28 protein-coding genes and 3 rRNA genes (2 of these 31 cut by a window edge) are annotated in these 57,671 nt (G+C 60.8%); 21 read left to right on the forward strand and 10 right to left on the reverse strand.

Annotated elements, in window-relative coordinates; genetic code table 11:
• From LMH93_RS00940 to rrf (LMH93_RS00950), 3 genes are all read left to right on the forward strand, one after another.
• Window positions 1-491: ribosomal RNA gene (locus tag LMH93_RS00940) — 23S ribosomal RNA — on the forward strand; it begins 2,402 nt to the left of the window's first position.
• A gap of 131 nt (window positions 492-622) precedes the next feature.
• Window positions 623-738: ribosomal RNA gene (rrf, locus tag LMH93_RS00945) — 5S ribosomal RNA — on the forward strand.
• A gap of 109 nt (window positions 739-847) precedes the next feature.
• A 5S ribosomal RNA gene (rrf, locus tag LMH93_RS00950) occupies window positions 848-963 on the forward strand.
• Between the two features lie 66 nt (window positions 964-1,029).
• Here the strand turns inward: rrf (LMH93_RS00950) and LMH93_RS00955 are convergent.
• The 4 genes from LMH93_RS00955 to LMH93_RS00970 form a co-directional block, all read right to left on the reverse strand.
• Window positions 1,030-3,444: a TonB-dependent siderophore receptor gene (locus tag LMH93_RS00955; protein ID WP_182375462.1), complete on the reverse strand. Its 2,415-nt coding sequence runs from the start codon at window positions 3,442-3,444 to the stop codon at window positions 1,030-1,032.
• Window positions 3,445-3,609: 165 nt separating this feature from the next.
• A complete protein-coding gene (locus LMH93_RS00960) occupies window positions 3,610-4,566 on the reverse strand; it encodes a FecR family protein (RefSeq protein ID WP_230064766.1) in 957 nt (318 codons plus the stop codon).
• A gap of 4 nt (window positions 4,567-4,570) precedes the next feature.
• Window positions 4,571-5,074, reverse strand: coding sequence for a sigma-70 family RNA polymerase sigma factor (locus tag LMH93_RS00965; protein WP_003256011.1), 504 nt, complete (start codon window positions 5,072-5,074; stop codon window positions 4,571-4,573).
• Between the two features lie 106 nt (window positions 5,075-5,180).
• A complete protein-coding gene (locus tag LMH93_RS00970) occupies window positions 5,181-5,870 on the reverse strand; it encodes a GntR family transcriptional regulator (RefSeq protein ID WP_003256010.1) in 690 nt (229 codons plus the stop codon).
• A gap of 203 nt (window positions 5,871-6,073) precedes the next feature.
• Here LMH93_RS00970 and lapG point away from each other — a divergent pair, with 203 nt between their 5' ends.
• On the forward strand, window positions 6,074-6,835 hold the full coding sequence (lapG, locus tag LMH93_RS00975) for a cysteine protease LapG (RefSeq protein WP_011953175.1): 762 nt from the start codon (window positions 6,074-6,076) through the stop codon (window positions 6,833-6,835).
• Between the two features lie 10 nt (window positions 6,836-6,845).
• Window positions 6,846-8,792 carry a cyclic di-GMP receptor LapD gene (gene lapD, locus LMH93_RS00980; RefSeq protein WP_003256007.1) on the forward strand — a complete coding sequence of 649 codons (1,947 nt, stop codon included), beginning with the start codon at window positions 6,846-6,848 and terminating at the stop codon, window positions 8,790-8,792.
• A 155-nt stretch (window positions 8,793-8,947) separates the two neighbouring features.
• Here the strand turns inward: lapD and LMH93_RS00985 are convergent, their stop codons facing one another.
• Window positions 8,948-10,306 (reverse strand): HlyD family type I secretion periplasmic adaptor subunit, encoded by a 1,359-nt coding sequence (locus LMH93_RS00985; protein ID WP_014859068.1) that lies wholly within the window; start codon window positions 10,304-10,306, stop codon window positions 8,948-8,950.
• Window positions 10,307-10,313: 7 nt separating this feature from the next.
• Window positions 10,314-12,470, reverse strand: coding sequence for a type I secretion system permease/ATPase (locus tag LMH93_RS00990; RefSeq protein WP_003256004.1), 2,157 nt, complete (start codon window positions 12,468-12,470; stop codon window positions 10,314-10,316).
• Window positions 12,471-13,467: 997 nt separating this feature from the next.
• On the opposite strand from LMH93_RS00990, the gene LMH93_RS00995 reads away from it, so the two are divergent.
• From LMH93_RS00995 to LMH93_RS01020, 6 genes are all read left to right on the forward strand, one after another.
• Complete coding sequence (locus tag LMH93_RS00995; protein ID WP_230064767.1) at window positions 13,468-40,461, forward strand: immunoglobulin-like domain-containing protein; 26,994 nt, start codon at window positions 13,468-13,470, stop codon at window positions 40,459-40,461.
• A gap of 145 nt (window positions 40,462-40,606) precedes the next feature.
• Window positions 40,607-40,948: a hypothetical protein gene (locus LMH93_RS01000; RefSeq protein WP_003255921.1), complete on the forward strand. Its 342-nt coding sequence runs from the start codon at window positions 40,607-40,609 to the stop codon at window positions 40,946-40,948.
• A 198-nt stretch (window positions 40,949-41,146) separates the two neighbouring features.
• Window positions 41,147-42,046, forward strand: coding sequence for a TauD/TfdA dioxygenase family protein (locus tag LMH93_RS01005; RefSeq protein ID WP_230064768.1), 900 nt, complete (start codon window positions 41,147-41,149; stop codon window positions 42,044-42,046).
• Window positions 42,047-42,063: 17 nt separating this feature from the next.
• A complete protein-coding gene (locus LMH93_RS01010) occupies window positions 42,064-43,083 on the forward strand; it encodes an ABC transporter substrate-binding protein (protein WP_003255916.1) in 1,020 nt (339 codons plus the stop codon).
• 6 nt (window positions 43,084-43,089) lie between these two features.
• Window positions 43,090-43,953 carry an ABC transporter ATP-binding protein gene (locus tag LMH93_RS01015; RefSeq protein WP_003255915.1) on the forward strand — a complete coding sequence of 288 codons (864 nt, stop codon included), beginning with the start codon at window positions 43,090-43,092 and terminating at the stop codon, window positions 43,951-43,953.
• Window positions 43,954-43,967: 14 nt separating this feature from the next.
• Entirely contained in the window at window positions 43,968-44,831 is an 864-nt protein-coding gene (locus tag LMH93_RS01020) for an ABC transporter permease (RefSeq protein ID WP_011953178.1), read from the forward strand.
• Window positions 44,832-44,948: 117 nt separating this feature from the next.
• Here the strand turns inward: LMH93_RS01020 and LMH93_RS01025 are convergent, their stop codons facing one another.
• Complete coding sequence (locus LMH93_RS01025; RefSeq protein WP_003255912.1) at window positions 44,949-45,509, reverse strand: WYL domain-containing protein; 561 nt, start codon at window positions 45,507-45,509, stop codon at window positions 44,949-44,951.
• 207 nt (window positions 45,510-45,716) lie between these two features.
• On the opposite strand from LMH93_RS01025, the gene LMH93_RS01030 reads away from it, so the two are divergent.
• The 7 genes from LMH93_RS01030 to LMH93_RS01060 all read left to right on the forward strand — a co-directional run bounded on the left by LMH93_RS01030 (window position 45,717) and on the right by LMH93_RS01060 (window position 53,804).
• Window positions 45,717-46,511 carry a tetratricopeptide repeat protein gene (locus LMH93_RS01030; RefSeq protein WP_003255910.1) on the forward strand — a complete coding sequence of 265 codons (795 nt, stop codon included), beginning with the start codon at window positions 45,717-45,719 and terminating at the stop codon, window positions 46,509-46,511.
• 206 nt (window positions 46,512-46,717) lie between these two features.
• On the forward strand, window positions 46,718-47,170 hold the full coding sequence (locus LMH93_RS01035) for a MarR family winged helix-turn-helix transcriptional regulator (protein ID WP_003255908.1): 453 nt from the start codon (window positions 46,718-46,720) through the stop codon (window positions 47,168-47,170).
• Window positions 47,167-49,254 (forward strand): FUSC family protein, encoded by a 2,088-nt coding sequence (locus LMH93_RS01040; RefSeq protein WP_230064769.1) that lies wholly within the window; start codon window positions 47,167-47,169, stop codon window positions 49,252-49,254. The genes LMH93_RS01035 and LMH93_RS01040 overlap by 4 nt, the downstream gene beginning before the upstream one ends.
• Window positions 49,251-49,463, forward strand: a complete 213-nt coding sequence (locus tag LMH93_RS01045) for a DUF1656 domain-containing protein (protein WP_003255905.1) — start codon at window positions 49,251-49,253, stop codon at window positions 49,461-49,463. Before LMH93_RS01040 ends, LMH93_RS01045 begins: the two co-directional genes overlap by 4 nt.
• Entirely contained in the window at window positions 49,460-50,335 is an 876-nt protein-coding gene (locus tag LMH93_RS01050; RefSeq protein WP_003255903.1) for an efflux RND transporter periplasmic adaptor subunit, read from the forward strand. Before LMH93_RS01045 ends, LMH93_RS01050 begins: the two co-directional genes overlap by 4 nt.
• Window positions 50,332-51,750, forward strand: a complete 1,419-nt coding sequence (locus LMH93_RS01055) for an efflux transporter outer membrane subunit (protein WP_014861060.1) — start codon at window positions 50,332-50,334, stop codon at window positions 51,748-51,750. Before LMH93_RS01050 ends, LMH93_RS01055 begins: the two co-directional genes overlap by 4 nt.
• Window positions 51,751-51,860: 110 nt before the next feature.
• Entirely contained in the window at window positions 51,861-53,804 is a 1,944-nt protein-coding gene (locus LMH93_RS01060) for an FTR1 family protein (protein WP_014861059.1), read from the forward strand.
• Between the two features lie 62 nt (window positions 53,805-53,866).
• Here LMH93_RS01060 and LMH93_RS01065 read toward each other — a convergent pair whose 3' ends face one another.
• A complete protein-coding gene (locus LMH93_RS01065; RefSeq protein ID WP_003255900.1) occupies window positions 53,867-54,112 on the reverse strand; it encodes a TIGR02647 family protein in 246 nt (81 codons plus the stop codon).
• 69 nt (window positions 54,113-54,181) lie between these two features.
• Window positions 54,182-54,484 carry a hypothetical protein gene (locus LMH93_RS01070; protein WP_003255899.1) on the reverse strand — a complete coding sequence of 101 codons (303 nt, stop codon included), beginning with the start codon at window positions 54,482-54,484 and terminating at the stop codon, window positions 54,182-54,184.
• 148 nt (window positions 54,485-54,632) lie between these two features.
• On the opposite strand from LMH93_RS01070, the gene LMH93_RS01075 reads away from it, so the two are divergent.
• Window positions 54,633-55,295: a glutathione S-transferase gene (locus LMH93_RS01075; protein ID WP_047603247.1), complete on the forward strand. Its 663-nt coding sequence runs from the start codon at window positions 54,633-54,635 to the stop codon at window positions 55,293-55,295.
• Between the two features lie 106 nt (window positions 55,296-55,401).
• On the opposite strand, the gene argH is transcribed toward LMH93_RS01075, so the two are convergent.
• Window positions 55,402-56,796, reverse strand: coding sequence for an argininosuccinate lyase (gene argH, locus LMH93_RS01080; protein WP_014861057.1), 1,395 nt, complete (start codon window positions 56,794-56,796; stop codon window positions 55,402-55,404).
• Here argH and LMH93_RS01085 point away from each other — a divergent pair.
• On the forward strand, window positions 56,795-56,971 hold the full coding sequence (locus tag LMH93_RS01085) for a hypothetical protein (protein WP_156336278.1): 177 nt from the start codon (window positions 56,795-56,797) through the stop codon (window positions 56,969-56,971). The two genes, argH and LMH93_RS01085, sit on opposite strands and share 2 nt — an antisense overlap.
• A 122-nt stretch (window positions 56,972-57,093) precedes the next feature.
• Window positions 57,094-57,671 carry the 5' portion of a LytR/AlgR family response regulator transcription factor gene (locus LMH93_RS01090; RefSeq protein ID WP_003255896.1) on the forward strand. The gene runs 166 nt beyond the window's last position, so only the first 578 of its 744 coding nucleotides appear in the window; the start codon lies at window positions 57,094-57,096; the stop codon falls past the right edge of the window.

The following is a 57,671-nucleotide window of genomic DNA, read 5'->3' on the forward strand; positions in this document are numbered from 1 at the left end:
GGCCATCGCTCAACGGATAAAAGGTACTCCGGGGATAACAGGCTGATACCGCCCAAGAGTTCATATCGACGGCGGTGTTTGGCACCTCGATGTCGGCTCATCACATCCTGGGGCTGAAGCCGGTCCCAAGGGTATGGCTGTTCGCCATTTAAAGTGGTACGCGAGCTGGGTTTAGAACGTCGTGAGACAGTTCGGTCCCTATCTGCCGTGGACGTTTGAGATTTGAGAGGGGCTGCTCCTAGTACGAGAGGACCGGAGTGGACGAACCTCTGGTGTTCCGGTTGTCACGCCAGTGGCATTGCCGGGTAGCTATGTTCGGAAGAGATAACCGCTGAAAGCATCTAAGCGGGAAACTTGCCTCAAGATGAGATCTCACTGGGATCTTGAATCCCCTAAAGGGCCGTCGAAGACTACGACGTTGATAGGTTGGGTGTGTAAGCGCTGTGAGGCGTTGAGCTAACCAATACTAATTGCCCGTGAGGCTTGACCATATAACACCCAAGCAATTTGCTGACGCAGATTGCGGTGGTGAAGACGAAAGACCCGAAAATTCGTAAGACCACAAATATCGCATATCCGGATTCGCTGGGCTGTCCATCTGGACATTCTGGCAACAGAATTTCTTGACGACCATAGAGCATTGGAACCACCTGATCCCATCCCGAACTCAGTAGTGAAACGATGCATCGCCGATGGTAGTGTGGGGTTTCCCCATGTGAGAGTAGGTCATCGTCAAGATTCATTTCGCAAAACCCCTATCTGCACATGCAGGTAGGGGTTTTGTCTTTAAGTAGGAACTACAGAGATTCGCAGGCGCGTCCGAGAGACGAGCCAGCACACAGAATTTCTTGACGACCATAGAGCATTGGAACCACCTGATCCCATCCCGAACTCAGCAGTGAAACGATGCATCGCCGATGGTAGTGTGGGGTTTCCCCATGTGAGAGTAGGTCATCGTCAAGATTCAAACCCAAAGCCCCTGTCTGCTATGCAGACAGGGGCTTTGTCTTTTACGGGTTTCAATATCGGTTAGAACTGATAGCTGACCGTGGCGCTCACATTGCGCTCTTCACCCATGTAGCAGTAGTTCAGGCTGGCACATGAGGTGATGTAGCTTTCATTGGTAAGGTTGTTGGCGTTCAAGCGCACATCCACACCCGTCAGGCCGACCTTGCCCAGGTCATAGCCGATCGAGGCGTCGAACAGGGTGTAGGAAGGCACCTTCATGCTGTTTTCCGCATCGACCCAGCTGTACCCCACATACCGCACCCCACCGCCCAGCCGCAGGCCATCCAGTGCCCCCTGGCGGAAGATATAGTCGGCCCACAGCGAGAGCATCTGTTTCGGCGCCTGAGTCGGCGAATTACCCTTGTTGTCCACGTTGCCTGAGACAAGGCTCGGCATTGACTTCGAATACTCGATATCGGTGAAGGTATAGCCACTCAGCAGTTTGAGGCTGTCGGTCAGCTGTACATGGGCCTCAAGCTCCAGCCCTTGCGAACGGACTTCACCGACGGGGCGATAGAAGTCTTCGTCAGGCTGTTTAGACGCCAAATTCTCCTGCTCGATGCGGAACACCGATGCGGTGAACAGGTTGTCGCTCCCTGGTGGCTGATATTTGATGCCGGCTTCCCACTGAGTGCCCTCCGTCGGTGCCAGCGGCCGGCCTTGCTGGTCGGACACGGTGTTCGGGTTGAACGACTCCGAGTAGCTGATGTAGGGCGCAATGCCGTTCTCGAACAGGTAGAGCACCCCTGCCCGGGAGGTGAACCTGGAGCGTTGATCACTGACCTTGCTGTCGCTGTCACGGTTCTCTTCGGACACCTTCACCCAGTCCTGGCGCAGCCCCAATGAAAAGCGCCACTGGTCCAGCTCCACCAGATCCTGCAGGTACACACCCGTTTGTTGCAAGCGCCGCTGGTAGCGGTTCTCGCCCAGTACCTGAAGATTGCCATTGCCGTACTGTGGATTGCCGGCATCCAGTGGGCCGACGGTGCCATAGCGCCATGCCACGTCGGCTTTGCGCCGCTGGTAGTCAGCCCCCAGTAGCAAGGTGTGTTTGGCCGCCCCGGTAAAGAATTCTGCCTGCAGCATGTTATCAATGATGTACGAATGCAGACGCTCGTCGCCGCCGGTATAGGCGCGATTTAACATGTTGCTGTCAACATCTGCCCAGCCGGCGGAGTACACCTGGTCCATCGACACGTCAGAATCCTGATAACGGAAGTTCTGCCGCGCTGTGAACACATCATTGAAGCGATGCTCAAACTGGTAGCTGAAGGATTGCTGCGTGCGCTCGTAGTTGTCGATGCTCGGCTCGCCTTCGAAGAAATGGTCTGACAGGCGCAAACCGTTGCGCTTGTGCAGCATGCCATCAGCAGGGTTACCGCCGTGGTACCCACCGTCAGGGTCGTGCTGCAAATAGGCCTGCAGCGTGAGTGAGGTGTCTTCGGTGAAGTCGACACTGATAGCAGGGGCGATGGCGTAACGTTCTTCCTTGTTGTGGTCGAACTGAGTGTCGGAAGCATCCGCCAAACCCGTCAGGCGATACGCAATGCGTTTGTCGTCATCCACAGGACCACTGAAGTCGAAGCCCACGCCACGCTGGCCCTGAGTACCTACCGTGGCCTGAACCTGATGGTAAGGGGCAAAGAGTGGCTTCTTGGTGGTCAGGGCTACCAGGCCACCCGGCGAGCTTCGCCCGTACAGTACCGAAGACGGTCCCTTGAGAATGTCGATGCGCTCAAGAAAGTATGGGTCTACCTGCATCGTGCTGTAGGTGCCGTTGTCGCCCATTGACTTGAGCCCATCGAGGTAGATGTTGTCCACCGAACCGTCGTTGAAGCCGCGCATGGCTACATAGTCATAGCGATGAGTGGCACCGTACGGGTTGGTCAGTACTCCAGGCGTGTAGCGCATGGCCTGGGCAACGGTCTGAGAGCCCTGATCGTCCATTTGTTGGCGAGTGACTACCGAGACCGATTGGGATGTCTCCACCAAGGGCATGCTGGTCTTGGTCGCCACCTGGCTGTGCGTGGCGTTGTAACCCTCCATGCTGCCCAGTGCGTTGCCGAGGGAGAAACTACGGATGTCGGTGTCTGGCAATGCCAGGGCGGCGTTCTGACGCTGTGCCTGCAGCACATAGTTACGTCCCCCCTGGCTGACGGCTTCCAGTCCGCTGCCATTTAGCAACTGGCGCAGCGCTTGATCGGTAGTGTACTGGCCCTGCAGTCCGTTGGAATGCAGGCCATCGGTCAGCTGAGGCGTGCTCGATAGGGTGATGCCGGCCTGACGAGCGATCTTGTTGAGCACATCGGTCAGTTGGCCAGCCGGTATTGCATAGTCATGGCTCACTTCGGCTGTGTCGGCCGCTACGGAAAGTTGCGGAGCAGTTGCCAGGCCCAGGGCGGTACCAAACAGAACAGCCCGGATGGCGTGGCGCAAGTGAGCTGATTGCAGGACTGGACGAATATCATTCGGGCTGAAAGTGTGGGTTAACACCGGGTTGGTAGGCATGAAGGGTCCGTTAAAGTGTCGAGGGCAGAAAGTGTTGCTTACTGTCCTAGCCGGACCTGGATTCAAAACCCGCCAGAAATCGATAACGCCTTATCAGGTCATGCTCTCTACATGCACCCACCAGCGTGTACGTCGACGAAGTCTTACGGGCAACGTCTGCGGTAGCAGCCGAAGCAGTTGTTCCGGGTCTTCGAGGCGGAACACCCCAGACAGGCGCAGGTCGGCAATCTCATTGCTGCAGCCCAGGTAACCATGGCGATAGCGGCTGACCTGCGCGAGGAAGTTGGAGAGGCGCATGTCCTGAGTGACGATCAACCCTTCAGTCCAGGCCATCGCATCCATCTCCATGTGCGCGAGCCGGTGCGCACCTTGAGCATCCAGGCGCCAGTTCTGGCCACCTTCGATCCACTGAAGTTGGCCAATACCAGGCCGGTGTATCGCCACTTTGCCGTGGCTGACGCTGACACGTGTGCAGTCGCTATCCTGATAGGCCACAAAGCGTCCTTCGAAGCCTTCCAGCAGCGCGTCGCGGGTTTGTACCAGCAGGGGATGCCGGGGGTTGCAGTTGATCATCAATTCCCCATGCTTCAAGCGGACCAGACGCTGTTGATCATGGAAGGCCAGGTCCACGGCACTGCAGGTATTGAGTTGCATCAGTGAGCCATCGGGCAGGGTGAAGACGCGTCGCTCGCCCGTGCCGGTGGCATAGTCTGACGTCCAGGCACTCACAGTATCGAGGTCTTTGGCCAGCCAGCTCGCAGATCCTGCCATGACAACGCAGCCCAGCAGCTTCAGCGCCTGTCGGCGGCGCAGGCGCTGCTGGCTGGTTTCCAGTGTCTGCAATGCCAGCCCGGCACCGGGAATAGCGCGCAGGTCAAGGTCCTGATGAAGGTGAACCACACGCTGCCAGGCCTGTTCGTTTTCGTGGTGGCTGCTGCGCCAATGCGCGCACTGTTGTTGCAGAGCTGGATCGTGCCCGCTTTCACGCAGCCGCAGCATCCACTGAATGGCCTGCCTGACCGTTTTTGTATCAGGGCGTGCGACGGTCATGGATTCAGCAGTCGTCTTCATAGCGCAGCACGTAGCAGTGATAGAGCGCATCGGCGATGTAGCGCTCAACGGTGCGCACGGAGATCCCCATCTGTTCGGCGATGGCCTGATGCTTCAGCCCCTCGCATTGAGCCAGCAGGAATGCGCGACGGACCTTGGGTTTGAGGCCGTCGAGCATGCGTGCAATACGCTCAAGCAATTCCAGCAGCAGCTCGCGGGTCTCGACTGAGGGGGCCAGTGCTTCCGGCACATGGGCCAAAGCCTCCAGGTAGGCCCTGTGCAGTTCCTCGCGGCGCCAATGATCGATCACCAACCCACGCGCTACCGTGCGCAGGAAGGCCCTGGGAGCATTCAGCTGCAATTGCTCACGACGCTGTAGCAAGCGGACGAAGGTATCCTGGGCGAGGTCAGCCGCATCGGCTGCGTTGCCGAGCTTGCTACGCAGCCAGGTATGCAACCAGCCGTGGTGGTCACTGTAGAGCGTTTGCACGGAATCGTTGCTGGGCATGGAGGAGGGCGCCGGCATCAATGGACGTTAATGATAATTAGTCTCATTGTTGGCGGAGCAAGATTAATTTGCAACCCATCAATTACCGCGTAAAGCCGGTAATGGGCTAACGCCCCAATTGCGTATCCAGGTAATTGCGGATCACCCGCGCCCCGCCATTGAGGTGCCGTTCCAGCACCGCTACCGCTTCGTCCACCAGCTTGTCGCTGGCTGCATCTACCAGTGCGTTGTGATCGTCCTGAGTGAGCTTGCCCAGGCCCATGGACGAAAGATGGAAACGCAGGAAGCGTTCTTCCTCGTTCAGTTCGTTCTCGATAAGGCGCAGTAGTTTCTTGTTCGGCGCCTTGCTGTACAGCGCCATGTGGAGCAGGCGGTTGAGGCGGCCAATTTCGGTGTGGCTGGTCTCGTTCTCCAGTTGCTGGATATACCCGCGGGCGCTGGCGATGTCGCTGGCATCAAGCAGCGGGATAGACTGGCGCAGCGCCTCGCTCTCGAGCAATACGCGAAGGGCATAGGTGTCCACTGCATCCTCGCCGATCAGCGGTGCAACGACGGCGCCCTTATGCATCTCCACCTTCAGCAGGGACTGCGCTTCGAGCTGGCGCAGGGCTTCGCGCACGGGCATGCGGCTAACGCCGTACAAGGTGGCGAGCTCTTGTTGGCGAACCGCAGTACCAGGGGGCAAGCGCCCATCGAGAATGGCGCTGCGCAGGCGTTCTTCGATCACGGCACGGGCCTGATGCGGCAACAACTGCTCGCTGGCCAGCACATTGCTCAATTTGATTTTCTTGGCCACGCGACGCCTGCCTCAACGATGACTATATTGGATCCAATGACACTAGTAACAGCTTGTGAGGGTGTCAAACCTGCACCCACACTGGTACGGGCGCCCCAAAAGCGCGGCTATGGTGGAGGAAGTCGCACGTCAAAGGAAGCTGCCTATAGAAAGATGTAAGCAGAAAGTATAGGCGGGCTGACAGCCGGGTGCGTGATTGCAGGGTGCCATTGTCTTTTGCGGTGGCAAGCCCCACCATCGCTGCTTTCGACTGGTCTGAACAGGGCTTCGCAGTGGCGATATCCTGGTTGCTCAAAACCGTAGTGCGATATGTCGGCTTTGCCGCGCTGCTGGGCAGCCTTCTGCTGGGCGGCTTGCACGCGGATTGGGATTTCTCCCAGATCAGCCGCAAGTCGCAGGCTCTGTACGGCCCACTAGGTGCCGGGCAGGGGCGCATCGATGCCTGGCAGAGCCTGATGGCCACGCAGAAGCAGGGTACCGAGCTTGAACGGTTGCAAGTGGTCAACCGCTTCTTCAACCAGCAATTGCGTTATGTCGAGGATATCGATCTGTGGCATGAGGTCGACTACTGGGCCACACCTGTGCAGGCACTGATCAAAGGTGCAGGGGACTGCGAGGATTACGCCATCGCCAAATATTTCAGTCTACGGCGCATGGGAATCCCCAGCGAAAAACTGCGCATCACCTACGTCAAGGCGCTGCGGCAGAACCGGGCACACATGGTCCTGACCTATTATTCAAGCCCACAGGCCCAGCCTTTGGTGCTGGACAGTCTGATGGATGCCATCAAGCCGGCAAGCCAGCGTACCGACCTGCTGCCGGTGTACGCCTTCAATGGCGAGGGGTTGTGGCTGACGGGCGCCGCAGGGAACAAGAAGGTTGGTGATACCAAGCGGCTGTCACGCTGGCAGGATTTGTTGAAGAAAATGCAGGCCGAAGGGTTCCCGGCCGAGCCGGTTTACTGAAGGAGCACAGATGTCACTGTTCAAACAATTGCTGTTGGCCATTTGCCTGTTCCTGGTGGTCGCCTTCAGTGGCAGTTTCATGGTCAGCCTGGAAAGCTCGCGCAGCCAATACGTCAACCAGCTGCGCTCGCACGCCCAGGATGCGGCCACCGCGCTGGCGCTTTCGCTGACGCCGAATATCGACGACCCAGCGATGGTCGAGCTGATGGTCAGCTCGATTTTCGACAGTGGTTACTATGCAAGCATCAAGGTCGTCGACCTGGGTTCCAATGCCGTGCTGGTGGAGCGTCATGCCGAGCCAGACCCTGGCGGTGTGCCGCTTTGGTTCGTGCGCCTGATCGGCCTTGAGGCCGCCGGCGGCGATGCAATCGTCAGTCGTGGCTGGCAGCAGGCCGCGCGCGTTGAAGTGATCAGCCACCCGATGTTCGCCATTGCCAAGCTTTGGCAAAGTGCCTTGGGCAGCCTGGGTTGGTTGCTGTTGTGCGGTGCGGCCAGTGCCGTGCTCGGTGCTTTGCTGTTGCGTCGCCAGTTGAGGCCGCTGGACTACATGGTCGAGCAATCCCACGCTATTGCTCGCCGCGAATTTCTCAGCCTGCCAGAGTTGCCACGCACGCCGGAGCTACGCCGCGTAGTGCAAGCGATGAACCAGATGGTCGAGAAACTCAAAGCCCTGTTCACCGAGCAGGCCGAGCGCAGTGAGCGGCTGCGTGCGGAGTCCTACCAGGACAGCCTGACCGGGCTGTCGAACCGCCGCTATTTTGAAATGCAGCTGAACAATCGGGTAAGCAACCTGGAAGACGCGCGCGCCGGCTACCTGCTGTTGCTGCGGGTTCAGGGCCTGGCTGGCCTGAACGCCCGCCTTGGCGGCCAGCGTACCGACCAGTTGCTGCAAGCGGTAGGTGAACAGCTGCGTCGTACTTGTGCCAGCTACCCGGAAACCAACGACCTCATTTCCCGCAGCCGCGGCGGTGAATTTGCAGTGCTGGCACCGGGCATGGTGCATGAGGAGGCCGTACACCTTGCCCAGGCCCTGGAGGCAACGTTGCAGAGCCTGCACGAAACGGGGGCCAGTGATATAGACCCGGTGGCTTGTATAGGCCTGGCACCATTCAGCCCTGGTGATTCACCACAGGCATTGCTGAAGCTCGCCGACGAGGCTCTGGCCCGCGCTGAGAACCAGCCAACGCCGGGCTGGGTATGCCTTGAGCAAGGTGTTGCTGCGGTTGCCGCAGATAGCCAGCATGCCTGGCACGAACGGCTCGACCAGGCGTTTATCAATGGGCATTTCGAGTTGTTCTTCCAGCCAGTGATGGAGTGCGCGTCCTCGCAACGGGTACTGCACCACAAAGTTATTTCGCGTTTGCGCGATGGCCAGGGCGAGGCCTTGCCGGCGGGCCGCTTCCTGCCTTGGCTGGAACGCTTCGGCTGGATGCCGCGGCTGGATGTGCTGGTGCTGGAGAAAGTGTTGGCGCACCTGCGAGGGCATGACCAGGTGCTGGCGTTGAACCTGTCCGCCGCCACCCTGGCCGACCCCAAGGCCCTTCAACGCATTTTCGAGCTGCTGGGCCAGAATGCGGCGCTCGGCCCGCGGCTGGTTTTTGAAATTGGCGAGGAGCAGTTGCCTGAGCAGGCAGCATTGGAGCAACTCACCCGGCGCCTGCATGGGCTAGGTTTCGGGTTGGCTTTGCAACGCTTCGGTGGGCGCTTCAGCATGATTGGCAACCTGGCGCACTTGGGCCTGGCGTACCTGAAGATTGACGGCAGTTACATCCGCAACATCGATCATGAGCAGCACAAGCGGCTGTTCATCGAAGCGATCCAGCGTGCGGCGCATAGCATCGACCTGCCGCTGATTGCTGAGCGAGTCGAGACGGAAGGGGAGCGGTTGGTGTTGCTGGAGATGGGAGTAGGCGGGATTCAGGGGCAACTGGTGGGTGAGCCTGCGCCTTGGCGCTGAATGGCCTCTCGCGCGCCGCTGTAGGAACAGCCTAGAGCCGCAAAAGGGCCGCATAGCGGCCCCAGGTTCACGTAGCGATGTGCAGGGCTGCTTGTACAGCCCTGTCGCGACACGAGGCCGCTCCTACAGCAATGGCGAAACCAGCAGGTCGGCTATCACCGCTCGCGCAGCGCTTCCGAGCGCGCCTTCATGATCGGCTTGAGCAGGTAGCTCATGATGGTTTTCTTGCCTGTCATGATGTCCACCGTCGCCACCATCCCCGGAATGATCAGCAGTGGCTTCTCATCAGTCCCCAGGTGGCTGCGATCAGTGCGCAGCTTGATCAGGTAATACGTAGTCTTCTTGTCTTCATCGGTAATGGTGTCGGCGCCAATCTGCTCTAGCTTGGCCTTGAGCCCACCGTAGATGGTGTAGTCATACGCGGTGAACTTGACCGTCGCTTCCTGGCCAGGGTGCAGGAAGGCGATGTCTTTGGGCAGGATCTTTGCCTCGATGACCAGCGTGTCGTCCAGTGGCACGACTTCGATGATATCGCTGCCTGGCTGGATTACCCCGCCAATGGTGTTCACTAGCAGTTGCTTGACGATACCGCGTACTGGCGAAGTGACAAGTGTGCGGTGCACCCGGTCGTCCAGCGCCTTGCTGGTGGCGGTAGCCTTGTTCAGTTCGGTGCGTGCCTCGTTCAGCTGGGTCAGCGCTTCACTTCGGAACTTGCCACGCGTCTCTTCGATCTTGCTTTGCACCTCGCGGATGGCCGCCTCTGCGCGCGGGATCGCCAGCGCAGTGGAGTCCAGCTGACCGCGGTTTTCCACTTCAGCACGGCGCAGGCGCAGCACTTCAACCTGGGAAATCGCGCCGGTTGCCACCAGCGGTTCGGACATACTGATTTCCTTGCGCAGCAGCTCAAGGCTGTTGGCGTACTGGGTGCGCTTGGAGCTGTATTCGCGCAGTTCCTGCTGGCGTTGGACCAACTGCTGTTGCAGGCCGCCAATTTCGTCCTGCAGTTGCTGGCGCCGGCTCTGGTACAGCGACTCCTCACTGGCCGCCTGGTTTGGCGCGGCTTTACGCAGCTTTTCGTCGATTATCAGCGGGCTGTCCTGTACCTCGGCACTCAAACGTTCGACCCGCAGGGCCATGGCCAGGCGGTCAGCCTCGGTTTCACCAACGTTGGAGGCGAAGCGGGTTTCATCCAGGCGCAGCAATGGCTGGCCCACTTCGACGATCTGCCCCTCCTTGGCGAAGATTTCGGCGACGATGCCGCCCTCCAGGTTCTGGATCTTCTGTACCTTGGAAGAGGGAATGGCCTTGCCTTCACCCCGCGTAACTTCGTCGATGGGCGCAACGCTGGCCCATACAATCAAGAATACGAAGAACAGGATCACGCCCCAGATGGTCAGCCGCACCACCCGCGGTGCATCTTCGATCAGGGCTTTGTTTACCTCGGGCAGCGGCTGGCCGCCAAGCGAGTCGCTGCCTTTGAAATAGCGCCGCAGGCCGTCCTTGAACTGCCCCATATCCAGCTTATGCAACACTGATCTGCCCCTTCTTCAGTGCATCCATGACCGCGGCTTTCGGGCCGTCGGCGACAATCTGCCCGCGATCGATCACGATCAGCCGGTCTACCAGTGACAGCAACGAGGCACGGTGCGTGACCAGCAGTACCGTCTTGCCCTCCACCACCGCCTGCAGGCGCTGCTTGAGGCGTTCTTCACCGGTGTTGTCCATGGCGCTGGTCGGCTCGTCCAGCAGCAGGATCTGCGGGTTGAGAAGCAGCGCACGGCCCAAGGCGACGTTCTGCCGCTGGCCGCCGGACAGGTTCTGCCCGCGTTCACCCACTTGCAGCTCGTAGCCGTCGGGGTGCAGCCGGGCGAATTCATGTACGCCCGCCAATTCAGCGGCCTGCAGGATCAATTCGTCCTCAATGTAGCGGGCGCCGCTGACCAGGTTGTCACGCAAGGTGCCGGCCAGCAGCTGGATGTCCTGTGGGACGTAGCCGATGTTGTGGCGCAGTTCGCTGACATCGATCTGGCGAATGTCGACGCCATCGACCAGCAGCGAGCCACCATCGGCCTCGTACAGGCCGACAATGAGCTTGGCCAGCGAGCTCTTGCCCGAGCCGCTGCGACCGATGATGCCGACCTTCTCGCCAGGGCGGATGGTCAGGTTGATATTCTTCAGGGCCAGGTTCTGCTGGTTCGGATAAGTGAAGTCGACACCGCGGAACTCGACGCTGCCCTGTAGCACCTTGCGGCTCAGCGGGCGCTCTTCGAAGTTGCGCTCTTGGGGTAGATCCATCATGTGGTCGGTGGAGACCATGGTCACCTTGGCTTGCTGGTAGCGGGCGAGCAGGCCGTTGAGTTGGCCCAACGGGCCGAGGGCGCGGCCGCTGAGCATGTAGCAAGCCACCAGGCCGCCCATGCTCAGGTTGCCGTCGATGATCAGGTACACGCCGACGCAGATCATTGCCACGCCTGCCAGTTGCTGGATCAGCAGGGTGATGTTCATCGCCAGGCTCGACAGCACTTTCACGCGCAGTTCCAGCCGGCTCAGGGTGCCGAGGGTTTGCTCCCACATATACTGGCGTTCGCTTTCGGCGTTGTTGACCTTTACCGCATCCAGACCCGCCAGGGTTTCGATCAGGCTGGACTGGCGCTCTGATGCCAAAGCCATGGTCCGCTCCATGGTCGCCATCAGTGGCCGCTGCAGGGCGTAGCCGATGCCCAGAGCCAGCGGGAAAGCGATGATCGGTATCCACACCAGGTGCCCGCCAATGATGGCGATGACGATCAAAATCAGGATGGTAAAGGGCAGGTCGATCAGGCTGGTCAGGGTCAGCGAGGCGAGGAAGTCGCGCAGGCCCTGGAACTCGTGAATGTTCTGGGCAAAGCTGCCGACCCGCGCCGGCCGGTACTTCATCGACATGCCGACGATACGTTCAAACAGCGTTGCCGAGATGATCAGGTCGGTCTTCTTGCCTGCCAGGTCCAGGCACAGGCCGCGAAGGCCTTTGAGGATCAGGTCGAAGATGTACGCGCCGGCGATACCGATGGCCAGTACCCAGAGCGTCGAGGTGGCCTGGTTTGGCACCACCCGGTCATACACGTTCATCACGAACAGCGGCGCGGCCAAGGCGATCAGGTTGATCACCAGGCTGGCGGCGATAGCGTCGATATACAACCACTTGCTGCGCAGCAGGGTGTCGCGGAACCACGACTTCGCGCGTGGGATGAGGTTGCCGTGGTTGACATCGAACTTGTGCTGCGGCTGCGCGAAGAACACGCGGCCGCTGTAGTCGCTTAGCAGTGCTTCGCGGCTGACGTGCACCTCGCCACCGTCGCTCTCGCTGAGTAGCAGGCGCGCGGTGTCATCGTTCTCCCAGCCGAGCAGGACGGCGCTGCGGCCCTCCTTGAGCAGCAGCATGGCCGGCATGGCGATACTTGGGATCTGCTCCAGCTTTCGCTGAAGCAGGCGCCCCTGCAGGCCTGCCCGGGCTGCAGCGCGGGGCAGCAGTTCAGGGCTCAGGCGCTGGGCGGGTAGCGGTAGGCCTGTTGTCAGCATGACCCGGCTGGCGGGCTTCTGGTGCAGGACACACAGGCTCAGCAGACTATCCAGCAGGGGATCGTCATGCTGACTGCGTGGATCGTGGCTGAGTTGGACTCGACTGACTTCGGATTCCACGCGGCGCTCTCTTCATCCTTGTGGTGGGTGGGGTGGGTGTGCCGTCGTTAAGGTCGGGTCGGCTCACCCTGGCTCTCTATTGGTACGGCAAAGCTGTGCTGATTAGGGTTATCACGCCCCGGTGCTTGAGCAGCTGGCCAATGTTCGCCTTGAATCGGTGTTGAGTAAACAATTCTACGTGCTTCATTTTCACCAGACTTAGCGGGGCAATGATTGTTTCATTTTTGATCCAGCCATCATCCGGCTTGTTGCAGCATAGCCTGCCACTCAGCCAAGGGAAGCAAGGGCTGTGGGTTCCAGCTTAGTCATTGTCAGTAAACAGGCGCTGGTTTGTTGGCGCATATCCGTGGCTTGTTAGTCAAAATTCATCTATAGAAAGCAGATCCTTTGCTTTCTTGCATTCAATATTCGCAAGCGATTTCCCATGATAGGGAGGCCAGTATTTGCGCACTCGTACGCCATGTCTTTGATTTGCGACAAATCGCTGCTTGTGGCTTGCGCAGCGTTGAAAGCCTGGTGTGCCTCGAGCGAGCAAGCGCTCCCGGGTCATGCTGGTTATCGACCTCTGCCTGGCCGCATTCCGGCAAGGTTTGTGCTTATTCGGCAATCAGTGTCCGGGCATTTGACAGTGATCTGGATATTGACGCCAGTAATGCTGACATTGCCGAAGGAGGACAGTCTCGCCGCATGATTTACGGGTGTTGAGGTGTATGAAAAAGTGCTGGAGCTGACGGCTTAACACCCTTTAGATGATGTAAGACATTTGTCCTAAGGAAACGCTTGGCTAAGGTACAAATATCAATGTGACATTACATTGCCGATTGTTTAGGATGGCATGTATAAGGTCAATAGTTTGGCAGTTAGGCAATTCCAAAAAGTTATAGACGGAATATTGACGTCAAAAATCGTCAAGAGATCATCGACATAGTTCCGCCTGAAGTGGCTAGCAAGCGCCGCTCTGGCAGGGAAGTACCCATCGGGTCACACGGAGAGTCCAATGAGCAGCGTTGTAGCCATCGTCAAAAGCATTGTCGGCCAGGTTATTGCGGTATCCCCAGAGGGCATCCGGCGTGTACTTATCGAAGGTGACCGCCTGTTGACCGGTGAGGAAGTGCTCACCGGTCCTGGTGGCGCAGTTACTCTGGAGCTGGCTGATGGCCGTACGCTCGATCTGGGCCGTGACAGCCAATGGAGCGCCGATGCGCCTGACAGCAGCACCGACCTGAGCCAGGCGGCAGCCCAGGCCGCGCCTTCGGTGGAAGAGCTGCAGCAGGCTATTGCTGCTGGTGTTGACCCGACTACTGAGCTTGAAGCTACCGCCGCTGGCCCGTCATCAGCGGGTGGTGGTGCGCTGGGCGGTGGCCACAGCTTCGTGATGCTCGAAGAAACGGCTGGCCGTGTTGACCCGACGGTTGGTTTCCCGACTGACGGGCTGGGCTTTGCGGGCGTACTCGATAACGAAGAAGTGGGCCTGCTGGACACTAACGGCAACAACCTGGTGACCACACCTACGGATACCAACGTTGCTACTGAGCTGACGCTTGGCGCAACCCCTTCTATCAGTGAAGCGGGTGGCGTAATCGTTTATACCGCCACCGTTGGTCAGGCGCCGACCACCAACCTGGTAATTACGCTGTCCAACGGTGCCGTGATCGTTATTCCGGCTGGACAGACCAGTGGTAGTGTCAACGTCGTAGTTCCGGCAAACGACACGCCCTACATCGACGGGGGCCAGATTTCGGCGACCGTGACCGGCAGTTCCGGGGGTGGCGGGCTGACGGTGACATTGCCGCAAACGCCAGCGGTTACCCAAGTGACCGATACAATCGACACCACCACTGCAACCCTGACGGCGAGCCCGTCGGTCACCGAAGGCGGCGTGATCACCTACACCGTGACCCTGAGCAACCCTGCTCAGACGCCGGTAACCGTGACCCTGTCCAACGGTCAGACCATTACCGTTGAAGCCGGTAAAACCCAGGGCAGCATTGATTTCCAGACCCCGGCGAATGACGTCTACAACAACGGTTCGACCGTCAGCGTCACCATTGAGAACGCCACGGGCGGCAACTTCGAGCAGCTGACCCCGAACCCGACGCCGGCTCAGACCACGATCAACGACTCGGTCGACACCACCACCGCGACCCTGACGGCGAGCCCGTCGGTCACCGAAGGCGGCGTGATCACCTACACCGTGATCCTGAGCAACCCTGCCCAGACGCCGGTAACCGTGACCCTGTCCAACGGCCAGGTCATCACCGTTGAAGCCGGCAAAACCCAGGGCAGCGTTGATTTCCAGACCCCGGCCAATGACGTCTATAACAACGGCTCGACCGTCAGCGTCACCATCGAGAACGCCACGGGCGGCAACTTCGAACAGCTGACCCCGAACCCGACGCCAGCTCAGACCACGATCAACGACTCGGTCGACACCACCACTGCAACCCTGACCGCCTCGCCAAGCGTGACCGAAGGCGGCGTGATCACTTACACCGTGACCCTGAGCAACCCTGCTCAGACGCCGGTAACCGTGACCCTGTCCAACGGTCAGACCATTACCGTTGAAGCCGGCAAAACCCAGGGCAGTATTGATTTCCAGACCCCGGCGAATGACGTCTACAACAACGGTTCGACCGTCAGCGTCACCATTGAGAACGCCACGGGCGGCAACTTCGAGCAACTGACCCCGAACCCGACGCCGGCTCAGACCACGATCAACGACTCGGTCGATACCACCACTGCAACCCTGACCGCCTCGCCAAGCGTGACCGAGGGCGGCGTGATCACCTACACCGTGACCCTGAGCAATCCTGCCCAGACGCCGGTGACCGTGACCCTGTCCAACGGCCAAACCATTACCGTTGAAGCCGGCAAAACCCAGGGCAGCGTCGACTTCCAGACCCCGGCCAATGACGTCTACAACAACGGTTCGACCGTCAGCGTCACCATCGAGAACGCCACGGGCGGCAACTTCGAGCAACTGACCCCGAACCCGACGCCGGCTCAGACCACGATCAACGACTCGGTCGACACCACCACCGCGACCCTGACGGCGAGCCCGTCGGTCACCGAAGGCGGCGTGATCACCTACACCGTGACCCTGAGCAACCCTGCTCAGACGCCGGTAACCGTGACCCTGTCCAACGGTCAGACCATTACCGTTGAAGCCGGTAAAACCCAGGGCAGCATTGATTTCCAGACCCCGGCGAATGACGTCTACAACAACGGTTCGACCGTCAGCGTCACCATTGAGAACGCCACGGGCGGCAACTTCGAGCAGCTGACCCCGAACCCGACGCCGGCTCAGACCACGATCAACGACTCGGTCGACACCACCACCGCGACCCTGACGGCGAGCCCGTCGGTCACCGAAGGCGGCGTGATCACCTACACCGTGATCCTGAGCAACCCTGCCCAGACGCCGGTAACCGTGACCCTGTCCAACGGCCAGGTCATCACCGTTGAAGCCGGCAAAACCCAGGGCAGCGTTGATTTCCAGACCCCGGCCAATGACGTCTATAACAACGGCTCGACCGTCAGCGTCACCATCGAGAACGCCACGGGCGGCAACTTCGAACAGCTGACCCCGAACCCGACGCCAGCTCAGACCACGATCAACGACTCGGTCGACACCACCACTGCAACCCTGACCGCCTCGCCAAGCGTGACCGAAGGCGGCGTGATCACTTACACCGTGACCCTGAGCAACCCTGCTCAGACGCCGGTAACCGTGACCCTGTCCAACGGTCAGACCATTACCGTTGAAGCCGGCAAAACCCAGGGCAGTATTGATTTCCAGACCCCGGCGAATGACGTCTACAACAACGGTTCGACCGTCAGCGTCACCATTGAGAACGCCACGGGCGGCAACTTCGAGCAACTGACCCCGAACCCGACGCCGGCTCAGACCACGATCAACGACTCGGTCGATACCACCACTGCAACCCTGACCGCCTCGCCAAGCGTGACCGAGGGCGGCGTGATCACCTACACCGTGACCCTGAGCAATCCTGCCCAGACGCCGGTGACCGTGACCCTGTCCAACGGCCAAACCATTACCGTTGAAGCCGGCAAAACCCAGGGCAGCGTCGACTTCCAGACCCCGGCCAATGACGTCTACAACAACGGTTCGACCGTCAGCGTCACCATCGAGAACGCCACGGGCGGCAACTTCGAGCAACTGACCCCGAACCCGACGCCGGCTCAGACCACGATCAACGACTCGGTCGACACCACCACCGCGACCCTGACGGCGAGCCCGTCGGTCACCGAAGGCGGCGTGATCACCTACACCGTGACCCTGAGCAACCCTGCTCAGACGCCGGTAACCGTGACCCTGTCCAACGGTCAGACCATTACCGTTGAAGCCGGCAAAACCCAGGGCAGCGTCGACTTCCAGACCCCGGCCAATGACGTCTACAACAACGGTTCGACCGTCAGCGTCACCATCGAGAACGCCACGGGCGGCAACTTCGAGCAACTGACCCCGAACCCGACGCCGGCTCAGACCACGATCAACGACTCGGTCGACACCACCACCGCGACCCTGACGGCGAGCCCGTCGGTCACCGAAGGCGGCGTGATCACCTACACCGTGACCCTGAGCAACCCTGCCCAGACGCCGGTAACCGTGACCCTGTCTAACGGCCAAACCATTACCGTTGAAGCCGGCAAAACCCAGGGCAGCGTCGATTTCCAGACCCCGGCCAATGACGTCTATAACAACGGCTCGACCGTCAGCGTCACCATCGAGAACGCCACGGGCGGCAACTTCGAACAGCTGACCCCGAACCCGACGCCAGCTCAGACCACGATCAACGACTCGGTCGACACCACCACTGCAACCCTGACCGCCTCGCCAAGCGTGACCGAAGGCGGCGTGATCACTTACACCGTGACCCTGAGCAACCCTGCTCAGACGCCGGTAACCGTGACCCTGTCCAACGGTCAGACCATTACCGTTGAAGCCGGCAAAACCCAGGGCAGTATTGATTTCCAGACCCCGGCGAATGACGTCTACAACAACGGTTCGACCGTCAGCGTCACCATCGAGAACGCCACGGGCGGCAACTTCGAGCAACTGACCCCGAACCCGACGCCGGCTCAGACCACGATCAACGACTCGGTCGATACCACCACTGCAACCCTGACCGCCTCGCCAAGCGTGACCGAAGGCGGCGTGATCACCTACACCGTGACCCTGAGCAATCCTGCCCAGACGCCGGTGACCGTGACCCTGTCCAACGGCCAAACCATTACCGTTGAAGCCGGCAAAACCCAGGGCAGCGTCGATTTCCAGACCCCGGCCAATGACGTCTACAACAACGGTTCGACCGTCAGCGTCACCATCGAGAACGCCACGGGCGGCAACTTCGAGCAACTGACCCCGAACCCGACCCCCGCCTCGACGGTCATCAATGACAGCATCGATACCGTCACCGTAAGCATTGTCAGCAATGGAAATGTGACCGAAGACCAGCAACCTTCCTTTACTGTGAAAGTTAGCCAGGCGCTGGACCGTCCGTTGACCGTAACCCTGTCGAACGGCGACACCGTGACGATCGAAGCCGGTAAGACCGAAGTCGAGTACAAGACCTCGGTTCAGGGCGATGACGTCTATCTTGATGCAGGCTCCATCACGCTCAGTGTTACCGACGCTACAGTTCCGGGTGCCACCTTCGAGAAGCTGGCCTTGGGTGGCCCGGCTACCGTTGAGATCTCGGACACTATCAGTGAAGTGGTGGCCAAGCTGACCGCCACCCCGTCGGTCACCGAAGGCGGCGAGATCACCTACACCATCACGCTGACCAACAAAGACGGTCTGCCGATCAACAACCACTCGGAGCTGTACTTCAAGCTGACCGACGGCACCACTGTCGTTGTGGCAGCGAACAGCACCACCGGTTCGGCCACTGCAACCGCCCCGGACAATGTCTATGTCGGCACTAACGCGCCGGTGGTCAATGCCATCGACGCGGTCAGCGGTGCAGATGCGTGGAAGTTCGAAAACCTGAACCTGGACAAGACCCCGGTCAGCACCCAGGTCACCGACGAGCCAGGTACCCCAGGCAGCGAAGGCGACATTGTCAAGGTCACCATCACGGCCGACCAGACCTCGGTGGCTGAGAACGTCAAACCGACCTTCACCGTGCACGTCAACCAGCCGCTGGCCCACGACTTGGTCGTGACCCTGAGCAACAATGCCCAGGTCACCATCAAGGCCGGTGAAACCAGCGCGCCGTACACCCACGACGCGCAAGGCGATGACGTCTACCAGGATGCTGGCGAAATCAGCCTGGGCATCAACTCGGCGGTGGACGCCACTGGTGCGACCTTCGAGAACCTCGAGCTGGGCGGTGCGGCTTCGGTCCAAGTGACCGACACCCTCGACGAAGTGGTGGCCAAGCTGACCGCCACCCCGTCGGTCACCGAAGGCGGCGAGATCACCTACACTATCACGCTGACCAACAAAGACGGTCTGCCGATCAACAACCACTCGGAGCTGTACTTCAAGCTGACCGACGGCACCACTGTCGTCGTGGCAGCCAACAGCACCACTGGTTCGGCTACTGCAACCGCCCCGGACAACGTCTATGTCGGCACTAACGCGCCGGTGGTCAATGCCATCGACGCGGTCAGCGGCGCAGATGCGTGGAAGTTCGAAAACCTGAACCTGGACAAGACCCCGGTCAGCACCCAGGTCACCGACGAGCCAGGCACTCCAGGCAACGAAGGCGACCTGGTCAAGGTCACCATCACGGCCGACCAGACTTCGGTGGCCGAGAACGTCAAGCCGACCTTCACTGTTCACGTCAACCAGCCGCTGGCTCACGACCTGGTCGTGACCCTGAGCAACAATGCTCAGGTCACCATCAAGGCCGGTGAAACCAGCGCGCCGTACACCCACGACGCGCAAGGCGATGACGTCTACAACGACGCTGGCCAGATCAGCCTGGGCATCACGTCTGCTGTGGATGTAGACGGTCGCACCTTCGAGAACCTGCAACTGGGCGGCAACGCTTCGGTTCAAGTGACTGACACCACCGACGAAGTAGTGGCCAAGTTGACCGCGACCCCGTCGGTGACCGAAGGCGGTGAGATCACTTACACCATCACGCTGACCAACAAAGACGGCCTGCCGATCAACAACCACAGTGCATTGACCTTCACGCTGAGCGACGGCAAAACCGTCATCACCGTGCCGGCCAACGGCACCGTGGGCACTGCCACCGTCACTGCCCCGGACAACGTCTACGTTGGCACCAACGACCCTGTGATCAAATCGATCGCAACCGTTGAAGGCGCAGATGTCGGCAAGTTCGAACAACTGACACTCGACAAGACGCCGGTCAGCACTACCGTCACCGACGAGCCTGGCACCCCAGGCAACGAAGGCGACATCGTCAAGGTCACCATCACGGCCGACCAGACCTCGGTGGCCGAGAACGTCAAGCCGACCTTCACCGTGCACATCAACACCGCCCTGGCTCACGACCTGGTCGTGACCCTGAGCAACAATGCCCAGGTCACCATCAAGGCTGGCGAAACCAGCGCGCCGTACACTCACGACGCGCAAGGCGATGACGTCTACCAGGACGCTGGCCAGATCAGCCTGGGCATCAACTCGGCGGTAGACGCCACTGGTGCGACCTTCGAGAACCTCGAACTGGGCGGTGCGGCTTCGGTCCAAGTGACCGACACCCTCGACGAAGTGGTGGCCAAGCTGACCGCCACCCCGTCGGTCACCGAAGGCGGCGAGATCACCTACACCATCACGCTGACCAACAAAGACGGTCTGCCGATCAACAACCACTCGGAGCTGTACTTCAAGCTGACCGACGGCACCACTGTCGTTGTGGCAGCGAACAGCACTACGGGCTCGGCTACTGCAACCGCCCCGGACAACGTCTATGTCGGCACTAACGCGCCGGTGGTCAATGCCATCGACGCGGTCAGCGGTGCAGATGCGTGGAAGTTCGAAAACCTGAACCTGGACAAGACCCCGGTCAGCACCCAGGTCACCGACGAGCCAGGTACCCCAGGCAGCGAAGGCGACATCGTCAAGGTCACCATCACGGCCGACCAGACCTCGGTGGCCGAGAACGTCAAGCCGACCTTCACCGTACATATCAACACCGCCTTGGCCCACGATTTGGTCGTGACCCTGAGCAACAATGCCCAGGTCACCATCAAGGCTGGCGAAACCAGCGCGCCGTACACCCACGACGCGCAAGGCGATGACGTCTACCAGGACGCTGGCCAGATCAGCCTGGGCATCAACTCGGCGGTGGACGCCACTGGTGCTGCGTTCGAGAACCTGGAACTGGGCGGCAACGCTTCGGTTCAAGTGACTGACACCCTCGACGAAGTCGTGGCCAAGTTGACCGCCACCCCGTCGGTCACCGAAGGCGGCGAGATCACCTACACCATCACGCTGACCAACAAAGACGGTCTGCCGATCAACAACCACTCGGAGCTGTACTTCAAGCTGACCGACGGCACCACTGTCGTCGTGGCAGCCAACAGCACCACTGGTTCGGCTACTGCAACCGCCCCGGACAACGTCTATGTCGGCACTAACGCGCCGGTGGTCAATGCCATCGACGCGGTCAGCGGTGCAGATGCGTGGAAGTTCGAAAACCTGAACCTGGACAAGACCCCGGTCAGCACCCAGGTCACCGACGAGCCAGGTACCCCAGGCAGCGAAGGCGACATCGTCAAGGTCACCATCACGGCCGACCAGACTTCGGTAGCCGAGAACGTCAAACCGACCTTCACCGTACATATCAACACCGCCTTGGCCCACGACCTGGTCGTGACCCTGAGCAACAATGCCCAGGTCACCATCAAGGCTGGCGAAACCAGCGCACCGTACACCCACGACGCGCAGGGCGATGACGTCTATCAGGATGCGGGCCAGATCAGCCTGGGTATCAACTCGGCGGTGGACGCCACCGGCGCTGCGTTCGAGAACCTTGAGTTGGGCGGTGCTGCTTCGGTTCAAGTCACCGACACCCTCGACGAAGTGGTGGCCAAGCTGACCGCGACCCCGTCGGTCACTGAAGGCGGCGAGATCACCTACACCATCACGCTGACCAACAAAGACGGTCTGCCGATCAACAACCACTCGGAGCTGTACTTCAAGCTGACCGACGGCACCACCGTCGTCGTGGCAGCGAACAGCACCACCGGTTCGGCCACTGCAGCCGCCCCGGACAACGTCTATGTCGGCACCAACGCGCCGGTGGTCAATGCCATCGACGCGGTCAGCGGCGCAGATGCGTGGAAGTTTGAAAACCTGAACCTGGACAAGACCCCGGTCAGCACCGAGGTCACCGACGAGCCAGGTACCCCAGGCAGCGAAGGCGACCTGGTCAAAGTCACCATCACGGCTGACCAGACCTCGGTGGCCGAGAACGTCAAGCCGACCTTCACCGTACACATCAACACCGCCCTGGCTCACGACCTGGTCGTGACCCTGAGCAACAATGCTCAGGTCACCATCAAGGCCGGCGAAACCAGCGCGCCGTACACTCACGACGCGCAAGGCGATGACGTCTACCAGGATGCTGGCGAAATCAGCCTGGGCATCAACTCGGCGGTAGACGCCACTGGTGCGACCTTCGAGAACCTCGAGCTGGGCGGTGCGGCTTCGGTCCAAGTGACCGACACCCTCGACGAAGTGGTGGCCAAGCTGACCGCGACCCCGTCGGTCACCGAAGGCGGCGAGATCACCTACACCATCACGCTGACCAACAAAGATGGTCTGCCGATCAACAACCACTCGGAGCTGTACTTCAAGCTGACCGACGGCACCACTGTCGTCGTGGCAGCGAACAGCACCACCGGTTCGGCCACTGCAACCGCCCCGGACAATGTCTATGTCGGCACTAACGCGCCGGTGGTCAATGCCATCGACGCGGTCAGCGGTGCAGATGCGTGGAAGTTCGAAAACCTGAACCTGGACAAGACCCCGGTCAGCACCCAGGTCACCGACGAGCCAGGTACCCCAGGCAGCGAAGGCGACATCGTCAAGGTCACCATCACGGCCGACCAGACTTCGGTAGCCGAGAACGTCAAACCGACCTTCACCGTACATATCAACACCGCCTTGGCCCACGACCTGGTCGTGACCCTGAGCAACAATGCCCAGGTCACCATCAAGGCCGGCGAAACCAGCGCGCCGTACACTCACGACGCGCAAGGCGATGACGTCTACCAGGACGCTGGCCAGATCAGCCTGGGCATCAACTCGGCGGTAGACGCCACTGGTGCGACCTTCGAGAACCTCGAACTGGGCGGTGCGGCTTCGGTCCAAGTGACCGACACCCTCGACGAAGTGGTGGCCAAGCTGACCGCGACCCCGTCGGTCACCGAAGGCGGCGAGATCACCTACACCATCACGCTGACCAACAAAGATGGTCTGCCGATCAACAACCACTCGGAGCTGTACTTCAAGCTGACCGACGGCACCACTGTCGTCGTGGCAGCGAACAGCACCACCGGTTCGGCCACTGCAACCGCCCCGGACAATGTCTATGTCGGCACTAACGCGCCGGTGGTCAATGCCATCGACGCGGTCAGCGGTGCAGATGCGTGGAAGTTCGAAAACCTGAACCTGGACAAGACCCCGGTCAGCACCCAGGTCACCGACGAGCCAGGTACCCCAGGCAACGAAGGCGACATCGTCAAGGTCACCATCACGGCCGACCAGACTTCGGTGGCCGAGAACGTCAAACCGACCTTCACCGTACATATCAACACCGCCCTGGCTCACGACCTGGTCGTGACCCTGAGCAACAATGCCCAGGTCACCATCAAGGCCGGCGAAACCAGCGCGCCGTACACTCACGACGCGCAAGGCGATGACGTCTACCAAGATGCTGGCGAAATCAGCCTGGGTATCACCTCGGCAGTGGACGCCACTGGCGCTACGTTCGAGAACCTGCAACTGGGCGGTGCGGCTACCGTTCAGGTTACCGACACCACCGACGAAGTGGTGGCCAAGCTGACCGCGACCCCTTCTGTCACCGAAGGTGGTGAGATCACCTACACCATCACCCTGACCAACAAAGATGGTCTGCCGATCAACAACCACAGTGCATTGACCTTCACGCTGAGCGACGGCAAAACCGTCATCACCGTGCCGGCCAACGGTACCGTGGGTACTGCTACCGTGACTGCCCCGGACAACGTCTACGTTGGCACCAACGACCCGGTGATCAAATCGATCGCAACCGTTGAAGGCGCGGATGTCGGCAAGTTTGAACAACTGACACTCGACAAGACCCCGGTCAGCACGTCGGTTACCGACGAGCCGGGCACCCCAGGCAACGAAGGCGATCTGGTCAAGGTCACCATCACGGCCGACCAGACCTCGGTAGCCGAGAACGTCAAACCGACCTTCACTGTGCACATCAACACCGCCCTGGCCCACGACCTGGTCGTGACCCTGAGCAACAACGCCCAGGTCACCATCAAGGCCGGCGAAACCAGCGCGCCGTACACCCACGCTGCACAAGGTGATGACGTTTACAACGACGCTGGCCAGATCAGCCTGGGCATCACGTCTGCTGTGGATGTAGACGGTCGCACCTTCGAAAATCTGGAGCTGGGCGGTGCCGCGAAGGTGGATGTCACCGACACCACCGACGAAGTCGTGGCCAAGCTGACCGCGACGCCTTCGGTGACCGAAGGCGGTGAGATCACTTACACCATCACGCTGACCAACAAAGACGGCTTGCCGATCAACAACCACAGTGCATTGACCTTCACGCTGAGCGACGGCAAAACCGTCATCACCGTGCCGGCCAACGGTACTGTGGGTACTGCTACCGTGACTGCCCCGGACAACGTCTACGTCGGCACCAACGACCCTGTGATCAAATCGATCGCAACCGTTGAAGGCGCAGATGTCGGCAAGTTCGAGCAACTGACGCTGGACAAAACCCCGGTCAGCACGTCGGTTACCGACGAGCCAGGTACGCCGGGCAACGAAGGCGACCTGGTCAAAGTCACCATCACGGCTGACCAGACCTCGGTGGCCGAGAACGTCAAACCGACCTTCACCGTGCACATCAACACCGCCCTGGCTCACGACCTGGTCGTGACCCTGAGCAACAATGCTCAGGTCACCATCAAGGCCGGCGAAACCAGCGCGCCGTACACCCACGCTGCGCAAGGCGATGACGTCTACAACGATGCTGGCCAGATCAGCCTGGGTATCAATTCGGCGGTAGACGTCACTGGCGCTAAGTTCGAGAACCTGCAACTGGGCGGTGCGGCTACCGTTCAGGTTACCGACACCACCGACGAAGTGGTGGCCAAGCTGACCGCGACCCCTTCGGTCACCGAAGGTGGTGAGATCACCTACACCATCACCCTGACCAACAAAGATGGTCTGCCGATCAACAACCACAGTGCATTGACCTTCACGCTGAGCGACGGCAAAACCGTCATCACTGTGCCGGCCAACGGCACCGTGGGTACTGCTACCGTGACTGCCCCGGACAACGTCTACGTCGGTACCAACGACCCGGTGATCAAATCGATCGCAACCGTTGAAGGCGCAGATGTCGGCAAGTTCGAACAACTGACACTCGACAAGACCCCGGTCAGCACGTTGGTTACCGACGAGCCGGGTACGCCGGGCAACGAAGGCGACCTGGTCAAGGTCACCATCACGGCCGACCAGACTTCGGTGGCCGAGAACGTCAAGCCGACCTTCACCGTGCACATCAACACCGCCCTGGCTCACGACCTGGTCGTGACCCTGAGCAACAACGCTCAGGTCACCATCAAGGCCGGCGAAACCAGCGCGCCGTACACCCACGCTGCGCAAGGCGATGACGTCTACAACGATGCTGGCCAGATCAGCCTGGGTATCAATTCGGCGGTAGACGTCACTGGCGCTAAGTTCGAGAACCTGCAACTGGGCGGTGCGGCTACCGTTCAGGTTACCGACACCACCGACGAAGTGGTGGCCAAGCTGACCGCGACCCCTTCGGTCACCGAAGGTGGTGAGATCACCTACACCATCACCCTGACCAACAAAGATGGTCTGCCGATCAACAACCACAGTGCATTGACCTTCACGCTGAGCGACGGCAAAACCGTCATCACTGTGCCGGCCAACGGCACCGTGGGTACTGCTACCGTGACTGCCCCGGACAACGTCTACGTCGGTACCAACGACCCGGTGATCAAATCGATCGCAACCGTTGAAGGCGCAGATGTCGGCAAGTTCGAACAACTGACACTCGACAAGACCCCGGTCAGCACTACCGTCACCGACGAGCCTGGCACTCCAGGCAACCCGGGCGGCAGCAACGAAGGCGACCTGGTCAAGGTCACTATCACGGCCGACCAGACTTCGGTGGCCGAGAACGTCAAGCCGACCTTCACTGTGCACGTCAACCAGCCGCTGGCTCACGACCTGGTCGTGACCCTGAGCAACAATGCCCAGGTCACCATCAAGGCCGGTGAAACCAGCGCGCCGTACACCCACGACGCGCAAGGCGATGACGTCTACAACGACGCTGGCCAGATCAGCCTGGGCATCACGTCTGCTGTGGATGTAGACGGTCGCACCTTCGAGAACCTGCAACTGGGCGGCAACGCTTCGGTTCAAGTGACCGACACCACCGACGAAGTAGTGGCCAAGCTGACTGCCACCCCTTCGGTCACCGAAGGTGGTGAGATCACCTACACCATTACCCTGACCAACAAAGACGGTCTGCCGATCAATAACCACAGTGCATTGACCTTCACGCTGAGCGACGGCAAAACCGTCATCACCGTGCCGGCTAATGGCACCGTGGGTACTGCTACCGTGACTGCCCCGGACAACGTCTACGTTGGCACCAACGACCCTGTGATCAAATCGATCGCTACCGTTGAAGGCGCGGATTTCGGCAAGTTCGAGCAACTGACACTCGACAAGACCCCGGTCAGCACTACCGTCACCGACGAGCCTGGCACTCCAGGCAACCCGGGCGGCAGCAACGAAGGCGACCTGGTCAAGGTCACTATTACTGCTGACCAGACCTCGGTGGCCGAGAACGTCAAACCGACCTTCACCGTGCACATCAACACCGCCCTGGCCCACGACCTGGTCGTGACCCTGAGCAACAACGCCCAGGTCACCATCAAGGCCGGCGAAACCAGCGCGCCGTACACCCACGCTGCACAAGGTGATGACGTTTACAACGACGCTGGCCAGATCAGCCTGGGCATCACGTCTGCTGTGGATGTAGACGGTCGCACCTTCGAAAATCTGGAGCTGGGCGGTGCCGCGAAGGTGGATGTCACCGACACCACCGACGAAGTCGTGGCCAAGCTGACCGCGACGCCTTCGGTGACCGAAGGCGGTGAGATCACTTACACCATCACGCTGACCAACAAAGACGGCTTGCCGATCAACAACCACAGTGCATTGACCTTCACGCTGAGCGACGGCAAAACCGTCATCACCGTGCCGGCCAACGGTACTGTGGGTACTGCTACCGTGACTGCCCCGGACAACGTCTACGTCGGCACCAACGACCCTGTGATCAAATCGATCGCAACCGTTGAAGGCGCAGATGTCGGCAAGTTCGAGCAACTGACGCTGGACAAAACCCCGGTCAGCACGTCGGTTACCGACGAGCCAGGTACGCCGGGCAACGAAGGCGACCTGGTCAAAGTCACCATCACGGCTGACCAGACCTCGGTGGCTGAGAACGTCAAACCGACCTTCACCGTGCACATCAACACCGCCCTGGCCCACGATCTGGTCGTGACCCTGAGCAACAATGCTCAGGTCACTATCAAGGCCGGCGAAACCAGCGCGCCGTACACCCACGCTGCTCAGGGTGATGACGTTTACAACGACGCTGGCCAGATCAGCCTGGGTATCACCTCGGCGGTGGACGCCACTGGTGCGACCTTCGAGAACCTCGAGTTGGGCGGTGCGGCTTCGGTTCAAGTGACCGACACCACCGACGAAGTCGTGGCCAAGCTGACCGCGACCCCGTCGGTCACCGAAGGCGGTGAGATCACTTACACCATTACGCTGACCAACAAAGACGGCTTGCCGATCAACAACCACAGTGCATTGACCTTCACGCTGAGCGACGGCAAAACCGTCATCACCGTGCCGGCCAACGGCACCGTGGGTACTGCCACCGTCACTGCCCCGGACAACGTCTACGTCGGCGCTAACGACCCTGTCGTGAAGTCGATCGCTACCGTTGAAGGTGCGGATGTCGGCAAGTTCGAACAACTGACACTCGACAAGACCCCGGTCAGCACGTCGGTTACCGACGAGCCGGGCACCCCAGGCAACGAAGGCGATCTGGTCAAGGTCACCATCACGGCCGACCAGACCTCGGTAGCCGAGAACGTCAAACCGACCTTCACCGTGCACATCAACACCGCCCTGGCTCACGACCTGGTCGTGACCCTGAGCAACAATGCCCAGGTCACCATCAAGGCCGGCGAAACCAGCGCGCCATACACCCACGCTGCTCAGGGTGATGACGTTTACAACGACGCTGGCCAGATCAGCCTGGGTATCACCTCGGCGGTGGACGCCACTGGTGCGACCTTCGAGAACCTCGAGTTGGGCGGTGCGGCTTCGGTTCAAGTGACCGACACCACCGACGAAGTCGTGGCCAAGCTGACCGCGACCCCGTCGGTCACCGAAGGCGGTGAGATCACTTACACCATTACGCTGACCAACAAAGACGGCTTGCCGATCAACAACCACAGTGCATTGACCTTCACGCTGAGCGACGGCAAAACCGTCATCACCGTGCCGGCCAACGGCACCGTGGGTACTGCCACCGTCACTGCCCCGGACAACGTCTACGTCGGCGCTAACGACCCTGTCGTGAAGTCGATCGCTACCGTTGAAGGTGCGGATGTCGGCAAGTTCGAACAACTGACACTCGACAAGACCCCGGTCAGCACGTCGGTTACCGACGAGCCGGGCACCCCAGGCAACGAAGGCGATCTGGTCAAGGTCACCATCACGGCCGACCAGACCTCGGTAGCCGAGAACGTCAAACCGACCTTCACCGTGCACATCAACACCGCCCTGGCTCACGACCTGGTCGTGACCCTGAGCAACAATGCCCAGGTCACCATCAAGGCCGGCGAAACCAGCGCGCCATACACCCACGCTGCTCAGGGTGATGACGTTTACAACGACGCTGGCCAGATCAGCCTGGGCATCACGTCTGCTGTGGATGTAGACGGTCGCACCTTCGAGAACCTGCAACTGGGCGGCAACGCTTCGGTTCAAGTGACTGACACCACCGACGAAGTAGTGGCCAAGTTGACCGCGACGCCTTCGGTGACCGAAGGCGGTGAGATCACTTACACCATCACGCTGACCAACAAAGACGGCTTGCCGATCAACAACCACAGTGCATTGACCTTCACGCTGAGCGACGGCAAAACCGTCATCACCGTGCCGGCCAACGGCACCGTGGGCACTGCCACCGTCACTGCCCCGGACAACGTCTACGTCGGCGCTAACGACCCTGTCGTGAAGTCGATCGCAACCGTTGAAGGCGCAGATGTCGGCAAGTTCGAGCAACTGACGCTGGACAAAACCCCGGTCAGCACGTCGGTTACCGACGAGCCAGGTACGCCGGGCAACGAAGGCGACCTGGTCAAAGTCACCATCACGGCTGACCAGACCTCGGTGGCCGAGAACGTCAAGCCGACCTTCACCGTGCACATCAACACCGCCCTGGCCCACGATTTGGTCGTGACCCTGAGCAACAATGCTCAGGTCACCATCAAGGCCGGCGAAACCAGCGCGCCGTACACCCACGCTGCTCAGGGTGATGACGTTTACAACGACGCTGGCCAGATCAGCCTGGGTATCACCTCGGCGGTGGACGCCACTGGTGCGACCTTCGAGAACCTCGAGTTGGGCGGTGCCGCGAAGGTGGATGTCACCGACACCACCGACGAAGTCGTGGCCAAGCTGACCGCGACCCCTTCGGTGACCGAAGGCGGCGAGATCACTTACACCATCACGCTGACCAACAAAGACGGCTTGCCGATCAACAACCACAGTGCATTGACCTTCACGCTGAGCGACGGCAAAACCGTCATCACCGTGCCGGCTAATGGCACCGTGGGCACTGCCACCGTGACTGCCCCGGACAACGTCTACGTTGGCACCAACGACCCTGTGATCAAATCGATCGCAACCGTTGAAGGCGCAGATGTCGGCAAGTTCGAGCAACTGACCCTCGACAAAACCCCGGTCAGCACGTCGGTTACCGACGAGCCAGGTACGCCGGGCAACGAAGGCGACCTGGTCAAGGTCACTATTACTGCTGACCAGACCTCGGTGGCTGAGAACGTCAAACCGACCTTCACCGTACACATCAACACCGCCCTGGCTCACGACCTGGTCGTGACCCTGAGCAACAATGCCCAGGTCACCATCAAGGCCGGCGAAACTAGCGCGCCATACACCCACGCTGCGCAGGGCGATGACGTCTACAACGACGCTGGCCAGATCAGCCTGGGCATCACGTCTGCTGTGGATGTAGACGGTCGCACCTTCGAAAACCTGGAGCTGGGCGGTGCCGCGAAGGTGGATGTCACCGACACCACCGACGAAGTCGTGGCCAAGCTGACCGCGACCCCTTCGGTCACCGAAGGCGGCGAGATCACTTACACCATCACGCTGACCAACAAAGACGGCTTGCCGATCAACAACCACAGTGCATTGACCTTCACGCTGAGCGACGGCAAAACCGTCATCACCGTGCCGGCCAACGGCACCGTGGGTACTGCCACTGTCACTGCCCCGGACAACGTCTACGTTGGCACCAACGACCCTGTGATCAAATCGATCGCAACCGTTGAAGGCGCAGATGTCGGCAAGTTCGAACAACTGACACTCGACAAGACCCCGGTCAGCACTACCGTCACCGACGAGCCTGGTACCCCAGGCAACCCGGGCGGCAGCAACGAAGGCGACCTGGTCAAGGTCACTATCACGGCCGACCAGACTTCGGTGGCCGAGAACGTCAAGCCGACCTTCACCGTGCACGTCAACCAGCCGCTGGCTCACGACCTGGTCGTGACCCTGAGCAACAATGCTCAGGTCACCATCAAGGCCGGCGAAACCAGCGCGCCGTACACCCACGCTGCACAAGGCGATGACGTTTACAACGACGCTGGCCAGATCAGCCTGGGTATCAACTCGGCGGTGGACGCCACTGGTGCGACCTTCGAGAACCTCGAGTTGGGCGGTGCGGCTTCGGTTCAAGTGACCGACACCACCGACGAAGTCGTGGCCAAGCTGACCGCGACCCCGTCGGTCACCGAAGGCGGTGAGATCACTTACACCATTACGCTGACCAACAAAGACGGCTTGCCGATCAACAACCACAGTGCATTAACCTTCACGCTGAGCGACGGCAAAACCGTCATCACCGTGCCGGCCAACGGTACCGTAGGTACTGCTACCGTCACTGCCCCGGACAACGTCTACGTCGGCGCTAACGACCCTGTCGTGAAGTCGATCGCTACCGTTGAAGGCGCGGATGTCGGCAAGTTCGAGCAACTGACACTCGACAAGACCCCGGTCAGCACTACCGTCACCGACGAGCCTGGTACCCCAGGCAACCCGGGCGGCAGCAACGAAGGCGACCTGGTCAAGGTCACCATCACGGCCGACCAGACTTCGGTGGCCGAGAACGTCAAGCCGACCTTCACTGTGCACGTCAACCAGCCGCTGGCTCACGACCTGGTCGTGACCCTGAGCAACAATGCCCAGGTCACCATCAAGGCCGGCGAAACCAGCGCGCCGTACACCCACGCTGCGCAGGGCGATGACGTCTACAACGACGCTGGCCAGATCAGCCTGGGCATCACGTCTGCTGTGGATGTAGACGGTCGCACCTTCGAAAACCTGGAGCTGGGCGGTGCCGCGAAGGTGGATGTCACCGACACCACCGACGAAGTCGTGGCCAAGCTGACCGCGACCCCTTCGGTGACCGAAGGTGGTGAGATCACCTACACCATCACGCTGACCAACAAAGACGGCTTGCCGATCAACAACCACAGTGCATTGACCTTTACGCTGAGCGACGGCAAAACCGTCATCACCGTGCCGGCTAATGGTACCGTGGGTACTGCCACTGTCACTGCCCCGGACAACGTCTACGTCGGCGCTAACGACCCTGTCGTGAAGTCGATCGCAACCGTTGAAGGCGCGGATGTCGGCAAGTTCGAGCAACTGACGCTGGACAAGACCCCGGTCAGCACTACCGTCACCGACGAGCCTGGTACCCCAGGCAACCCGGGCGGCAGCAACGAAGGCGACCTGGTCAAGGTCACCATCACGGCCGACCAGACTTCGGTGGCCGAGAACGTCAAACCGACCTTCACCGTGCACATCAACACTGCCCTGGCTCACGACCTGGTCGTGACCCTGAGCAACAATGCTCAGGTCACCATCAAGGCCGGCGAAACCAGCGCGCCGTACACCCACGCTGCACAAGGCGATGACGTTTACAACGACGCTGGCCAGATCAGCCTGGGCATCACGTCTGCTGTGGATGTAGACGGTCGCACCTTCGAAAACCTGGAGCTGGGCGGTGCGGCTTCGGTTCAAGTGACCGACACCACCGACGAAGTGGTGGCCAAGCTGACTGCTACCCCGTCGGTGACCGAAGGCGGCGAGATCACCTACACCATCACGCTGACCAACAAAGACGGCTTGCCGATCAACAACCACAGTGCATTGACCTTCACGCTGAGCGACGGCAAAACCGTCATCACCGTGCCGGCCAACGGCACCGTGGGCACTGCCACCGTCACTGCCCCGGACAACGTCTACGTCGGTACCAACGACCCGGTGATCAAATCGATCGCAACCGTTGAAGGTGCGGATGTCGGCAAGTTCGAGCAACTGACCCTCGACAAAACCCCGGTCAGCACGTCGGTTACCGACGAGCCAGGTACGCCGGGCAACGAAGGCGACCTGGTCAAAGTCACCATTACGGCTGACCAGACTTCGGTGGCCGAGAACGTCAAACCGACGTTCACCGTGCACGTCAACCAGCCGCTGGCTCACGACCTGGTCGTGACCCTGAGCAACAATGCCCAGGTCACCATCAAGGCTGGCGAAACCAGCGCACCGTACACCCACGACGCGCAGGGCGATGACGTCTATCAGGACGCTGGCCAGATCAGCCTGGGTATCAACTCGGCAGTAGACGCCACTGGCGCTGCGTTCGAGAACCTCGAGTTGGGCGGTGCTGCTTCGGTCCAAGTGACCGATACCACCGACGAAGTGGTGGCCAAGTTGACCGCGACCCCGTCGGTCACCGAAGGCGGCGAGATCACCTACACCATCACCCTGACCAACAAAGATGGTCTGCCGATCAACAACCACAGTGCATTGACCTTCACGCTGAGCGACGGCAAAACCGTCATCACCGTGCCGGCCAACGGTACCGTGGGTACTGCTACCGTGACTGCCCCGGACAACGTCTACGTTGGCACCAACGACCCTGTGATCAAATCGATCGCTACCGTTGAAGGCGCGGATGTCGGCAAGTTCGAGCAACTGACCCTCGACAAGACGCCGGTCAGCACTACCGTCACCGACGAGCCTGGTACCCCAGGCAACCCGGGCGGCAGCAACGAAGGCGACCTGGTCAAGGTCACCATCACGGCCGACCAGACTTCGGTGGCCGAGAACGTCAAGCCGACCTTCACCGTGCACATCAACACCGCCCTGGCTCACGACCTGGTCGTGACCCTGAGCAACAATGCTCAGGTCACCATCAAGGCCGGCGAAACCAGCGCGCCGTACACCCACGCTGCGCAAGGCGATGACGTCTACAACGACGCTGGCCAGATCAGCCTGGGCATCACCTCGGCGGTGGACGCCACTGGTGCGACCTTCGAGAACCTCGAGTTGGGCGGTGCGGCTTCGGTTCAAGTGACTGACACCACCGACGAAGTAGTGGCCAAGTTGACCGCGACCCCTTCGGTCACCGAAGGCGGCGAGATCACTTACACCATCACCCTGACCAACAAAGATGGTCTGCCGATCAACAACCACAGTGCATTGACCTTCACGCTGAGCGACGGCAAAACCGTCATCACCGTGCCGGCCAACGGTACCGTGGGTACTGCCACTGTCACTGCCCCGGACAACGTCTACGTCGGCGCTAACGACCCTGTCGTGAAGTCGATCGCAACCGTTGAAGGCGCGGATGTCGGCAAGTTCGAGCAACTGACACTCGACAAGACCCCGGTCAGCACTACCGTCACCGACGAGCCTGGTACCCCAGGCAACCCGGGCGGCAGCAACGAAGGCGACCTGGTCAAGGTCACCATCACGGCCGACCAGACTTCGGTGGCCGAGAACGTCAAGCCGACCTTCACTGTGCACGTCAACCAGCCGCTGGCTCACGACCTGGTCGTGACCCTGAGCAACAATGCCCAGGTCACCATCAAGGCCGGCGAAACCAGCGCGCCGTACACCCACGCTGCGCAGGGCGATGACGTCTACAACGACGCTGGCCAGATCAGCCTGGGCATCACGTCTGCTGTGGATGTAGACGGTCGCACCTTCGAAAACCTGGAGCTGGGCGGTGCCGCGAAGGTGGATGTCACCGACACCACCGACGAAGTCGTGGCCAAGCTGACCGCGACCCCGTCGGTCACCGAAGGCGGTGAGATCACTTACACCATTACGCTGACCAACAAAGACGGCTTGCCGATCAACAACCACAGTGCATTAACCTTCACGCTGAGCGACGGCAAAACCGTCATCACCGTGCCGGCCAACGGTACCGTAGGTACTGCTACCGTCACTGCCCCGGACAACGTCTACGTCGGCGCTAACGACCCTGTCGTGAAGTCGATCGCTACCGTTGAAGGCGCGGATGTCGGCAAGTTCGAGCAACTGACACTCGACAAGACCCCGGTCAGCACTACCGTCACCGACGAGCCTGGTACCCCAGGCAACCCGGGCGGCAGCAACGAAGGCGACCTGGTCAAGGTCACCATCACGGCCGACCAGACTTCGGTGGCCGAGAACGTCAAGCCGACCTTCACTGTGCACGTCAACCAGCCGCTGGCTCACGACCTGGTCGTGACCCTGAGCAACAATGCCCAGGTCACCATCAAGGCCGGCGAAACCAGCGCGCCGTACACCCACGCTGCGCAGGGCGATGACGTCTACAACGACGCTGGCCAGATCAGCCTGGGCATCACGTCTGCTGTGGATGTAGACGGTCGCACCTTCGAAAACCTGGAGCTGGGCGGTGCCGCGAAGGTGGATGTCACCGACACCACCGACGAAGTCGTGGCCAAGCTGACCGCGACCCCTTCGGTCACCGAAGGCGGCGAGATCACTTACACCATCACGCTGACCAACAAAGACGGCTTGCCGATCAACAACCACAGTGCATTAACCTTCACGCTGAGCGACGGCAAAACCGTCATCACCGTGCCGGCCAACGGTACCGTAGGTACTGCTACCGTCACTGCCCCGGACAACGTCTACGTCGGCGCTAACGACCCTGTCGTGAAGTCGATCGCTACCGTTGAAGGCGCGGATGTCGGCAAGTTCGAGCAACTGACACTCGACAAGACCCCGGTCAGCACGTCGGTCACCGACGAGCCGGGCACCCCAGGCAACGAAGGCGATCTGGTCAAGGTCACCATCACGGCCGACCAGACCTCGGTAGCCGAGAACGTCAAACCGATCTTCACTGTGCACGTCAACCAGCCGCTGGCCCACGACTTGGTCGTGACCCTGAGCAACAATGCCCAGGTCACCATCAAGGCCGGCGAAACCAGCGCGCCGTACACCCACGCTGCTCAGGGCGATGACGTCTACAACGATGCCGGCCAGATCAGCCTGGGTATCACCTCGGCAGTGGACGCCACTGGTGCGACCTTCGAGAACCTCGAGTTGGGCGGTGCGGCTTCGGTTCAAGTGACCGACACCACCGACGAAGTAGTGGCCAAGCTGACCGCGACGCCTTCGGTGACCGAAGGCGGTGAGATCACTTACACCATCACGCTGACCAACAAAGACGGCTTGCCGATCAACAACCACAGTGCATTGACCTTCACGCTGAGCGACGGCAAAACCGTCATCACTGTGCCGGCCAACGGCACCGTGGGTACTGCTACCGTCACTGCCCCGGACAACGTCTACGTCGGCGCTAACGACCCTGTCGTGAAGTCGATCGCAACCGTTGAAGGCGCAGATGTCGGCAAGTTCGAACAACTGACACTCGACAAGACCCCGGTCAGCACGTCGGTCACCGACGAGCCGGGCACCCCAGGCAACGAAGGCGATCTGGTCAAGGTCACCATCACGGCCGACCAGACCTCGGTAGCCGAGAACGTCAAACCGATCTTCACTGTGCACGTCAACCAGCCGCTGGCCCACGACTTGGTCGTGACTCTGAGCAACAATGCCCAGGTCACCATCAAGGCCGGCGAAACCAGCGCGCCGTACACCCACGCTGCTCAGGGCGATGACGTCTACAACGATGCCGGCCAGATCAGCCTGGGTATCACCTCGGCAGTGGACGCCACTGGTGCGACCTTCGAGAACCTCGAGTTGGGCGGTGCGGCTTCGGTTCAAGTGACCGACACCACCGACGAAGTAGTGGCCAAGCTGACCGCGACGCCTTCGGTGACCGAAGGCGGTGAGATCACTTACACCATCACGCTGACCAACAAAGACGGCTTGCCGATCAACAACCACAGTGCATTGACCTTCACGCTGAGCGACGGCAAAACCGTCATCACCGTGCCGGCCAACGGTACCGTGGGTACTGCTACCGTGACTGCCCCGGACAACGTCTACGTTGGCACCAACGACCCTGTGATCAAATCGATCGCAACCGTTGAAGGCGCAGATGTCGGCAAGTTCGAACAACTGACACTCGACAAGACCCCGGTCAGCACGTCGGTTACCGACGAGCCGGGCACCCCAGGCAACGAAGGCGACCTGGTCAAGGTCACCATCACGGCCGACCAGACTTCGGTGGCCGAGAACGTCAAGCCGACCTTCACCGTGCACATCAACACCGCCCTGGCCCACGATCTGGTCGTGACCCTGAGCAACAATGCCCAGGTCACCATCAAGGCCGGCGAGACCAGCGCGCCATACACCCACGCTGCGCAAGGCGATGACGTCTACAACGATGCTGGCCAGATCAGCCTGGGTATCAATTCGGCGGTAGACGTCACTGGCGCTAAGTTCGAGAACCTGCAACTGGGCGGTGCGGCTACCGTTCAGGTTACCGACACCACCGACGAAGTGGTGGCCAAGCTGACCGCGACCCCTTCTGTCACCGAAGGTGGTGAGATCACCTACACCATCACCCTGACCAACAAAGATGGTCTGCCGATCAACAACCACAGTGCATTGACCTTCACGCTGAGCGACGGCAAAACCGTCATCACTGTGCCGGCCAACGGCACCGTGGGTACTGCTACCGTGACTGCCCCGGACAACGTCTACGTCGGTACCAACGACCCGGTGATCAAATCGATCGCAACCGTTGAAGGTGCGGATGTCGGCAAATTCGAGCAACTGACGCTGGACAAGACCCCGGTCAGCACCGCTGTGACCGACGAACCAGGTACGGGAACGCCGGGCACCGGCAACCAGGGTGACGTCACCACCGTTGGTATTACCGGCACGTCTTCTCTGACCGAAGGTGAAACCGGCCAGTACACGCTGACCCTGAGCAACGCGTCCAAGTCCGAAGTCACTATCACCCTTAGCTACAGCGGTACCGCCAAAAACGGTGATGACTTCACCGGTGTTGCGACCGTGAAGATTCCGGCCAACAGCACAGGCACGACGTTCAACATCGCTACCCTCGATGACAAACTGGTCGAAGGTACCGAGAACTTCGTCGTGAAGATCGAAGCCGCCACGGGTGGTAACTTCGAGAACCTGCAGGTTGATAGCAGCAAATCGAGCGTGACGACCACCATTCTCGACAATGACCACCTGCCGGTTTCGCCTGGCGGCGCAGTATTTGGCGTGGAGGACACCGATTACGTGTTTGCCTGGAGTGATTTCAAAGTCACTGATGCCGACGGCAACACAAACCTGTCTGTGACCATTACCTCGCTCCCGGCCGCCGGCAACTTGCAGTTCTTCAACGGTACTGCATGGGTAAATGTGGCCGTTGGCCAGGTGGTCAGCCAGGCTGATATCACTGCCAAGAACCTGAAGTTCGTTCCGGCCCTCAACCAGTCGGGTGCGGACAACTACGGTGGTACTGGCGTGGGTAACCAGAAGGCTGACTACGCCCAGTTCAAGTTCAAGCCGAACGATGGCACTAACTTGGGCAGCGAAGTGACCATGAAGGTCGATATCAGCCCGGTTGCCGACAAACCGACCCTGAGCTTCGGCAGCGCCGATATCGAGTCCAAAGGGCTGACCAAGGAAGTCTGGACCAGCCTCAAAGGCCTGGGTACTGGCGGCAACGGCATTACCGGCGAGGATCTGAAGACGGTCTTTGCCAACTCCGGCAGCGCGAACTCCAGCAGCACCACGACCAACGTGCAGTCCGATGGCAGCGTCACCGCTGGCACCGGTTCGAAAACGTCGGGCCTGATCTACCTGGAAGCCGGCAAGGTCTATACCTTCAGTGGCTTGGCCGACGACAGCTTCGTGGTCACCATCGGTGGCAAGACTGTAGTCACGGCCACCTGGGGAGCCGGTGGCGGGGTGTCGGGTACCTTTACCCCAAATACCAGCGGCTACTACCCGATCGAGGTCTACCATGCCAACCAATCCGGTCCAGGCAGCTATGACCTGAACATCCAGGTAGGCTCCGGTGCCGTTACCGACCTGAGCAGCTCGAACGTCAAGATGTACCAGAACGTTACCGAGATGGCGAACGCAGGCCTGGGCGTGTCCGACCTGCACACCGTGAATGGTCAGAGCTACTACGACGGCTACAAGCTCAACGAAGGGCCTGAGGGTGGCTCGGTGAAACTGGTCGGTATTTCCACCGCCCTGACCGACACTGACGGCTCCGAAAGCCTGAACGTGACACTCAGCGGTATCCCGAAAGGTACCGTATTGAGCGATGGTGCAGGCCACACGGTCACGGTTGGTACTGCCCCGGTCGATGTGACAGGCTGGAAACTCAGCAGCCTGACGCTGACCCCGCCGGCCTATTACAAAGGCTCGTTCGACATCACGGTTACCTCGACTGCCACCGAAAGCCTGGGCGGCTCGGCCATCACCACCGGCAATATCCCGGTGACGGTGTACGCTGCGACCTACAAGGCCAGTGTAGGTACCTCGGGCAATGACACGATGACCGGTAGTGAAGGCAACGACATCATCGTCGCTGACGTATCCGGGCTGAACGTGGTTCAGGGCAAGAACTACAACATCGCCTTCATGGTCGATAGCTCGGGCAGTATGAGCGACAAGTCGATTGCCGACGCCAAGACGCAGTTGGCCTCGGTGTTCAACACGCTCAAGGCCAGCCTGGGCTCGGACACCTCGGGTACCGTAAACATCTTCCTGGTCGACTTCGATACCCAGGTAAACAAGAACGTGGCAGTGAACCTTGCCGACCCGGATGCTTTGAGCAAGTTGCAGGCGGTATTGAACTCGATGGTGGGCGGCTACTACGGTGGCGGTACCAACTATGAAGACGCGTTCAAGACCACGTCCAACTTCTTCAACAGCACCATGGCCACCGGCAACAAAGGTGCGGAGAACCTGACTTACTTCATTACCGACGGTAAGCCAACCTATTATCAGAGCGGTGAGTCCACCAACCCTAGCCTGTGGAAGAATGGCAAAAGCCTGGATGATGTAGTCAACGTCAACAATTACAAGATGGGTGACACGTTCAGCGCCTGGGCCGATGCGACTCACAAGGTCGAGATCAGCAGCAATGGTGTGGTCAAAGTGCTGACCTATACCGAGAACCGCCGCGGTGAGTTGGTGCTTGACTCCACCAAGACGGTCGGCACCCTTCACGCACAAGGTGATGGTACCTATGAACTCTCCAGCCTGGACGGTACCGGCTACGCGGATTACTGGAACTACGTCTACTCGGCCGCAGGTTCTACTGAAAGTTTCGCAGTATTGGGCGGCACCAATGGCTTGAGCAAAGTCCAGGCTATCGGCCTGAACAGCGATGTCACGCTGAACGATCTGAAACCTTACGACAGTGCCGGCAAGCCACAGACCAATATCGACCCGTCCGATTTGGCCAAGGCGATTCTCGGTCACTCCGAAGCAACGGTGCCAGGTGCCGACACCATTGATAGTGGTAACGGCAACGACATCATCTTCGGTGACCTGATCACCCTCAACGGTGTCGTCAGCGAGGGTTACCAGGCCCTGCAGACGTACGTTGCACAGAAGAGCGGTGTTGAAGTCAGTGCTGTCACTACCAGCAATGTTCACCAGTACATCACCGAGCACTACACCGAGTTCGATATCTCCGGTGCCAAAGACGGCAATGACATCCTGTCGGGCGGCAATGGCAATGACATCCTCTTCGGCCAAGGTGGCAGCGACACGCTCGATGGTGGCAAAGGTAACGACATCCTGCTGGGCGGTACCGGCAATGACTCCCTGATCGGTGGCCAGGGCGACGATATCCTGATCGGTGGCAGCGGTGCCGACACCTTCGTATGGAAGGCTGGCGACATCGGTAACGACGTGATCAAGGACTTCAACAAGGCCGAGGGTGACCGTATCGACCTGAAGGACCTGCTGCAGGGCGAGAAGGGCAGCACCATCGACAACTACCTGAAGCTCACCACGGTGGAGGGTACGACCACGTTGCAAGTCAGCAGCGAAGGCAAGCTCAACGCCGAAGGTGGTATCGCCAACGCCGACGTGACTATCAAACTGGAAGGGGTGAACTGGTCCAACCAGACGATCAACTCGTTGATCAGCGGTGCCGATCCGACCATCATCATCCACAACAAGGACAGCTGACAGACCACCGGGGCCGCACAGCGGCCCCGGCTCTTTCCTGCTACCCGCCAACAGCGCATACTCTGGCGCCGGGCCTGCGCGCCCGGCGATCTTTGCCTATGCTGCTGTCTACCAACAAGGAACCAACGTGACGAGGGACATCGCCATGTTCTACGTGCAACGCAACGCCGCCGGCCAGTTGCTGCGGGTGGAAGCAGCCGCGTTTGATCAGTTCACCGAAATGCTCCCTTCAGACCATGCCGATATCCAGGAATGGTTTGCCGATGATGTCGTGGAAAACAGCCTCAACCAGCTCAAACAAAGCGACCTGGACATGATCCGCGTGCTTGAGGACCTGATCGACGTGTTGACCGCCAAGGGCGTGTTCAAGATCACCGACCTGCCCGCCGGCGCGCAGGCCAAGCTGCTCAACCGTTCCACGGCGCGCAAGGCGCTCAGCAGCCTCAATAACCTGATTGACGAAGAAGAGCAGGGCGGGCTGATCTGACTGCAGGACGCTCCCGCGAGAGTGATATTGTTATTCCTTAATGGTATTTAAAATATTGGCTTTATGACTTTATAGTCGCTTTCACTGCGTACCCGTCGACCAATCGATGCGCCGCACGACTTGAACCCACACGGGAAATCCCCGTGCGTTTCTGATCGTTGCGCGCCATTGAGGTCGCGCATTGCGTGGGAGTGAAAAATGTCAGCCGCCTTGAACGCCTTGTCGTCCATCGACAGCGCCCAGCCGCAAGTTTTTGAAGTTCGCCCCTTCTCGGGTGCCGTCGGCGTCGAGATCATAGGTCTGGACCTGGCCAAACCGGTCAGCGCCGAGGATTTCACCCGTATCCATCGCGCCCACCTCGACCACCATGTGCTGGTGTTCCGCGACCAGCGTATCAGCCCGGAACAGCAGATCGCCTTTAGCCGCCGCTTCGGTGAGTTACAGATCCATGTGCTCAAGCAGTTCTTGCTGACTGGCCACCCCGAGATCCTGATCGTTTCCAACATCATCGAAAATGGCCAGAACATCGGCCTGGGTGATGCCGGCAAGTTCTGGCATTCGGACCTGTCGTACAAAGAGCTGCCAAGCCTCGGTTCCATGCTGCATGCCCAGGAACTGCCCAGTGAAGGCGGTGACACCTTGTTCGCCGACATGCATAAAGCCTGGGACGCTGTACCTGACACCCTGCGCAAAGTGGTCGAGGGCCGCAGTGCCGCTCACTCCTATACCGCCCGTTACGCTGAAACCAAATTCGAAGGCAACTGGCGCCCGACCCTGACTGCCGAGCAACTGGCGCAGGTAAAGGAGGTCATTCACCCGGTAGTCCGCACCCACCCGGAAAACGGCCGCAAGGCCCTGTTCGTCAGTGAAGGCTTCACCACCCGCATTGTCGGCCTGCCTGATGATGAAAGCCGCGACGTGCTGCAGCAGCTGTATGCCCTTAGCGTGCTGGAGCAGAACATTTACCGCCACCAGTGGCAGCCCCATGACCTGGTGTTCTGGGACAACCGCTCGCTGATCCACTTGGCCACCGGCTGCCCCGCGCACCTGCGGCGCAAGCTGTACCGCACCACCATCCAGGGCGATGCCCCGTTCTGACGACTGAGGAAACCATCATGCGCAAATCCATCAGCCGCCTGGCGGCAAGCATCGGCCTGGGCGCAAGCCTGGTCGTCGGCAGCCTAGCCGCCCCCGCCGTGGCCCAGGCCGAAGGCAAGATCCGTATTGCCGAACAATTCGGCATCGTCTACCTGCTGCTGAACGTGGTGCGTGACCAGCACCTGATTGAGAAACACGGCAAGGAGCAGGGCATCGACATCGAAGTCGATTGGGCGCAGCTGTCGGGTGGTTCGGCCATCAACGACGCATTGTTGTCCGGTTCGGTGGACATCGCCGGCGCCGGTGTCGGGCCGCTGTTGACCGTCTGGGACCGCACCAAGGGCCGGCAGAACGTGAAGGCCGTGGCTTCGCTGGGCAACTTTCCGTACTACCTGGTCAGCAGCAACCCCAACGTGAAGACCATCGCCGACATCTCCGACAAAGACCGTATCGCCGTTCCGGCGGTGGGTGTTTCGGTGCAGTCGCGCTTCCTGCAGTACGCCGCTGCCCAGCAGTGGGGCGACAAGGAATACAACCGCCTCGACAAATACACCTTGGCCGTGCCGCACCCGGACGCCACCGCCGCGCTGTTGGCGGGCGGCACCGAGCTGAACGGGCACTTCTCCAACCCGCCGTTCCAGGACCAGGTGCTGGCCAACAAGGACGTGCACGTGGTGCTCAACAGCTACGACCTGCTCGGCCCCAACTCGCCGACCTTGCTGTTTGCTACTGAGAAGTTCCGCAAGGACAACCCCAAGACCTACAAGGCCTTCGTCGATGCCCTGGCCGAAGCCGCAGACTTCGCCCAGAAAGACAAGGCCGCTGCCGCCGACACCTATATCCGCGTAACCAAGGCCAAGATCGACCGCGACGCGCTGATCAAGCTGATCGACAACCCGCAGTACGAATTTACCGTTACGCCCAAGAACACCTACAAGCTGGCCGATTTTCTCTATCGGGTAGGCGCCATCAAGCACAAGCCGCAATCGTGGAAGGATTACTTCTTCCAGGATGAACGCCCGCTGCAGGGGAGCTGACCGATCATGACCGCCCCATTGCCAGGCCACACGGCCAGCAACCTGAGCCGTGTTGCAGCGCCGCCTTTGCTCAAGGTGGATAACCTCAGCCTCGAATACCGTACCGCGCAACGCGTGGTACGGGCCACCCATCAGGTCAGCTTCGAAGTCGACCGCACTGATCGTTTTGTACTGCTCGGCCCCTCCGGCTGTGGCAAGTCCACCCTGCTCAAAGCCGTGGCCGGTTTTATCCAGCCGCAAGAAGGCCAGATTCTGCTGCAGGGCCAGACAGTTCGTGGCCCAGGCCCGGACCGCATCGTGGTGTTCCAGGAGTTTGACCAGTTGCCGCCGTGGAAAACGGTGAAGCAGAACGTCATCTTTCCGCTGCTGGTGTCTGGCCAACTCAAGCGTGCGGAGGCGGAGGAGCGGGCGCTGCATTATCTGGAGAAGGTCGGTCTGGCCGCCTTTGCCGATGCTTATCCACACACGTTGTCCGGTGGTATGAAGGCACGTGTGGCAATTGCCCGGGCCTTGGCCACCCAGCCCAAGATCCTGTTGATGGATGAGCCGTTCGCCGCCCTGGATGCGCTGACCCGGCGCAAGATGCAGGAAGAGCTGCTGCTGCTGTGGGAGGAAGTGCGGTTCACCCTGTTGTTCGTGACCCACTCCATCGAAGAAGCGCTGGTAGTCGGCAACCGCATCCTGTTGTTGTCGCCCCACCCGGGGCGGGTGCGCGCCGAAGTGCACAGCCATCAATACGGCTTGGGCAGCCTGGGTGGCAGCGACTTCCAGGCCAGTGCCCGGCGTATCCACCGTTTGCTGTTCGATGAAGCCGATATCCCGGAACAGCCTGACAACCTTGGGTTCAACGATATTCGTATCGCCTACTGACAGGAGCCTCAGCCATGACCACTACACCTGTACGCCAGGAATACGAGGTGCAGCTGGAGCCCCTGCTCAGTGTGCCTGTAGAACGACAACTCCCCTTGGCCCAACGCCTGTGGCAGCAAGGCTGGTTGAGAAAGGCGGTCATATTGCTGGTGATCGCTGTGCTATGGGAAGCCGTTGCCCGCTACCAGGACAATGACCTGCTGCTGCCAAGCTTTCTGCAAACCGCCACGGCGCTATGGGACGGCATGATCAGTGGCGAACTGCCCGCCAAGGTCGGTGTTTCGCTGGTAATACTGCTCAAAGGCTATGTGCTGGGTATCGTCCTGGCCTTTGGCCTAACCAGCCTGGCGGTGTCGACCCAATTGGGCCGAGACTTACTGGGCACACTGACCTCGATGTTCAACCCGTTGCCGGCCATTGCCCTGCTGCCGCTGGCCTTGCTGTGGTTCGGGCTGGGTGACAACAGCCTGATCTTCGTGCTGGTGCATTCGGTGCTATGGGCGTTGGCGCTAAATACTTATGCCGGCTTCCTCGGTGTGTCGGAGACGCTGCGCATGGCTGGCCGCAACTATGGTCTGAAGGGCCTGCGGCTGGTATTGCACATCCTCGTGCCAGCAGCCCTGCCGTCGATCTTGTCGGGGTTGAAGATCGGCTGGGCGTTTGCCTGGCGTACCCTTATAGCCGCTGAATTGGTGTTTGGTGCCAGCAGTGGCAAAGGCGGGTTGGGTTGGTACATCTTCCAGAACCGCAACGAACTGTATACCGACAAGGTCTTTGCCGGGTTGGCGGTGGTGATCCTGATCGGTCTGCTGGTGGAAGGGCTGGTGTTCAATACGCTGGAGCGGTTGACGGTGCGGCGATGGGGGATGCAGCGCTAGCAGGTTAGCCAGTACCGGCCTTTTCGCGGCAGATTGACGCTAGAATCCGCGTCTGCGGGATCTTCGTCCTTGAAAGAGGGGCGAGGCGCAGAACCGCCGCGAAAGACCCTGTACTGGCTACAAATTCTGATATTGAGCTGCCGCATTGCTCAGAATCCTGCCAATCTCCTCCCGCAAGCCGGCAGGCTGCTCTACCACCACCCTGTCCCCATGGCTCAACAGCCACCAGCGTAATGGCCAACCGTCACTTACCGTGCCGCGTAACCGATGCCCATGCTCCAGCGCCGTCAGTTGCATGTCGCTGCTCAATGGCGCATCCCGCAACTGCCGCGCCAGTGCATCGCTGATTCGCGCCACCAGCTCCACGCCCTCACCCTGCGATGGCTGCAACGCATCCCCTCGCAGATGTGTCAGCAAGTCGAAATTACCGCGCAATTCGCCCACGGCACTGGCCGACCAGTGCCAACCGAACGGAATGCTCTTGTCATTGCGCTCCAGCGGGAATATCAGCGAAAGCTCGTTGAGGTCACGCTCGACAGTGCGTTTGCTGACCGTGAACCCCACGTCACGCAGGCGCCAGACCAGCTCGGCGCTGGTTATGCCTGGGGAACGGCTGGGCAACTGGCGCAGCAGCGCCCACTGTCGGCTAAGGGTGGCGCGAGTGGTGGCGAACGGCAAAAGATAACGTCCTTGTCTAGGCTTGCCGCAATAGGATGGCGGCATGCGAGGGGCATGGCAATTGGCCACAGCCTGCTCAGATCAAGGAAGTCGCATTTGGTTGCCTCGTGCCGGTTCGTTCGCGACAGGTTTTGACGTGACATCACGCAGAATCACGCCTCATCACAGCCGAAGGTTGGGGTTGTGCGTCGTTCAATGAGGATGAACATGTCTGTTGCCAGCAATATCCATTCGCTACTTGCCCGCCTTCTGCCCGAGCGGGTCATCGCCCCTCCGGCTCCTGTAGGAAAGCGACAGCGGCTGTTCTCCGGTGTGGGCTTGCCCAGCCAGCGGTCGCTGCTGGTCAACCGCCTGGATGAGGCCAACGACCTGCAGGCGGTGTATGTCGACCTGCGCCGCCAGGCATTGCAAGGCAGTGTGCCAGCATTGAACGACCTCGGCTGGATCTGGCTCAACGGCAAGTACTGGCGGGCCGATACCGTGCTGGCCGGGCACCTGTTGCGCATGGCGGCCCTGCAGGGCAATGCTGCTGCCTGGTTCAACCTTGGCCAGCAGCACTACTTCGGCAAAGGCATCGACCCTTCCTATGTGCAGGCGGCGGAGTGTTACCGGCAGGCCTTCGACCGCGGCATGCTGCATGCCGCCGCCGCACTGGGTGACCTGTACGAGGAGGAGGTGTGCGACGGTGACCTGGAGTGGCAGGTTGACCTGGTGCAGGCCTACCAGTGGTTCATGCGTGGCGCCGAACAGGGCGAGGCGCGTTGTCGTTTTGAAGTGGGCTACCGGTTGATGCATGGGCTGCACGTAGAGGCCAACCTCAAGGCAGCGCTGTACTGGCTTGAGCTGGCAGCAGCGGCGGGGGTGGTGCAAGCGGCAGAGGAGCTGGCGGTGCATTTCAGCAGCCGTGATGCGGTGCGGTATCAGGAGTGGCGGGACCGGGCGGTGCAAATGGGCAGCACATTGGCCTTGACCATGAAGCTGGAAGACCAGATCCAGCCCTGAGTATTTCTCTCCAGTGCTGCACAGGATTGCGTAGATCCCGAACCCGGTGCAGCCCCTGTGTGCGGGTTTACCCGCGAAGCGCGCCAGCACTGGCTGAAAAATGAACAACATTTCACCCCGGCTATCCGTCGCCCCCTGTTGACGACAGGGGGATGTCGGGGCGTATATTGATAGTTAGCAAACTATGAATATACTTGGTTCTCTTCATGTCCCTTGATTTCCTGCGCCTGCAAGTCAGCAGTGGCCTGGTAGTTGCTGCCCGCCACTGGCGGCGCATCTGTCATACCGCCTTGACCGGCTACGGCATTTCCGAGGCCTGCGCTGCGCCGTTGTTGATGATCGTGCGCCTGGGCGACGGCGTGCACCAGGTGGCTGTGGCCCAGGCCGCCGGCCTGGAAAGCCCGTCGCTGGTACGCCTGCTTGACCAACTGTGCAAAGCTGGCCTGGTGTGCCGCAGCGAGGACCCACTGGATCGCCGCGCCAAGGCACTGAGCCTGACTGCCGAAGGCCGTGCCCTGGCCGAAGCCATTGAAGCCGAACTGGTGCGCTTGCGCCGCGATGTGCTCGGCGGTATCGATCAGGCCGACCTGGAAGCTGCCTTGCGTGTGCTTCGTGCCTTCGAGGCTGCCGGCCTGGGCAGCGCAGGCGGGGTGGCATGAACGGTTTCTTCAGCTCTGTCCCTCCGGCCCGTGACTGGTTCTACGGCGTGCGCACCTTCGGCGCGTCCATGATTGCCCTGTACATTGCTCTGCTCATGCAACTGCCGCGTCCCTACTGGGCCATGGCGACGGTGTACATCGTCTCCAGCCCCTTCGTCGGCCCGACCAGCTCCAAGGCGTTGTACCGTGCCGTCGGCACGTTGCTCGGCGCTGGCGGGGCAATCTTCCTGGTGCCACCGCTGGTGCAGTCACCGTTGCTGCTGAGCATCGCCATTGCTCTGTGGACCGGCACCTTGCTGTTCCTTTCGCTGAACCTGCGCACGGCCAACAACTACGTGCTGATGCTGGCCGGTTATACCCTGCCGATGATTGCCTTGGCCGTGGTGGATAATCCGCTGGCAGTGTTCGATGTGGCCTCTTCTCGCGCGCAGGAAATCTGTTTGGGAATTGTCTGCGCGGCAGTCGTCGGGGCTATCTTCTGGCCACGCCGGCTGGCACCGGTGGTAGTCGGTGCCACCGGAAACTGGTTCACCGAGGCGATTCGCTACAGCGACACCTACCTGGCCCGCGATGCCAGCGCTGACAAGGTCGGTGGTATGCGCGGGGCGATGGTCACCACCTTCAACTCGCTGGAGTTGATGATCGGTCAGCTCGCCCACGAAGGTGCCGGCCCGCATACCCTGAAGAACGCCCGCGAATTGCGCGGGCGGATGATCCATCTGCTGCCGGTGATCGACGCCCTCGACGATGCACTGGTTGCCCTGGAAGGCCGCGCCCCGGCCCAGTTCGCCCAGCTTCAACCCGTGCTTGAAGCGGCTCGTGAATGGCTCAAAGGCACTGCCGACAGCGCTTCGGTAGCGCACTGGGCCACGTTGCACGAGCAGATCGGCCGCTTGCAGCCCGCTACAGCCGCCCTCGACCAGCGCGCCGAGCTGCTGTTGTCCAACGCCCTGTACCGCCTGACCGAATGGGCCGACCTGTGGCAGGACTGCTGCACCCTGCAGCATGCCCTGCGTACCGATGATGCCAAGCCTTGGCGTGCGGTGTATCGCCACTGGCGGCTGGGCCGCCTGACAGCGTTTTTCGATCGTGGCCTGATGCTGTACTCGGTAGCCTCCACGGTCCTGGCGATCGTGGTCGCCTGCGGCCTGTGGATCGGACTGGGCTGGAACGACGGCGCCAGTGCGGTAATCCTCGCGGCAGTTGCGTGCAGCTTCTTCGCCGCCATGGACGACCCGGCACCGCAGATCTACCGGTTCTTTTTCTGGACGCTGATGTCGGTCATCTTCTCCAGTCTGTACCTGTTTTTGGTACTGCCCAACTTGCACGACTTCCCGATGCTGGTGCTGGCCTTTGCCGTGCCGTTCATCTGCATAGGCACCCTGACCGTACAGCCGCGCTTCTACCTGGGCACCTTGCTGACCATCGTCAACACGTCGACCTTCATCAGCATCCAGGGCGCCTACGACGCCGACTTCTTCACCTTCCTCAACTCCAACCTTGCCGGCCCCGCGGGCCTTCTGTTCGCCTTTATCTGGACCCTGGTGATGCGCCCGTTCGGCGTGGAGCTGGCGGCCAAGCGCATGACCCGCTTCGCCTGGCGCGACATCGTCGAAATGACCGAGACTGCGACCTTGGCCGAGCACCGCCAGGTTGGCGTACAGATGCTCGACCGCCTGATGCAGCACCTGCCACGTCTGTCGCAAACCGGCCAGGACAGTGGCGTGGCACTGCGCGACCTGCGCGTAGGGTTGAACCTGCTCGACCTGCTGGCGTACATGCCGCGCGCCGGCCAGCAGGCTCGCGAGCGCCTGAACACTGTGGTCGAGGAAGTCGGTGCGCACTACGCCGCCTGCCTGCGTGCTGGCGACCGCCTGCATGCCCCGGCCGCACTGTTACGCAACATGGAACGCGCTCGCCTGGCGCTGAACCTGGACGAGCTGTACGAGCGCGGTGATGCCCGCACCCACCTGCTGCATGCCCTGAGCGGCCTGCGCCTGGCGCTGTTGCCTGGTGTGGAGGTGATGCTCGAACCCGCCGAACAACCGCAACTGCCCCCCGGCCTCGACGGAGCACCCCTGTGATTGGTGAACTGGATATCAGCGGGGTGTTCCTGCCCACGCTGCTGGTGATGATGTTTGGCACCTACCTGCTGTTCCTTGGGGTGCACGCGGTGCTGGTGCGCCTGCATTTCTACCGCCTGGTCTGGCACCGGGCGTTGTTCAACGTTGCTCTGTATGCCGTGCTGCTTGGTGCGGTGGACCACTTTTGCCGAAACCTGATGCTGCCATGAAAAAACCTATGCTGACCTTGGGCCGTGTGGTCCTGACCTTGCTGGTAGTGACCTTCGCCGCCGTGCTCGTGTGGCAGATGGTGGTCTACTACATGTTTGCCCCCTGGACCCGTGACGGCCACATACGCGCCGACGTGATCCAGATCGCCCCCGATGTGTCGGGACTGATCCAGAAGGTCGAGGTGCGCGACAACCAGACCGTCAAACGTGGCGACGTGCTGTTCACCATCGACCAGGACCGCTTCACCTTGGCCCTGCGTCAAGCCAAGGCAACCCTTGGCGAGCGCCAGGAGACCCTGGCCCAGGCTTCCCGCGAAGCGCAGCGCAACCGCAAGCTGGGCAACCTGGTGGCCGCCGAGCAACTGGAAGAAAGCCAGTCCCGCGAGGCCCGTGCCCGTTCGGCTGTCAGCGAGGCACAAGTGGCTGTCGATACTGCCCAGCTCAACCTTGACCGCTCGGTGGTGCGCAGCCCGGTAGACGGCTACCTCAACGACCGCGCGCCGCGTAACCACGAGTTCGTCACTGCTGGCCGCCCGGTGCTTTCGGTGGTCGACAGTGCCTCCTACCACGTCGACGGCTACTTCGAGGAAACCAAGCTGGGGGGTATCCATATTGGTGACGCCGTGGATATCCGCGTGATGGGCGACAACACCCGCCTGCGTGGCCATGTGCAGAGCTTCGCCGCTGGCATCGAAGACCGCGACCGCAGCAGTGGCGCCAACTTGCTGCCCAACGTCAACCCGGCGTTCAGTTGGGTACGCCTGGCCCAGCGCATTCCGGTGCGCATCGCCTTTGACGAAGTGCCGCAAGACTTCCGCATGATCGCCGGGCGTACTGCCACGGTGTCGATCATCGAGGGCCAGCGCCCATGAAACAGCTGATCCTGGCTGGCCTGTGCCTGTCGCTGGGGGCCTGCATGATGGTGGGCCCCGACTATGAGGTGCCTGGGGATGCGGCCGTGCAACGCAATGACTTGAACGGCCCGCTGCGCCAGGATGCCGACAGCGTCGTGTCGGCGCCGGTCCCCGAGGACTGGTGGCAGCTGTATCAGGATCAACGGCTGAACGAGCTGGTGCGTCAGGCGCTGAGTGCCAACACCGAACTGCGCGTGGCGGCGGCCAACATCGCCAAAGCTCGCGCCCAGGTGGAGGTGGCTGAATCGCAAGGCGGCTTCAACGGTGGCGTCAAACTCGGCGCTCAGCGGTTGCAGGAGTCGGGCGAAGCCTTCCTGCAGCCTGAGAAGGTGCCGGTAGCCAACATCGGTGAGGCCATCATCAGTGCCTCGTACCAGTTCGACCTGTGGGGCACCTTCAAGCGTGGTACCGAGGCTGCCAAGGCAAATGCCGACGCGGTGCAGGCGGCTGCCGACACTGCCCGCATCACGCTTGTGGCGGACGTGGTCAAGGCTTATACCCAGGTGTGCTCGGCCAACGAGGAATACCACATTGCCCGTGAGTCCCTCGATTTGCAGGAGCAAAGCGTGAAACTCAACCAGCGCCTGCGCGATGCTGGGCGTGGTGATGAAACCCAGGTCACCCGCTCGCAGACCCAGTTCAAATCGTTGCGTGCCGAACTGCCACGCTTCAAGGCCGAACGCGAGACGGGCATGTACACCCTGGCTGCGCTGCTGGCCAAGCCGGTCGACCAGTTGCCTGCCGGTACCGCCGATTGCGCCGAGCTGCCGCACCTGAACCAGCTGGTCCCGGTGGGCGATGGCGCGGCCTTGCTCAAGCGCCGCCCCGACGTGCGCCAGGCCGAACGCCAGCTGGCTGCCGCCACCGCCTATATTGGCGTGGCCACTGGCGCCTTGTACCCGGACATCAGCATTGGCGCCCAGGTTGGCACCATCGGTATCCTGGAGAACCTTGGTGAGCCTTCGACCAACCGCTGGGGTTTTGGCCCGCAGATCAGCTGGACCATCCCCACCAACGGCACCCGTGCCCGTATTCGCATGGCCGAGGCCTCGACCCAGGCGGCACTGGCGAACTTCGATGGGGTTGTGCTGAACGCCATCCGCGAGACCCAGACCCGCCTGGCGCAATACAGCGCCTTGCTCGATCGGCGCGATGCGCTGGCCGAGGCGGAGAAATCGGCCAAGGAAGCGGCGGACCAGACGCACCGGTATTACCAGGCGGGGCGTGAGTCGTTCCTGGCGGATTTGCAGGCGACGCGGACCTATACCGATATGCGTGCGCAGTTGGCTGCGGCCAATAGCCAAGTGGCGCTAGGGCAAATTGGCGTGTTCCTGGCGTTGGGTGGGGGTTGGAAGGGTACCGCCAAGCCCTGAGGCGATCCTTGAGGGCTGTTCCTCTATGCCCCCCACTTCATCGGATTTGTAGCAAGATTTTTCATGAAATCCGCCCAGCACCCTTGAGTGAAGCAAAGTGGAAGTGAACAATGTTCTCTTTCGCATTTCCTTCGAGACTGGCCATGAAAACCCGTTCCCGCCTGCTTGCCTGGCTGCCGGCTGCATTGCTCGGCCCGGTGCTGGCGCTGTGCAGCTCCTTGGCGCTGGCCGAGTCCCCCGCCGAAGCTGCCAAAGCCCATCACTTGCTGGACTACATTGGTGCCGACTACCCGCCGACCGTGCAGGACGGCAAGGTGATCGACGAGGGCGAATACCGCGAGCAACAGGAGTTCAGCGCGGTATTGGCTGACCTGGTCAAAGGCCTGCCCGCAAATACTGAACAAGCGGCTTTGGAACAGGGCGTCCAGGCGCTGCGCCAGGCCATCGACCAGCGTCAGGAAGGTACCGCGGTCGCTAAACAGGCCCGGCAGCTGGGTGCGCGACTGGCGGTGGCTTACGAGGTCAGCCAGGCTCCGGTGATTACCCCGGACCCCGCCCGCGGCGCTGCGCTGTACGCACAGAACTGCTCGATCTGCCACGGCGACACCGGCGCCGGCGATGGCCCGGCTGGCGTGGGCCTGGAGCCTGCACCCGCCAACCTGCGTGATGCCTCACGCCTGGACCAGTTGAGCCTGTTCGACCTCTACAACACGCTGGCCCTGGGTATCGACGGCACCGAAATGCCGTCGTTTGCCGACCAGCTGGACGACCGCCAGCGCTGGGATGTGGCCGCGTACATCGCCAGCTTCACCGCCAAGCCGGAAGCGGGCAAGGGTGACAAGACCTGGAACCTCGCCGACCTGGCTCGCCAGACGCCGGCCGAAGTCGCCGCCAACGAAGGCACTGCGGCCGTCGAGGCATTCCGTGCCCAGCGTGCCCAACCGCCGCAAGTAAAGCGCGGCCCGGCGCAATTGCTCGAATACACGGCCAGCACACTGGACAAGAGCCTGGCGGCCTACCGCGCAGGCGACCACGATCAGGCTTATGACCTGTCGGTGGCGGCCTACCTGGAGGGTTTCGAGCTGGTGGAAAGCTCGCTGGACAACATCGACACCCAGGCGCGCAAGGACACCGAAAAAACGTTGATGGCCTACCGCCAGTCCTTGCAGGACGGCTTGCCCGTGGCCCAGGCCGAACAGCGTCTGGCCGACGCCAAAACCAAGCTCGAGCAGGCGGCCAAGCTGCTGGGCAGCGATGGCCTGAGCTGGACGCTGAGCTATATCTCCGGTTTGCTGATCCTGCTGCGTGAAGGCCTCGAGGCGATTCTGGTGCTGGCGGCGATCCTGGCCTTCCTGCGCAATACCGGGCAGCAGTCGGCAGTGCGTAGCGTCAACACTGGTTGGGGCCTGGCGCTGGTTGCCGGCTTCGCCACCTGGGCGCTGGCGGCCTATGTGATCGATGTGGGGGGCGCTCAGCGCGAGCTCCTGGAAGGCTGCACAGCACTGTTCGCTGCTGTGATGGTGCTATGGCTGGGTGTGTGGATGCATGACCGCCGCCACGCCGCCGCCTGGAAGGACTACATCAAGAGCAGCCTGGTCAGCGGTGGCGGGCGCTTCGGCTTTGCTGTGCTGGCATTCTTCTCGGTATACCGCGAATTGTTCGAAGTGATCCTGTTCTACGAGACCCTGTGGCTGCAGGCAGGCCCTGCCGGGCATCAGGCGGTGCTGGCGGGTGGCGCGACGGCATTGTTGCTGCTGGTGGGCCTGGCCTGGGTGATTCTGCGGGGCTCGGCCAAGTTGCCGCTATCGCTGTTCTTCAGCATCAACGCCGCACTGCTGTGCGCGCTGTCGGTAGTATTCGCCGGGCATGGCGTGAAGGCGCTGCAAGAGGCCGGTGTGCTGGGCACACGGCCAGTGGCGTTCTTTGAGTTCGACTGGCTGGGGATTCATGCCGATGCCTACTCGCTGTCGGCGCAAGCGGTGGCCTTGCTGGCCATCGTGTTCCTTTACGGCCGCTCGTGGCTGGCGGAAAAGCGCAGTACTGCGGCCAACTGACTGGAGTCTGCGCGGTCCTGCAGGGACCGCGCAAGGTCTCAGATCTTGCGCAAGCCTGATGCTCAGGCCGGCTGTGGCGCCTTGAGAATGTTCTGTAGCAGTTGGACACTTTCAACGGCGTCATGACCCAGGCTGGTCAGGTAGCCGCCATCCGGTTGATCGGTCAGCCCCTTCTCATGCAGGCGTTGCGCAGCCGCGATCAGGGCAGGGGATGCGGTGCTGGTTATCTTGATGCCTTCCTGGCTGCTGTCGTGTTTGAACAGCGCGAGTACTTCCATTTCGTCGATCAAATCGGGGGTAAAAGGCATGGCGACTCCTGACTTCCAGACAAGGATTGCGGCACTTTCTACGGTGCCTGATCTTCGAGTGTAGCCGGGTTATTCGTCGTCGCCTTGATCCATCTCAGGCGGTAGCTCCGGCAGTGCCCGCAGAGCGTTCTCATACCACTCGCCGTTGAACGCACGGTCCTCTACCAGCATGTTGTCGATTTCGAAGGCCAGCACATGGGCCATCAGGTTCAGAATGTCTTCACGCTCATAGCCGACCAGCGTCAGCTTGTTGAAAGTGGCCTTTGCTGCAGGCGGCTCGCCGCTCTCGATCTGGTTTTCGATGGCTTGGGTCAGCGTTTCCTCGGCGAAGGCTTCGTCGTCGTCATTGCCGATGTCGGTGGGCTCGCTCATGGCGGTACTCCTAGGATGGGGTGCAACAGTGTGCCATGCCTATGGCGGCAATGCCCGGGCATTGACGCGGTGCATGACGCTGGTCAGCGGCAGGCGTTCAGTCTATAAAAGCCAGGCCAACCCCTTACGGCCTGGAGGCTGTTACCTCATGCTCAAGCTTCATGGATTCTCGGTCAGCAACTACTACAACATGGTAAAGCTGGCCCTGCTCGAAAAAGGCCTGCCTTTCGAGGAAGTCACCTTCTATGGCGGCCAGGCGCCACAGGCGCTGGAAGTGAGCCCGCGGGGCAAGGTGCCGGTGCTTGAAACCGAACATGGCTTCCTCAGCGAAACCAGTGTGATCCTCGACTATATCGAGCAGACCCAGGGCGGCAAGGCGCTGCTGCCAGCCGACCCGTTCGGCCAAGCCAAGGTGCGGGAGCTGCTCAAGGAAATCGAGTTGTACATCGAGCTGCCTGCGCGTACCTGTTATGCCGAGTCGTTCTTTGGCATGTCGGTCGACTCGCTGATCAAAGAGAAAGCGCGTGCGGACCTGCTGGCCGGGTTTGCCACGCTCAAGCGCAACGGGCGCTTTGCCCCCTATGTTGCGGGCGAGCAGTTGACGCTGGCAGACCTGATGTTCTGCTTCTCGGTCGACCTGGCCAACGCGGTGGGCAAGAAGGTGCTGAGCATCGACTTCCTGGCGGACTTCCCGCAGGCCAAGGCGTTGCTGCAACTGATGGGGGAAAACCCGCACATGCCGCGGATCTTGGCGGACAAGGAAGCGTCGATGCCGGCCTTCATGGAGATGATCCGCAGCGGCAAGCGCTAGGATCTGTGTTGGGTCATTCGCGGGTAAACCCGCCCCTACAGGTACAGCACAACCGTTGTAGGAGCGGGTTTACCCGCGAACGAGGGCGAAGCCCTCGCCCCGGGAGTTAGCGAGACGCCAACAGGGCCTTGCCACGAACCACGGCAGCACGCACCTGCGCCGGCGCCGTACCACCAATGTGGTCACGCGCATTCACCGAGCCTTCCAGCGTCAGCACGGCAAACACGTCCTGCTCGATCTGATCGCTGAACTGGCGCAGTTCGTCCAGGCTCATCTCGGCCAGGTCCTTGCCAGTGTCCACACCATACTTCACCGCGTGGCCAACGATCTCGTGACAGTCACGGAATGGCAGGCCACGGCGAACCAGGTAGTCGGCCAGGTCGGTCGCGGTGGAGAAGCCACGCAGGGCCGCTTCACGCATGATGGCGTGCTTGGGCTTGATCGCCGGGATCATGTCAGCAAAGGCCCGCAGCGAGTCGCGCAGGGTATCGGCGGCGTCGAACAGCGGTTCCTTGTCTTCCTGGTTGTCCTTGTTGTAGGCCAGTGGTTGGCCTTTCATCAGGGTCAGCAGGCCGGTCAGGGCGCCGAACACGCGGCCGCTCTTGCCACGTACCAGCTCTGGCACGTCCGGGTTCTTTTTCTGCGGCATGATCGAGCTGCCGGTGCAGAAGCGGTCCGGAAGGTCGATGAACTGGAACTGCGCGCTGGTCCACAGCACCAGCTCTTCGGAGAAGCGCGAAAGGTGCATCATCGCCACGCTGGCAGCGGCGCAGAATTCGATGGCGAAATCACGGTCCGACACGCCATCCAGCGAGTTGCCGGCTACGGCTTCAAAGCCCAGCAGCTTGCAGGTCAGTTCACGGTCGATCGGGTAGGTGGTGCCGGCCAGCGCGGCGCTGCCCAGTGGCATGCGGTTGGTGCGCTTGCGGCAGTCGACCAGGCGCTCATAGTCGCGGCTGAGCATTTCGAACCACGCCAGCAGGTGGTGGCCAAAGGTGACCGGCTGCGCCGTCTGCAGGTGGGTGAAACCAGGCATGATGGTTTCGGCTTCACGCTCTGCCTGCTCCAGCAGGCCCTGCTGCAGGCGGGTGATTTCGGCCAGGATCAGGTCGATTTCGTCGCGCAGCCAAAGGCGGATGTCGGTGGCCACCTGGTCGTTGCGGCTACGGCCGGTGTGCAGCTTCTTGCCGGTGATGCCGATGCGGTCGGTCAGGCGTGCTTCGATGTTCATGTGCACGTCTTCAAGGTCGACACGCCAGTCGAAGTTGCCGGCTTCAATCTCGCCCTGGATGGTTTTCAGGCCATCGATGATGGTGTCGCGCTCGGCATCACTGAGCACGCCGACCTGCGCCAGCATGGTGGCATGGGCAATCGAACCCATGATGTCGTGACGGTACAGGCGCTTGTCGAAATCTACCGAGGCGGTGAAACGGGCGACGAAGGCGTCGACGGGCTCACTGAAGCGGCCGCCCCAGGACTGATTGGTCTTGTCGGTGCTCATGGATTCACTCATTGCAGGCGTGAACGAAAAAGTGGCGTCGATGATAGCAGGGTTGGGCTGGCTGCCGCAGGGCGCCGGTCGAGAGAAATGCCCGGAAAATCGCATAGAAGGATTTCAAGGAATGAACGGCAGTGTTCCACGGACCGTCTACAGTTGGACAAAGGACTGGCAGTGAATCTGCCGGGCCGAGTGAATCTTTGGCCATCGCACCGGTCTAGAGCGTGACCGCAGTGTCGCTCGAACCACACCTGTCTACGCTATACCTGTGCGAGACTCATTCAGGAATCCAGCGCAATTATGAATGTCCTGATCGTTGATGACGAACCCCAAGGCCGTGAACGCCTCAGCCGGCTGCTCGGCGAACTGGAGGGTTACACTGTGCTGGAGCCCAGCGCCACCAACGGCGATGAGGCCTTGGCGCTGATTGAAAGCCTCAAGCCCGATGTGGTCCTGCTGGACATCGGCATGCCAGGCCTGGATGGCCTGCAGGTTGCCGCTCGCCTGTGCGAACGCGAGGCGCCGCCGGCGGTGGTGTTTTGCTCCGGGGATGATGAATACGGTGCAGAGGCATTCAAGGACAGTACCCTCAGCCATGTGACCAAGCCCTTCCAGGCCCAGGCCTTGCGCGATGCCTTGCGCAAGGCCGAAAAACCCAACCGCGCCCAATTGGCGGCGCTTACCCGGCCGGCCAATGAAGGCGGCGGCCCTCGCAGCCATATAAGTGCCCGCACGCGTAAAGGCATCGAACTGATCCCTTTATCCCAGGTGATCTATTTCATTGCCGACCACAAGTATGTGACCTTGCGTCACGAAACCGGGGAGGTGCTGCTTGACGAGCCACTCAAAGCCCTGGAAGACGAATTCGGCGAACGCTT

It is taken from the genome of Pseudomonas sp. CIP-10 (assembly GCF_020911845.1).
GTDB classification, from domain to species: Bacteria; Pseudomonadota; Gammaproteobacteria; order Pseudomonadales; family Pseudomonadaceae; genus Aquipseudomonas; species Aquipseudomonas alloputida.

What these genes read in the sequence shown, in the direction of transcription:
- LMH93_RS00960 (WP_230064766.1), bottom strand. Translation starts at nt 4,566, where the DNA reads ATGACCGTCGCACGCCCTGATACAAAAACGGTCAGGCAGGCCATTCAG.
- LMH93_RS00965 (WP_003256011.1), bottom strand. Translation starts at nt 5,074, where the DNA reads ATGCCCAGCAACGATTCCGTGCAAACGCTCTACAGTGACCACCACGGC.
- lapD (WP_003256007.1), top strand. Translation starts at nt 6,846, where the DNA reads ATGTCACTGTTCAAACAATTGCTGTTGGCCATTTGCCTGTTCCTGGTG.
- LMH93_RS00985 (WP_014859068.1), bottom strand. Translation starts at nt 10,306, where the DNA reads ATGGGGCAGTTCAAGGACGGCCTGCGGCGCTATTTCAAAGGCAGCGAC.
- LMH93_RS00995 (WP_230064767.1), top strand. Translation starts at nt 13,468, where the DNA reads ATGAGCAGCGTTGTAGCCATCGTCAAAAGCATTGTCGGCCAGGTTATT.
- LMH93_RS01000 (WP_003255921.1), top strand. Translation starts at nt 40,607, where the DNA reads ATGTTCTACGTGCAACGCAACGCCGCCGGCCAGTTGCTGCGGGTGGAA.
- LMH93_RS01005 (WP_230064768.1), top strand. Translation starts at nt 41,147, where the DNA reads ATGTCAGCCGCCTTGAACGCCTTGTCGTCCATCGACAGCGCCCAGCCG.
- LMH93_RS01010 (WP_003255916.1), top strand. Translation starts at nt 42,064, where the DNA reads ATGCGCAAATCCATCAGCCGCCTGGCGGCAAGCATCGGCCTGGGCGCA.
- LMH93_RS01015 (WP_003255915.1), top strand. Translation starts at nt 43,090, where the DNA reads ATGACCGCCCCATTGCCAGGCCACACGGCCAGCAACCTGAGCCGTGTT.
- LMH93_RS01020 (WP_011953178.1), top strand. Translation starts at nt 43,968, where the DNA reads ATGACCACTACACCTGTACGCCAGGAATACGAGGTGCAGCTGGAGCCC.
- LMH93_RS01030 (WP_003255910.1), top strand. Translation starts at nt 45,717, where the DNA reads ATGTCTGTTGCCAGCAATATCCATTCGCTACTTGCCCGCCTTCTGCCC.
- LMH93_RS01035 (WP_003255908.1), top strand. Translation starts at nt 46,718, where the DNA reads ATGTCCCTTGATTTCCTGCGCCTGCAAGTCAGCAGTGGCCTGGTAGTT.
- LMH93_RS01040 (WP_230064769.1), top strand. Translation starts at nt 47,167, where the DNA reads ATGAACGGTTTCTTCAGCTCTGTCCCTCCGGCCCGTGACTGGTTCTAC.
- LMH93_RS01050 (WP_003255903.1), top strand. Translation starts at nt 49,460, where the DNA reads ATGAAAAAACCTATGCTGACCTTGGGCCGTGTGGTCCTGACCTTGCTG.
- LMH93_RS01055 (WP_014861060.1), top strand. Translation starts at nt 50,332, where the DNA reads ATGAAACAGCTGATCCTGGCTGGCCTGTGCCTGTCGCTGGGGGCCTGC.
- LMH93_RS01060 (WP_014861059.1), top strand. Translation starts at nt 51,861, where the DNA reads ATGTTCTCTTTCGCATTTCCTTCGAGACTGGCCATGAAAACCCGTTCC.
- LMH93_RS01065 (WP_003255900.1), bottom strand. Translation starts at nt 54,112, where the DNA reads ATGCCTTTTACCCCCGATTTGATCGACGAAATGGAAGTACTCGCGCTG.
- LMH93_RS01070 (WP_003255899.1), bottom strand. Translation starts at nt 54,484, where the DNA reads ATGAGCGAGCCCACCGACATCGGCAATGACGACGACGAAGCCTTCGCC.
- LMH93_RS01075 (WP_047603247.1), top strand. Translation starts at nt 54,633, where the DNA reads ATGCTCAAGCTTCATGGATTCTCGGTCAGCAACTACTACAACATGGTA.
- LMH93_RS01085 (WP_156336278.1), top strand. Translation starts at nt 56,795, where the DNA reads ATGGATTCACTCATTGCAGGCGTGAACGAAAAAGTGGCGTCGATGATA.
- argH (WP_014861057.1), bottom strand. Translation starts at nt 56,796, where the DNA reads ATGAGCACCGACAAGACCAATCAGTCCTGGGGCGGCCGCTTCAGTGAG.